Genomic DNA, 56,502 nt, shown 5'->3' with positions numbered 1-56,502 from the left:
AGTGTGAAGCCCACCTCAAGATGAGATTTCCCATTTCTTTAAGAAAGTAAGACCCCTGAGAGATGATCAGGTAGATAGGTTGGAAGTGGAAGGCTAGTGATAGTTGGAGCGGACCAATACTAATCGGTCGAGGACTTAACCAAAGAATGGATAAGTAAAAGCAACTTGGTTATTTTGATTCAAACTTCAATCCAGTTTTGAGTGAATGAAGATTCAACTCAATAAGAAACAACACCCAGTGTGGTGGCGATAGCGAGAAGGATACACCTGTTCCCATGCCGAACACAGAAGTTAAGCTTCTTAGCGCCGATTGTAGTGAAGGGTTTCCCTTTGTGAGAGTAGGACGTCGCCACGCGATTATTCCGGCATAGCTCAGTTGGTAGTAGCGCATGACTGTTAATCATGATGTCGTAGGTTCGAGTCCTACTGCCGGAGTTGAGCAAAAGCAAAAACCAACTTGGTTTTTGCTTTTTTTGTTTTATTCACTATTTTTTGATAAGCTTGAAGAAGGGACCTTAAAAACATTTATAAGATTAAAAGGATCCTACCGAAGAATGAATACATCAAATTTTAGCTATGGTATAATGTGTTTATTATAGTTAGTAAAGCAGAAAAGGAGGAGCGGGTTTGAAAATATTGTTATATTTTGAAGGTGAGAAAATCTTAGCTAAATCAGGTATTGGTCGAGCATTAGATCACCAGAAACGAGCGCTCTCTGAAGTTGGAATAGAATATACATTAGATGCTGATTGCAGTGACTATGATATATTGCATATTAATACATATGGCGTAAATAGCCATCGTATGGTCAGAAAAGCACGTAAACTAGGAAAAAAAGTTATTTATCATGCCCATTCGACAGAAGAAGATTTTCGTAATTCCTTTATTGGGTCTAATCAACTGGCACCATTAGTAAAAAAATATCTTATCAGTTTGTATTCCAAAGCGGATCATTTAATTACACCAACACCGTATTCTAAAACATTGCTAGAAGGATATGGCATTAGAGTGCCTATTTCGGCGATCTCAAATGGTATTGATTTATCACGCTTTTATCCCTCAGAAGAAAAGGAACAAAAATTCCGAGAATATTTTAAAATAGATGAAGAGAAAAAAGTAATTATTTGTGTGGGATTATTTTTTGAACGTAAAGGAATCACTGATTTTATTGAAGTTGCGCGACAGTTACCAGAGTATCAATTTATTTGGTTTGGTGATACACCAATGTATTCTATCCCAAAAAATATTCGACAATTAGTTAAAGAAGATCATCCAGAAAATGTTATTTTCCCAGGTTATATTAAAGGAGATGTCATCGAAGGGGCCTATGCGGCAGCGAATCTCTTCTTTTTCCCTTCGCGTGAAGAAACGGAAGGAATTGTTGTCTTAGAAGCATTAGCTAGTCAGCAACAAGTTTTAGTGCGTGATATTCCAGTTTATCAAGGCTGGCTAGTAGCTAATGAAAATTGTTATATGGGTCATTCTATTGAAGAATTTAAAAAATATATTGAAGGCTTATTAGAAGGGAAAATACCTAGCACTAGAGAAGCAGGCTATCAAGTAGCAGAGCAAAGAAGTATCAAGCAAATTGGTTACGAGTTAAAAGAAGTCTACGAAACAGTCTTATCTTAACAAATATTGAAGGCAGTTATTGTTAGATGAAATGGAGGTAATGAGAGTGAAAATTGGTTTTTTTACTGATACGTATTTCCCGCAAGTGAGTGGGGTAGCGACTTCTATTAAGACCTTAAAAGATGAATTAGAAAAGCACGGCCATGAAGTGTATATTTTTACGACAACCGATCCTAACGCGACTGATTTTGAAGAAGATGTCATACGAATGCCTAGTGTGCCATTCGTATCTTTTAAAGATCGCCGAGTAGTGGTTCGCGGTATGTGGTATGCCTATTTAATTGCCAAAGAATTGGAATTAGATTTAATTCATACACATACTGAATTTGGTGCGGGTATTTTAGGGAAAATGGTTGGGAAAAAAATGAAAATTCCTGTCATCCATACGTATCATACGATGTATGAAGATTACTTACATTATATTGCTAAAGGAAAAGTTGTCCGTCCATCACATGTTAAATTCTTTTCAAGAGTGTTTACAAATCATACGACAGGTGTTGTTTGTCCCAGTGAACGTGTAATTGAAAAATTACGGGATTATGGAGTGACTGCACCAATGAGAATTATTCCAACAGGGATCGAAATTGATAAGTTTTTACGTCCCGATATTACTGAGGAAATGATCGCTGGAATGCGTCAACAACTAGGTATTGAAGAGCAACAGATTATGTTGTTATCGTTAAGTCGAATTTCTTATGAAAAAAATATTCAAGCAATTATTCAAGGATTACCACAAATTATTGAAAAATTACCACAAACTCGTTTAGTAATAGTTGGAAATGGTCCCTATCTAGAGGATTTAAAAGAATTAGCAGAAGAACTAGAAGTCAGTGAATACGTTCAATTTACGGGTGAAGTGCCAAATGAAGAAGTCGCGATTTATTATAAAGCTGCTGACTATTTTGTCAGCGCCTCAACGTCGGAAACACAAGGCTTAACTTATACAGAAGCGATGGCCGCTGGCGTTCAATGTGTTGCAGAAGGGAACGCCTATTTAAATAATTTATTTGATCATGAAAGCTTAGGCAAAACTTTTAAGACAGACAGTGATTTTGCCCCAACATTGATTGACTATATACAAGCAAATATTAAAATGGACCAAACTATTTTAGATGAAAAATTATTTGAAATTTCTTCTACAAACTTTGGCAACAAAATGATTGAATTTTATCAAGATACATTGATTTACTTTGATCAACTTCAAATGGAAAAAGAAAATGCGGACTCAATAAAAAAAATTAAAGTAAAATTTACATCTTTAAGAAAATAAACTGCAAAACTTTCCTCCTTCGTTTATACTGAAGGAGGAAAGTTTTTTATTTTAAGAACGGAGGAAGCTACTATGTCTAAAATCGGCTTTATTGGAACGGGTGTCATGGGGAAATCAATTATTCGTAACATGATGAAAAACAATTTATCTGTCAATGTTTACAATCGAACAAAAAGTAAAACAGATGATTTAGTTGCTGAAGGAGCAGTTTGGTATGATACGCCAAAAGCAATTGCGGAAGCGAGTGATATCATTTTTACAATGGTTGGCTTTCCTTCAGATGTTGAAGGCGTGTATTTTAATGAAACAGGGATTTTTCAAGCAGATCTTACAGGTAAAATAGTAGTAGATTTAACCACAAGTACGCCGACCTTGGCTGAAAAGATTGCCAAAAAAGCAGCAGAAGTGGGTGCTCATGCGTTGGATGCGCCAGTTTCTGGTGGTGACTTAGGTGCTAAAAATGGTACTTTAACAATTATGGTTGGTGGCGATCAAGAAAGTTATGACACCGTCTTACCAATTTTCAAAACATTTGGTAAAACGTTTATGCTACACGGCTCAGCTGGAAAAGGGCAACATACTAAGATGGCGAATCAGTTAATGATTGCAGGCACAATGACCGGTTTGACTGAAATGCTCGTTTATGCAAATGCGACAGGATTAACTTTAGAAAAAGTTCTGGAAACAGTCGGTGGTGGTAGTGCTGCGAACTGGTCATTAAGTAATTATGGTCCGCGTATTTTAAAAGAAGATTATACGCCAGGCTTTTTTGTTAAACATTTTATCAAAGATTTAAAGATTGCGTTAGATGAAGCAAAAAAACTTGACCTTCCATTGCCAGCGACGCAAAAAGCGACAGAATTATATGAAAGCCTTGCAGATAAAGGGTTTGAAAATGATGGCACACAGGCCTTAATTAAGCTTTGGTGGACAGATGGCAAGCAACCAACGAATAAAAATTAAAGAACAACAAAAAAATCAAAAAAAATGACGAAAAATCATGCAAGTTAGGCAATGTTTTGTTACAATGGTACAGAACTAGTTTGCAAAAGGAGGCCCACTGATGAAACATTCACAACTTGTGGCGATTATTAAGAGACTGGAAGCAATGATCGAAGCAGCAGATAATGAAGTACAAGTACGCCGCTTTGAACGTGAAGGCGTAGAGAAATGTATTGTAAGTTTTGATAAATCAACAGAAACATTTGAATTAACAGAATCTGATACGCACCAAAGCTATCAATTCGATAACATCGATATTGTAGCAATGGAAATTTACGACTTAATTCAATAATTAATCGTCCTACATTTTAATAAGGGAGTGGAGTAGAAGCACCAAAGCTTCTGGTTCACTCTCTTCTCGTATTATCCAGTCAAGTTGTAGCAATAGCTTAGTGGGAGTTTAAGAATTATATAACAAAAATCACTGGCACTTCTCAATCAGGGGAGTGCCAGTGATGCTTTTTAGTTGCACTTCTTTCCTTTTTCTGTGAAAATAGTTTGGGTATCAAAGTAATTGATCCTTTTTTTAAAAGCCTCGTCCCTTGAAAATGCGCCTTTTTTGAAATATTTGAAGAATATTTCATTAAAAATATAGAAAATTCTCTTGCATTCTTTGCTTATTTACGATATAGTTTGAACATCAAATGTTTTGATAATCAAAGTATATGGATGGTGCACAGAATGGAACCTAATTTAGAAACAGTCAACGATTACTTAGTCAGTGTCTTTAATGACATCTTAACGATTGAAGAATCTGAATTGAAAAAATCACAATTTAATGATTTATCCATTACGGAGATGCACACAATCGAAGCAATTGGTATGTACAAGAAAAAAACGTCTTCAGAAGTAGCCAAGGAACTGTCAATTACCGTCGGAACACTTACTGTAGCGATTAACAACTTAGTTAAAAAAGGCTATGTTGAACGTTTGCGTAGTGAAGATGATCGACGTGTAGTAAAGCTTGGCTTAACCAAAAAGGGAAAATTACTTTTTAGAGTCCATCAGCATTTTCATCGTGAAATGGTTAAAAACATTTTGAAAGGCATGGAGCAAGAAGAAGAACAAGCGCTGTTAAGAGCACTAAAAAATCTTCATGATTTCTTGCAAGAATACAAATAAAAAGTGAGGATCCCCATGAAGAATTATGCACGAATTAGTTGTACAAGCCGTTATGTTCCAGAGAATTGTGTCACGAATCACCAACTGAGTGAAATGATGGATACCTCTGATGAATGGATACATTCGCGAACAGGCATTAGTGAACGTCGCATCGTTACGCAAGAAAATACGTCTGATTTATGTCATCAAGTCGCAAAACAGTTATTGGAAAAATCTGGAAAGCAAGCAAGTGAGATTGACTTTATTTTAGTTGCAACAGTGACACCAGATTTCAATATGCCTTCTGTTGCTTGCCAAGTGCAAGGCGCAATTGGCGCCACTGAGGCCTTTGCTTTTGACATCAGTGCAGCGTGTTCTGGTTTTGTCTATGCCTTAAGCATGGCAGAAAAACTAGTCTTAAGTGGTCGTTATCAAACAGGTCTAGTAATTGGTGGCGAAACATTTTCCAAAATGTTGGATTGGACCGATCGCTCCACAGCGGTGCTTTTCGGTGATGGGGCTGCCGGCGTCTTGATTGAAGAGGCTGAGACACCGCATTTTCTAAATGAAAAATTACAAGCAGATGGACAACGGTGGGCGGCTTTAACGTCAGGCTACACGATCAACGAAAGTCCTTTTTATCAGGGGCATGAGCAGGCTAGTAAGACGCTACAGATGGAAGGACGTAGTATTTTTGATTTTGCGATTAAAGATGTTTCACAAAATATTTTATCACTCGTGACGGACGAAACCGTGGATTATCTTCTACTACATCAAGCAAATGTGCGCATTATCGATAAAATTGCACGTAAGACGAAGATTTCCCGCGAGAAGTTTTTAACGAATATGGATAAATATGGCAATACCTCAGCTGCTAGTATTCCTATTTTGTTGGATGAAGCAGTTGAAAATGGGACCTTAATTTTAGGTTCCCAACAACGCGTGGTGCTAACAGGATTTGGCGGCGGCTTAACATGGGGCTCACTGCTCCTAACGCTGTAAAAAACTGTTCACATATAAATGAAGAAAATGACTATTTTGGAGGAATATACACATGGTATTTGAAAAAATTCAAGCAATTATCGTAGAAGAATTAGGAAAAGATGCTGAAGAGGTACAATTAACTACAAACATTCAAGAAGAATTAGATGCGGATAGCTTAGATTTATTCCAAATCATTAACGAAATCGAAGATGAATTTGATGTGAAAATCGAAACAGAAGATGGCATCCAAACCGTTCAAGATTTAGTAACATATGTAGAAAAACAACAAGCAAACTAATACATGAAAATAGGGGGCTGGGACATTTAATTGCTAAATGACCCAGTCCCTAAAAAAACAAGTAAATAAGCCGGAAAAATCCTTTTTTACTTGAATGAAGTGTACTTATCTTAGAACTAAAGGACGTATAAAATCAATGAATCAACAGTTATGTGAGTTGCTTGGAATCAATTATCCCATTTTTCAAGGCGGTATGGCTTGGGTAGCCGATGCTTCATTAGCAAGTGCCGTGTCAAACGCTGGTGGATTAGGGATTATTGCTGGCGGCAATGCCCCAAAAGAAGTCGTAAAAAAAGAAATTAAAAAAGTTAAAGAATTAACGGAGCAACCCTTTGGTGTCAATATCATGTTACTTTCACCTTTTGCCGATGAAATTGTCGATTTGGTTTGTGAAGAACAGGTTCCTGTCGTAACGACAGGTGCAGGCAATCCAGCCAAATACATGGCTCGTTTTAAAGAACATAACATTAAAGTAATCCCAGTAGTTCCTTCAGTTGCTTTAGCAAAAAGAATGGAAAAAATTGGTGCCGATGCTGTCATTTTTGAAGGAATGGAAGCTGGTGGACATATTGGCAAGTTAACCACTATGGGTGGCTTACCGCAAATCGTTGACGCTGTGTCAATTCCTGTGATTGCAGCAGGTGGGATTGGTGATGGTCGTGGTATGGCTGCGGCCTTTATGTTAGGTGCTGAAGCAGTCCAGTTAGGCACACGTTTTTTAATTGCCAAAGAATGCAACGTTCATCCAGATTATAAACAGAAAGTTTTAAAGGCACGTGATTTAGATGCAGTAATTACCTGCCAACATTTTGGCCATCCAGTGCGTACTTTAAAAAATAAATTAACCGCTCAATATAATCAATTAGAAAAGCAAGAACTCCAAAAAGAAGTGCCTGATTTAGAAATGTTTGAAAAAATTGGTCAGGGCGCTTTGCGCAAAGCTGTCGTTGACGGGGATATGGATTACGGTTCCGTCATGGCGGGACAAATTGCCGGGTTAATAAAAAAAGAAGAAACAGCCCAAGAAATCATTGATTCACTCATGTCTGAATGCAAAGCGATTGTACATAAGATGAATCAGCGTTGGGGCTAAGTGAATAATTTTAACAAAAAATGAGGTGTCGTATGAAAACAGCGATTTTATTTAGTGGACAAGGAGCCCAGTATCAAGGGATGGGTGAAGAATTATATCACCAAGAAGCGATTGTTCGGGAAACTTTCGATGAAGCAAGTCATATCTTAGGTTATGAGATGGCAGAACTTTGTTTTACTGAAAATGAACGTTTAAATGAAACAGAATATACGCAACCTGCTATTTTAACAGTCAGTGTCGCATTTTACCGTCTTTTGCAACAAAAAGGACTAACGCCTGATGTCGTAGCGGGTTTAAGCTTAGGGGAATACAGTGCTTTGGTTGCCAGCGGGGCTTTGCGCTTTTCAGAAGCAGTGGCCTTGGTCCAAAAGCGCGGTCAGTACATGACAGAAGCAGCACCACACGGAACTGGCAAAATGGTTGCTGTTATGAATGCTGAGCGTGAAGTAATTGAGAAAGCCTGCCAAGAAGCCAGTGCTTTCGGAATTGTGGCTCCAGCAAATTATAATACACCACAACAAATCGTGATTGGTGGTGAGGTTGCTGCTGTTGATCAAGCGATGACACTTCTCAAAGAAGCTGGTGTGAAACGAATGATTCCGTTAAATGTGAGTGGCCCTTTCCATACGGCGCTGTTACAACCAGCATCAAAAAAATTGGCTCAGGATTTAGCAAAATTGAACTTTCAAACGATGCAAATTCCTGTCATTAGTAATACGACTGCCGAAATTATGCCCCAAGAGGCAATTCAAGCGTTATTGGAAAAGCAAGTCATGTCTGCGGTACGTTTTGAAGACAGTATCGAAACGATGAAGGCTATGAACGTGGGAACGATGATTGAAGTTGGTCCAGGGAAAACATTAACTGGTTTTGTTAAAAAAATTGACAAAACAATTGAAATGCACCGTGTGGAAGATGTTGCAACATTAACAGAAACGTTAACAGCACTTACTGGGAGGTAAAAAATGGAATTAACAGGGAAAAACGTATTTATTACTGGAAGCACTCGTGGGATTGGCAAAGCAGTTGCGTTGGCTTTTGCGAAAGAGGGCGCCAATATTGTTTTAAACGGTCGGAGTGAGATTACGCCAGAACAACGACAAGAAATTGAAGCCTTTGGGGTAAAATGTATTGGCCTTTCTGGAGATATTTCCGATTTTGATGCAGCAGGTGAGATGATTCAAGCAACCGTTGACCAATTAGGCTCGATTGATATTCTGGTGAATAACGCTGGGATTACGAATGATAAATTATTATTACGAATGACAAAAGAGGATTTTAATGCCTGTTTAGATATTAACTTGGTAGGAACTTTTAACATGACCCAACAAGCGGTTAAACGTATGATGAAACAACGAAGTGGTCGGATTATTAATATGGCTAGCGTTTCTGGTTTAATGGGAAATGTTGGTCAAGCAAACTACGCTGCGAGTAAAGCCGGTGTCGTTGGTTTTACTAAATCGGTGGCACGAGAAGTTGCGCCGCGCGGTATTACCTGCAATGCGATTGCACCAGGGTTTATCCAAACAGAAATGACGGATGTTTTATCGGAAAAAGTTAAAACACAAATGAATGCGCAAATTCCCTTACAAACGTTTGGGCAAGTCGAAGATGTCGCAGCTACAGCGATTTTCTTAGCTAAAAGTCCCTATATTACTGGGCAAGTCGTGAATGTTGATGGCGGCTTAGTCATGCACGGATAAACGAAAGGAGTCAAAAGGATGAATCGAGTAGTTATTACCGGTTACGGTGTCACCTCGCCGATTGGCAATGAACCTGAGACTTTTTTAGAAAGTTTGAAAACAGGGAAAAATGGTATCGGACCGATTAGTAAATTTGATGTTAGTGAAACAGGTGTCACCTTAGCAGCTGAAGTGAAAGACTTTCCAATGGAAAAATATTTTGTTAAAAAAGATGGCAAACGCATGGATAAGTTTTCGTTATTTGGCATTTATGCGGCCTTAGAAGCAATGGCTATGAGTGGCTTGGATACCAGTCAACTAGATGTGGATCGGTTTGGCGTTATGGTGGGTTCCGGAATTGGTGGTTTGGAAACAATTCAAAATCAAGTAATTCGGATGCACGACAAAGGACCTGAACGTGTGGCACCGTTATTTATTCCAATGGCGATTGGAAACATGGTGGCGGGAAATATTGCTTTACGTGTTGGTGCCAAAGGAATTTGTACGTCAACAGTGACGGCTTGTGCTAGTGCAACTCATTCAATTGGGGAAGCGTTCCGCAATATCAAACATGGCTACTCCGATGTCATTATTGCCGGTGGAGCAGAAGCGCCTATTACAGAAATCGGTATTTCAGGATTTGCTTCCTTGACCGCTTTAACAAAGGCGACTGACCCAGAAAAAGCCTCAATTCCCTTTGATAAAGAACGTAGTGGATTTGTGATGGGAGAAGGAGCGGGTGTCTTTATTTTAGAATCATTAGATCATGCTCTAGAACGAGGCGCAACTATTTTAGGTGAAGTGGTTGGCTATGGTGCTAATTGCGATGCCTATCATATGACATCACCAACACCAGATGGGAGCGGCGCAGCGAAAGCCATGGTACTAGCAATGGAAGAAGCTGGGATTTCTCCAGAAAAAATTGGCTATATTAACGCCCATGGAACAAGCACACAAGCCAATGACAGTGCAGAATCTAAAGCAATTGAATTGGCTTTAGGTGATGCCGCAAAAACGGCGTATGTAAGTAGTACAAAGAGTATGACGGGACATCTCTTAGGCGCCGCTGGTGGAATTGAAGGAATTGCTACCCTAAATGCTTTACAACATCAATTTATTCCGCCAACCATTAATGTGGAAAATCAAGATGAAGCAATTACGGTGAACGTTGTTTTAAACGAAAGCAAAGAGCATAAATTTGATTATGCTTTAAGTAACTCGCTAGGCTTTGGTGGCCACAATGCAGTTATTTGCTTAAAACGCTGGGAGGATTAACATGCAGTTAGAAGAAGTAAAAGCATTATTAACACAATTTGATCAATCAACTTTAACCGAATTTGATTTACGAGAAGGCTCGTTTGAATTATATATGAATAAAAATACAGTTTCTGGACGAAGTGCCGTAGAACCAGTGGCGCAACCACAAGAAACACCAGTAGCCGCTAGTGGTGTGTCAGTGCCTGTTGAAACAGTTTCTGTCGTTGAAGAAACGCCAACTAATACACCGACAACCAATGAAAAGACAGAAGAAATTACGTCACCTATTGTAGGAATCGTTTATTTACAACCAGCACCAGATAAAGAGAACTTTGTCAAAGTAGGAGACACTGTTAAAACGGGTGACGTTGTGTGTATCGTTGAAGCGATGAAATTAATGAATGAAATTACGGCGACAGTTGACGGTGTGATTACTGAAATATTAGTCAACAATGAAGATGTGGTTGAATTTGGTCAGCCGCTATTCCGAGTTGCTAAAGGAGAATAAAACATGAAATTAACAATTACAGAAATTCAAGAAATTTTACCACATCGCTATCCCTTTTTATTATTAGATAGTGTTGAAGAAGTCATTCCCGGGGAACGCGTTGTAGCGAAAAAGAATGTAACGGTTAATGAGCAAGTTTTTCAAGGTCATTTTCCTGGGAATCCTGTTTTACCAGGAGTTTTAATTATTGAATCGTTGGCTCAAGCAGGCGCCGTGGCATTACTTTCAATGCCTGAATTCAAAGGGAAAACGGCATACTTTGGTGGATTAGATAAAGCAAAATTTAGACAAAAGGTAACACCAGGCGACACATTAATTTTAGAGGTTGAACTTTTAAAAGTCCGCGCTTCTGCTGGAATGGGTAAAGGTGTGGCAAAAGTTAATGGAAAAAAAGTTGCCGAGGCTGAATTAACCTTTATGATTGGATAGGTGAAAAATGTTTTCGAAAGTATTAATCGCAAACCGCGGAGAAATCGCTGTTCGTATTATTCGTGCCTGTCGCGAATTAGGCGTTCAAACAGTTGCTGTTTACTCTGAAGCGGATCAAGAAGCGTTACACACACAGTTAGCAGATGAAGCCATTTGTATTGGACCGGCGAAAGCAACTGATTCTTATTTAAATGTTCAAGCTGTTTTAAGTGCAGCGATTGTTACCAATGCTGAAGCGATTCATCCAGGGTTTGGTTTCTTATCTGAAAATAGTCAATTTGCTTCAATGTGCGAAGAATGTAACATTACTTTTATCGGTCCTAAAGCAGAAACGATTGATGCAATGGGCAATAAAATAAACGCACGTCAACTGATGCAAAAAGCCAAGGTACCTGTTATTCCTGGGAGTGATGGCGTCATTGATTCTGTCGAAGAAGCGTTGACGATTGCTGAAGAAATTGGTTACCCAGTTATGTTAAAGGCAGCTGCTGGTGGTGGCGGAAAAGGAATCCGAAAAGTTCTTTCAAAAGAAGAGTTACCGAAACACTTTACTTCAGCGCAGCAAGAAGCCAAAGCCGCATTTGGTAATGATGATATGTATTTAGAAAAAATTATTTATCCAGCACGTCATATCGAAGTGCAAATTTTAGGTGATCAATATGGGCATGTGATTCACTTAGGGGAACGTGATTGCTCACTACAAAGAAATAATCAAAAAGTGTTAGAAGAATCACCATCGATTGCTATTTCTGAAGAAAAGCGTCAGATGTTAGGCGAAACGGCCGTTCGAGCGGCACAAGCTGTGCATTATGAAAATGCCGGAACCATTGAATTTTTGATGGATCCAGCTGGCGACTTTTATTTCATGGAAATGAATACCCGCATCCAAGTCGAACATCCAGTTACGGAAATGGTAACAGGGATTGATTTAGTCAAAGCACAATTAGAAATTGCTTCAGGTGAACCTTTAGGCTATACCCAAGAGGATGTTATCCTGACTGGGCATGCGATTGAGTGCCGAATTAACGCTGAAAATCCTGCCTTTAATTTTGCTCCTTCACCAGGTAAAATTCAAAATCTCTTGTTGCCTAGTGGTGGAATGGGCTTGCGTGTAGACAGCGCTATGTATTCAGGGTATTCAATTCCGCCTTATTATGATTCAATGATTGCAAAAGTCATCGTACATGGTGAAAATCGTTTTGATGCCTTGATGAAAATGCAAAGGGCTTTAAATGAAATTGTAACAGAAGGTATTATTACGAATGCCGAATTCCAATTAGATTTAATTACACATGACAATGTTTTGACAGGTGACTATGACACAAGCTTTTTACAAGAAACATTTCTACCAAATTGGGAGCCAGAAAGCAATCATTAAAGAAAGAACGCCGCAAGAGCTGTGCTCTTGCCGCTAAAATACGAGGAGTAAGCAAATGGCATTATTTAAAAAGAAAAATTACATTCGCATTAATCCAAATCGTGCTGATGCAAATGATGCATCAAAGAAGCCTTCTGTTCCAGATAATATGTGGGCAAAATGCCCTTCTTGTAAGCGAACACTGTATACAAAAGAAATGGGTGCAGAAAAAATCTGTCCGCATTGTGGCTATAGTTTTCGGATTGGTGCATGGGAACGATTAGCGATAACCGTTGATGAAAAAAGTTTCCACAATTGGGACAGTGAATTAGTGACAAAAGATCCACTAAATTTTCCTGGTTATCTTGAAAAAATTGAAAAAATGCAAGAAAAAACTGGGCTAGATGAAGCTGTCTTAACGGGAGAAGCAACAATTGAAGGACAAGCTGTTGCAATTGGAATCATGGACGCTAATTTTATCATGGGCAGTATGGGAACGATTGTTGGTGAAAAAATCACACGCTTGTTTGAGCGGGCGACAGAAAAGCATTTACCAGTAGTGATTTTCACTGCATCTGGTGGTGCCCGTATGCAAGAAGGAATTTTTTCATTGATGCAAATGGCGAAAATTTCGGCCGCTTTGCAACGGCATAACAAAGCAGGCTTGCTGTATCTTACGGTATTGACTGATCCAACGACTGGCGGTGTTACAGCAAGTTTTGCGATGGATGGCGATATTATTTTGGCAGAGCCTCAGAGTTTAATCGGTTTTGCTGGCCGCCGTGTAATTGAACAAACGATTCGTCAAGAGTTGCCAGATGATTTTCAAAAGGCCGAGTTTCTTTTAGAACATGGTTTTGTAGATCAGATTGTGCCAAGAAATCTTTTGCGTCAACGATTGAGCGACTTGTTACGTTTACATTCTTTGGAAGGGTGGCGCTAACATGGAAAAGAAAACAGCCAATGATGTTGTTACCTTGGCAAGAGACCAAGATCGTTTGACAACTTTAGAATATATAGAAGCCATTTTTGAGGACTTTTTAGAATTTCATGGGGATCGTTACTTTGCCGATGATTTAGCTGTAGTCGGTGGTGTTGCTACTTTGCAAGGGAAACCAGTTACGGTGATAGGTATCCAAAAAGGCCGAAATCTACCAGAAAATATTGAACGTAATTTTGGTTCACCTAATCCTGAAGGGTATCGCAAAGCGTTACGTTTAATGAAACAAGCGGAAAAATTTAACCGCCCAGTCATTACCTTTGTGAACACTGCTGGTGCCTATTGTGGGATTGGTGCCGAAGAGCGGGGAGAAGGGGAAGCCATTGCGCAAAACTTGTTAGAAATGTCTGATTTGAAAGTGCCAATCATTTCAGTCATCATTGGTGAGGGCGGTAGTGGCGGTGCTTTGGCTTTAGCAGTCGCAGATGAAGTTTGGATGTTGGAACACACGATTTATGCGGTTCTTTCGCCAGAAGGTTTCGCCTCTATTTTGTGGAAAGATGGCAGTCGTGCGAAAGAAGCAGCAGAATTGATGAAAATCACAGCGACAGAGCTGAAGGAATTAGCTATTGTAGATAAAGTAATTCCAGAAGTTATGAACGGTCAGCCTCTGGAACAAGCAAAAATTAATCGCATGTTACAAAAAGCGTTCATTTCAAAATTAACTGAATTAGCTAAATTAGATACGGAAACGTTACTAGAAAAAAGATACCAACGTTTTCGCAAATATTAGAAGTTACTACTCATCAACGAACTTTTCAGGGGTTGATGGGTGGCTTTTTTTATTTTTTCTTTTATTTTACTTGTTCTTTTACAAGGAACGACCGTCCTTTATAGAAATTTTCAGTAAAATGCAGTATAATACAATAGGTAGAGACTGAAGCATAATTGTTTAGTTATGTTTCAGTCTCTTAAAATCGAAGAAACTACATAGTGTCAGTGAGAGGAGTCACGATGTTTTCAAAATATAAACCGACATGGATGATTGATGCGATTTATAAAATTACCCCCGCACAATTAAAAAAACTAGGGATTAAGGCAGTACTAACTGACTTAGATAATACGTTAATTGCTTGGAATAATCCCGATGGAACAGAAGAATTAAAAACTTGGTTATTAGAAATGAAAAATGCAGGAATTACTGTCCTCGTTGTTTCAAACAACAAAGACAGCCGGATTAAACGCGTTGTTGAAAAGTTTGACTTAGATTATGTAGCACGTGCCTTGAAACCAACCGCACGTGGCTTCAAATTAGCAGAAAAAAAATTAGGCTTGAAGCCATCTGAAATGTTAATGGTCGGCGATCAGATTATGACAGATATTCGGGGAGCTAACGCAGCGGGTATACGCAATGTTTTAGTTCAACCGATTGTCGATACAGATGGCTGGAATACTAGAATCAATCGGTTTTTTGAACGGAAAATTATGAAATACTTATCAAAAAAACATCCAGAAATGACATGGAGAGGCGGATTAGAATGACAGAGGCAATTCATTGTATTGGCTGTGGTGCGATTATCCAAACGGAAAATCCTCATGAATTAGGCTATACACCAAAAACAGCTTTCGAAAAAGGAATGGAAACAGGGGAAGTTTATTGCCAACGTTGTTTTCGCTTAAGACATTATAATGACATTCAAGATGTCCAATTAACAGACGATGACTTTTTACGTTTATTGAATGGTTTAGGAACAGAAGATGCACTGATTGTGAACGTAGTGGATATTTTTGACTTTAATGGCTCTCTTATTCCAGGACTGCATCGTTTTATCGGAGATAATCCTGTGTTGTTAGTTGGCAATAAAGTGGATATTTTGCCTAAATCATTAAAAAAACCTAAAATGGTTCAATGGATGAGAGAACGGGCCCATGAAGCAGGATTACGCCCTGTTGATGTTTTACTAACAAGTGGCAAGAAACCACAAGAAATGCAAGAGTTATTAGATACAATCGAAAAATATCGTGAAGGCCGAGACGTTTATGTCGTAGGTGTGACCAATGTTGGAAAATCAACATTAATCAATCAAATCATTCAACAAACAGTGGGTGTTCAAGATGTGATTACGACATCACAATTTCCTGGAACAACGCTAGATAAAATTGAAATTCCATTAGACGATGGCCACTTCTTAATCGATACGCCCGGAATTATTCACCGTCATCAAATGGCACATTACCTAGGTAAAAAAGACTTGAAAATTATTGCACCGCAAAAAGAAATCAAACCGAAAGTTTACCAATTAAATGCTGAACAAACCTTGTTTTTAGGTGGCTTGGCTCGCTTTGATTATGTCCAAGGTGCTAAAAGTTCCTTCATTGCCTACGTTTCCAATGACTTAAATTTACACCGAACAAAAACAGCAACCGCCGATGCTTTTTATGAAAAACATGTTGGTGGCTTATTGCAGCCTCCACGTGCCGATGAAGTCGCTGAGTTTCCTGAATTAGTGCGCTTTGAATTTTCCGTGAAAGAAAAAACGGATATTGTGTTTGCTGGTCTAGGTTGGATTACTGTCACAGAACCTGGTGTAGTCGCTGGTTGGGCGCCTAAAGGTGTCGATGTTTTACGTAGAAAAGCATTAATTTAAATTTTAGAGAGAAGGCAAACAATTTGAAACTTAGAGGAAAACAAAAACGTTATTTACGTAGTCAGGCACACCATTTACAACCTATTTTTCAAGTAGGCAAAGGTGGTTTGAATGACGCAATGATTACACAAATTGATGAAGCGTTGGAAAAACGTGAACTGATTAAAATTACGTTATTACAAAATACAGATGAAGTAGCAGAAGAGGTTGCAGAAGAACTAACAGCAGCCATTCATTGCGATGTGGTACAAATTATTGGTCGCGTGTTGGTCTTATTCAAGCCATCAAGTAAAGAAAAATATCAAAAAATTTCAGCAGCAGTCAAAGAGATTTAATATTGGAGGGATGAACAATGGGAGAAAAAAGACAAGCGCGTCAAGGAGCGGACGTTCTCTTGCAAGAGGAACCGTTACGTTTTCAAACAAGAAAGCAAGTCGGCTTGTTAGGTGGTAATTTTAATCCCGTTCATTTAGCACATCTTGTCATGGCCGATCAAGTTCAAAATCAACTAGGTTTGGACAAAGTTTACTTAATGCCTACGTACTTACCACCACATGTAGACGAAAAGAAAACAATTAGCAGTGAACATCGGTTAGCAATGTTAGAACTAGCAGTGGCTGATAATCCCTGCTTAGATATTGAGCCAATTGAGTTAATTCGCAAAGGCAAAAGTTACACGTATGATACGATGAAAGCTTTAAAAGAAGCCAATCCAGATACTGATTATTATTTTATAATTGGTGGAGATATGGTGGAATACTTGCCCAAATGGCATCGGATTGATGACTTACTCCATTTAGTTCAATTTGTCGGCATTCGGCGTCCTAATTATCCAACGGAATCTACCTATCCAATTATTTGGGTCGATGTTCCGCAGATGGCGATTAGTTCCACTTTGATTAGACAAAAAGTCAAAAGTGGTTGCTCAACACGCTATCTTCTTCCAGAGAATGTGATAAACTATATTCAAGAGAAGGGACTGTATCAAGATGAGCTGGATAACAAATTATGATGCTGCACAACGTGAATTATTAATGCAAAAAGTTCAAATGCAAATGAGTGAACGTCGTTTTCGCCATGTGTTAGGAGTCGAGGAAACAGCTATGGCCTTGGCAGCGAAATATGGTGCCGATGAAGCGAAAGCCAGTATTGCTGCTTTGACGCATGATTACGCCAAAGAACGTCCAAACGATGAATTCGAGTTGATTATTCGCCGAGATGGTTTTGATTTGGCTTTATTAAACTATGGCAATGAAATTTGGCATGGCTTAGTTGGGGCGGATATTGTTCAACGGGAATTAGCCATTGATGACGAAGAAATCTTGCAGGCAATTCGTGTGCATACAACTGGGGCTGCTAAGATGAGCTTGCTAGATAAAATTATTTATGTCGCAGATTACATTGAACCAGGACGTGATTTTCCAGGTGTGAAAGAAGCCCGTGAAATTGCCCTTGTTGACTTAGATGCAGCGGTTGCTTATGAAACGAAACATACCTTGTTACATTTGATTGAACAAGAACATAAAATTTATCCAAAAACGTTAGAGACCTACAATCAATGGGTCGTTAATCAAAAATAAAAGAAGAAAGAATTACTAGGAGGGAACTATCATAGATAGCCAGAAAATTTTAGAAATTGCTGTCAAAGCAGCAGATTCAAAACGAGCAGAAGAAATTGTCGCATTAGACGTAAGAGAGATTTCATTATTAGCAGATTATTTTTTAATTTGCCAAGCCAATAGTGAACGTCAAATCAATGCGATTGTTGATGAAATTAACGAACAAGAAGCCAAAAATCAAGTAGAAGTCAAACGTGTGGAAGGTAAAGAAGGCGGAAAATGGATTTTAATCGATTTAGGCGATGTTATTGTCCATGTATTCCAATCTTCAGAACGTGCCTTTTACAATTTAGAAAAATTATGGTCAGATGCCCCAATGGTTGATCTAAGCGCTTGGGTCGACTAAAATGGCCTATGAAACGTTTGCTTTCGTCTATGACGAAGTGATGGACGAAAGCCTATACCAAAAATGGTTGGATTTTTCCAATCGTCATCTCCCACAAGGAACCCAACAAATTCTTGAAATGGCTTGTGGTACAGGCGCTTTAGCAGTTGATTTTGCGAAAAGTGGTTACGATGTGACGGCCTTAGACTTATCAGAAGAAATGTTGATGATTGCTAGTGAACGGGCCTTTGAAGAAGAAGTGCCAGTTCAATTTGTTCAGGGAAATATGCTAGATTTATCTGAAGTGGGACAATACCAAGCCATCACTTGTTTTTCTGATTCACTGTGCTATATGGCTAATCGCCAAGAAGTACAACAAGTGTTCGATGAAGTTTATCAAGCGTTAGAAGAGGAAGGAACGTTCATTTTTGATGTTCATTCTACTTACAAAATTGATTCAGTTTTTCCAGAATATAGCTATCATTATCAAACAGAAGAATTTGCTTTTCTATGGGATAGTTACGCTGGTGAAAAAGAACACAGCATCGAACATTTCTTAACATTTTTTGTGAAAGAACAGGAAACAGATGAGCACTTTGTTCGGTATGATGAATTGCATCAAGAACGAACCTATTCGTTAGATAACTATTTACGAATGTTAGAAAGTGCTGGTTTCATGAACGTCAAAGTTTATGCAGACTTTACAGATGAAGCACCAACTGAAACAAGTGAACGCTGGTTCTTTGTTTGTCAAAGAGATTAATAAGATTTGGCTTATGAGCTTGGGACAGCGCTTAAAAACGTTTGTCTCTTTGCTGATAAGTCCATTTTTTTATAACGGAGGTGGCTAGAGTGAAAGCCTGTGGCATTATCGTGGAATATAATCCCTTTCATAATGGACATCGCTACCATGCCCAACAAGCTCGCCAACAAAGCGGAGCTGAAGTAGTGATTGCTATAATGAGTGGAAATTTTTTACAAAGAGGAGAACCAGCCTTACTAGATAAGTGGGCCAGAGCAGAAGAAGCTTTGCAAAATGGTGTGGATTTAGTCATTGAATTGCCGACAGCTTGGTCGGTACAGTCTGCGGATTACTTTGCCAAAGGCGGTATAAAGTTATTGCAGGCGTTGCAATGTGAGAGCTTATGTTTTGGAACAGATAGTACAAGCGCAATTGATTATGCGGCTTTCGGCCAGTTTGTCCAAGAAAATCAATCCTTAATTGATCAAACGTTCCACGCATTGACAGACAAACAATTGAGTTATCCACAAAAAATGACTGCTGTTTTTCGTCAAGTATATCCTGAAAGCAGGTTCGATTTTTCTTCACCTAATCATATTTTGGGGATGAGTTATGCAAAGGAAAATGCCACGTATCCAACCCCGATGACGCTCTACCCAATTGCTAGAAAACAAGCGGGCTTTCATGATGCAACGATTTCTGGGAAAGTTGCTAGCGCCACGGCGATTAGGCAAAGTGTTTTTCAACAAGAAATAACGCAAGTGCTGCCAACGGTTCCTTCTATAACCGCACAACATTTACAAACACAGACAATGATTTCATGGGAAAATTATTGGCCCTTCCTAAAGTATAAAATTGTTCAATCCTCGTTAGAAGAGTTACAAGCCATTTACCAAATGACGGAAGGACTTGAATATCGACTAAAAGATCAAATCCAAGCAGCAGGTTCTTTTCACGAATTAATGGAACGTATGAAAACGAAGCGTTATACTTGGACAAGATTGCAACGATTAGCAACCTATATATTGTTAAATATGACCAAAGAAGAAGTTGAAACTGTTTGGCAAGACAGCTATCTCCATGTGCTAGGATTTACGCCAAAGGGACAAGCTTATCTAAAAGAAACCAAAGCACAGATTCAATTGCCGGTAATTTCCAAAGTATCTAAAGAAAACCGCGCAATGCTTTCGTTAGATATTCGCGCCAATCAACTATACCAGATGGGAGATTCTTCTTTAAAAGAACAAAATTTTGGTCGGTTTCCCTTACGATTTTCGCCAGATACCTAAAAAATACTTAACAAAAATCAGTTTCCCCAGTATAATAAACAAGGGATAAGATACTAACAACAAATCAGAGAAAGCGAAGTGAGAATATGGGCCGTAAATGGGCAAATATTAAAGAGAAAAAAGCTGCCAAAGACGCAAACAATAGCCGTGTTTATGCAAAATTCGGGATTGAAATTTACGTAGCAGCGAAGTCAGGAGACCCTGATCCTCATGCAAACCAAAAATTACGGTTTGTAATCGAACGCGCCAAAACATACAATGTACCAAAACATATTATTGATCGCGCTATTGAAAAAGCAAAAGGTTCAGCAGATGAACAATATTCTGAATTACGCTATGAAGGATTTGGGCCAAATGGTTCAATGGTCATTGTTGATGCTTTAACAAACAACGTGAACCGAACAGCAGCAGATGTGCGGGCCGCATTTGGTAAAAACGGCGGAAACATGGGTGTCAGCGGTGCTGTTTCCTACATGTTTGATAATACAGGTATCATTGGCTTTGCTGGTGACGATGCGGATGAAATTTTAGAATACTTAATGGAAAAAGACATTGATGTTCGCGATGTTGTTGAAGAAGACGGTCAAATTATCGTTTACACAGAACCAGAAGATTTCCACCATGCACAAGAAGCGTTAAAAGAAAAAGGCATTGAAGAATTCACGGTTACTGAGTTAGAAATGGTTCCACAAAACGAAGTAACATTAGAAGGCGACGATTTAGCGAACTTTGAAAAAATGTTAGACGTTTTAGAAGATTTAGAAGATGTTCAAAAAGTTCATCATAATGTAGATTTACCTGAATAATCCATTTGTTCGTTTGTTTTAAGATTTAGAAAGTGAGCCATCGGTCATTTTGACTGATGGCTCACTTTTTTTCATATAATACATAGAAAAAAGAAAGTTGATTGATAGGTCCATGTGACACAAAGCATTCAATGACAGGTTCAACTTTTGTCTGTTCCATAAATATTTGTCTAAACAATTGAATTAATAGTACAATAGTCTAGTAAGATAGATCATTGAACGGGGTGAATAGGCGTGAAAAAGGGAATGTTAGCGTTTTTTGTCGGGCTAGCGGTTTTATCATTAACTGCTTGTCGGGAACCAAAAGAAAAGAAAGTGACCGCTTCAACGGAGGCATCCTCTAAAGTTGAAGAGACGAATGAAAAAACCAGTGAAACAATTGATAAGACAAACGAACAAGCGAGCAGCAGTGTCGAGTCTAACAAATCAGTGAAAAATGAAGAGCCGACAGCTGATGGAAACAATAGTCAGCTAACTGTAGCTGATTTAGATACTACAGCGATTAATGCTGGCGATTTTACTACTTTAGTTGGAACATGGAAAAATGGTAAAGGAGAGAGTTTGATCATTCATCCTGATGGTAGTACAAATACCGGAGGAATGATTACGAAGGATTCACCTACTGATGAGTCGCGACCAATTACAAGCTTAAGTATTAGGTGGGGGCCTACTGGTGCTGCGTTATTATTATATAAAATTGGTGTTGAAAATCCTAACGGCGACCAATCGGATAAGACGAAACCGCGATTGTTAATTACTCAAGATAGTGGAAATTATCCTGCGGAAGAGTATTACTATCGTTCTTCTGAAGAGGAAATTCAAGACCAAAATGAAGAGGCAAAAATCATCGAGAACCAAGAACAAGCAGAGGCATGTATCAGAAGTACATTGACTGATGCAGAAAATGATGATACGAACCTTGGATTTTTTGGTATGAATGGAAATGACTTCTTTTTTAGAGCCCAATCGAAACAGATGGTTGCAAATGGAGGGACAGGGACTGTCGGTTTTTACAGAGTATCACCACAAGGAGCAGTCAGAATAACGGATGCACGAGGCAACTAAAGATAGTCTCGTGGCAATCTATTTAATTCCTATAAAAGTAGCAAAATAAGAATGAAATGATCACAAAATCTTCACATTTAGTTTGTAAGATATAAGCATATCAACAAACAACCTTAACAACACAAAACACTTTTTCATTTTTAACTCCTTTCCCGTCCTTACCCAAAGGGCGGGTCTTTTTTTGTGTAAAACTATTCGCTCAAGATACCAAAAAGCCAGCTTGTAGTAAGCTGGCTTTTAACTCTTTACATGTTGGCGCTTGTAGACACGAGATAATAATTAAGGTGTTGGAACAGTTGGTGAATAGTTCGTTTTTCGACCATAAAGTTCTTGTGTCGCCGCCGAGATATACGCAGATGAATCTTTTCCTGGGAGGTTATACATTAGATAAATACCATATTGCTCCGCTTTTGTACGTTTAGCATATTGCGCAGCTAGATTTTGATTGACACCAACTTCAACGGCAGAAGCACCTAAACGAGAAGCAGGCATCCCCGCAATTTGTGGCGGATTCCAGGTACTATAATAAGGGTTCCAAGCATAATCAATTAAAGAACTCATTTGAGGATTAGCTGAAGAGTTCGCAGCCGCTGGTCCAATATTATAAAAAGTAATTAATTTATCATTGCCTAAGCGATTTCTTAAGGCTTGAAGTAACCAAATGAACGAAGAATTATTTGGTTGAGACGTCCCATTTTTTCCGTATTCAGCATACTCATCATCAAAATCAATACCATCTAAATGATACGTATTAACGACTTGTTCTAATTGAGCTGCAAAGGCATCCGCACTTTCGTAAGTTGGGAAATTAGCAAAGCCAGCACCTTCATGGTTGCCTAAAATAGACAATAGGACTTTAGTGCCGCGTGCTTGAACTGGACGAATTTGTGTTTCAGCTTCGTTTAAAGTTTGTTGGACCCGTTCATTTAGATATAAGTAAGGTTTTTTATTGACCGTGTCATAATTAATATTGGCTGCAAAAATAATCCCCATATCAAAAGCAGGTTGATTGGTTCCAGCTAAAGTATATTTTCCCACATTGTTAAAATCGTGGTTATTTACTTCTACATACATGACTGTTTTAGGTGTAACAGTTGATGCTGCTTGTACTTCAAATGCAGGTAGTGCAAACAGTAACCCACCGACTAAAAGTATCAAACTTAAAAAAGTTGAAATAATCCCTGTTTTCTTGTTAAAAAAATGAGTGCTCAATTGATGCCCCATAACTTTCTCCTCCTATAAAATAAATATTATTTGTAAGCGCTAACAAAGATATGTTATCATTTTTATAATTTAAACACAAGAAGAAGAGAACAAAAGTGAGCAAATCCACAGAATATAAAAGCGTCCTTCGCAAAATGGTCTTGCGAAGGACGCTCTTTTACCAATCAAAGAGTAAGGCATAGCCTAAAGAAAACAGCTCTCGACCAAAATTTTTGATATCTTTTGGAAAAGAAGAAGCCGCAGTGATGCCTGAAACATTTGAGATGCCTGCTCGCTTGGCTAAAAGTTGCGAGCGGTACATGTGAAAGTCACTAGTAACAATCACTAGCCGTTTAAAATAAAGGAGTTTTTGTGAATTGACAATATTTTCTTTGGTGCGTGTGGCACGATTTTCTAAGAGAATCTGTTTTTCTGGAACACCTTTATTTAGCAAGTATTGTTTCATAACCGCGGCTTCCGTAGCCGGCTCATTTGCTCCTTGCCCTCCGCTAACAATAACGGGTGTCTCGGGGTGTTGTTTAATATAGGGGATAGCCACATCTAACCGAGCTTGCAAAACACGGCTGGGCAGTGCGGTTTCTTTAGACGTCCCTAAAACACGGGCCCCTAAAATTAAAATAGCATCTGGTTTATCGGTGGGTTGCGTATTTTTGCCAGTAAAAATAAGTAGACCTAAAATCAAAAGAATACAAAAGCCAAAACTGACAATGGATAAACTTGTTATTTTTAACCAATGCATGAAACATCCCTCCTTGTAATGTTAGTGTATACGAAGTACCATAGAAAAAGCGATAGAAAACAAAAGACTTATAAAAAAATCTATGTTTTAATAGAAACTTTTGAAGAGAGGGAGCGAGTGAATGCGTACAGAAGAAGAAATGTTTCAACTTATTATGGATGTAGCAAAACAAGAAGAACACATTCGAGCTGTGGGAATGGTGGGGTCTCGCACGAATGTGAAAGCGCCAAAAGATAGTTTTCAAGATTTCGACATTGTTTATATTGTAGAACCATGTGCTGAGTTTTTTGAAACAGCAACGTGGATAGCAAAATTTGGACAACCATTAATTATGCAACGTCCCAAGGAAATGACCTTATTTCCCACAGAACCGAAGACGCGGGAAACATTTTTAATGTTATTTGAAGATGGTCAACGTATCGATTTAACGTTGTGTCCTCTCGCAGAAAAAGACAATTGGCATGAAGGCGATTCTTTAGCAATTATCTTGTTAGACAAAGATGAAAATTTGTCACCTTTACCTGTAGCATCTGATAAAAATTATACAGTAACAGTTCCGAATCAGCAGCAATTTAACGATTGTTGCAATGAATTTTGGTGGGTTAGTACGTATGTAGTTAAGGGGCTTTGTCGGAATGAACTATTTTACGCTGTCACACATCTCTATGAATATTGTCAGCAGGAACTGTTGCGCTTGCTTTCTTGGCAAGCGGCTTGGCAGGAACCGGAGCCAATTTCTGTTGGGAAACAATTTAAGTATCTGAAAAATTATGTCACTCCTGACACGATGGATCAATTAGCATCGTTGCTGGATTTTTCTAGTAAAGAAGCTTGTTGGAACAGCTTAATAAAGACACAAGCCTTTTTTGACGTCGTCGCTCAGGATTTTGCTAAAATGGCCCAGTTTACGTATCATTTACAAGAAGCAAAAAAAGTCACAGAGTATACAAATTCTTTAAGATTAAAGGATTTACAAGGAAAATAAGCTGAAAACAACGTAAAAATAGTGTATAATTGAAAAAATTAATCTGCGAGAGAAAGGGAACCTTTTTTGATTGTAGATCACCGCAGCTGTTTGTTGCCTAGTCTCTAAGAAATAAACCTAAAATTATTGATATAAAGGATGAACAAATGAAAAAAGAAGAAATGCAAATGCGTAATACACGTCGTCAAAAATCAGGAAAAAATAATAAAAAGAAAGTAATTATTACTTCTTTGGTTGGACTAGCTCTGGTTGCTGGGGGCAGCTATGTTTATTTTCAAAGTCACTTTTTACCAACCACAAAAGTAAATGGAGTTTCTGTAGGCTGGTTAAATGTAAATGCCGCGGAAGAAAAATTAGCGCAAGTTAATCAAACCGAAGAAGTTGTGGTTCAAACGGGTGCAAAAGAAGAAAAAATTCAACTTCCTAAAAAATACCAATTGGATCAAAAATTTTTAAAAGACCATTTACACAGTAGCAAGGTGAAGCTACCGTTAAACGAGGCATTCAAAAAAGAACTAGAAGCCAAATTAGCGATTTTAAGTTTTCCAGAGGGGAAACCAAGCAAAAATGCGAGTATTCGTCGAGGCAATGGCACTTTTGAAATTGTTCCCGAAGAACAAGGCACAGTAGTGGACACACAGCGCTTAAATCAGCAGATTATTGCGGATGTTGAAGCGGGAAAAGGCAACTATCAATACAATGCCAAAGATTTTTATAAAGCCCCTGAAATTACAAAAGAGGATCAAACGTTAAAGGCAACATTGACAACGCTCAATAACAAGTTAAATAAAACAATTACAGTTGATATTAATGGTGAAAAAGTAGCCTTTGATAAAACACAAATTCAAAACGTGCTGAATGATGATGGCACAATCAACAAAGAAAAACTAACTACTTGGGTGACACAATTAGAAACAACATATGGTTCTGCTAATCAACCAGTTTTATTTACAGATGTTCACGGTACGACACGTCGTTTTAAAAACAACGGAAGTTATGGCTGGTCGATTGATGGGGCCAAAACGCAAGAACTACTAGTAAACGCGCTGAATAGCCAAGAACAAACGAATGCAATCACTGCTCCGTTGGTTGGCGATACCAAAGAAAATAGTAAAATAGCCAATAATTACATTGAAATTGATTTAAAAGATCAAAAAATGTATTGTTTCATTGATGGCAAAAAAATAGTCACCACAGATGTCATTACTGGCAGATATAACAAAGGAACCGCAACAGTACCAGGATTCCATACAATTTTATATCGGACAACCGATGTGAATTTAGAAGGTCAAATGCTCGATGGTTCTCGATACAGTGTGCCAGTAAAATATTGGATGCCGTTATTAAGTCAAGGGGGCGTTGTCACACAAATTGGGATTCATGACTCCGACCATAAATTGGATAAGTATGGCGATAAAGAAGCCTTTAAAACCGATGCTGGTAGTAATGGCTGTATCAATACGCCAGGAACAGAAGTTTCAAAAATCTTTGATGTATCCTATGACGGAATGCCGGTAATTATTTATGGACATATCTATGATGATGCACCAGGTGAATTTGATAAACCTGTAGATTACGGCGAAGAAGTATAAATGATTATTTACAGCACCAAAAGGGCAAATGAGCAGTCTTTTTGGTGCTGTTTTAGTTGAATAGATAATTTATAAATGGACAAGCAAGGAGCAAAACCATGGCAGAAAGAATTTTATTAGTAGATGATGAACAAGAAATAGCTGATTTGCTGGAAGTATATTTAACGAGTGACGGTTATGAAGTAGAAAAATTTTATCGAGGGAAACCTGCTCTGGAATCAATGGCAAATAATCAGTTCGATTTAGCGGTACTTGATGTAATGTTACCAGATATTGATGGCTTTCAAATGGTTAAAAAAGCACGGGAAAAATATTTTTTCCCTATTATTCTTTTAACCGCTAAAATTGAGGACATTGATAAAATTACTGGGCTAACTTTAGGCGCTGATGATTATATTACAAAGCCATTTAATCCATTGGAAGTAGTCGCACGTATTAAAACACAACTAAGACGTTTTCGTAAATATAATTCACAGGCGAGTCTACAACAAGAAACAGAAGGAACAGAAATAGATATTCATGGTTTGGTGATAAATAAAATACATCATACAAGTAAACTATACGGGGAGGATATATTTTTAACGCCATTAGAATTTTCAATTCTTTGGTATTTAGCAGAACGTCAGGGAGAAGTAGTCCCAGCAGAGATATTGTTTGAAGAAATCTGGGGTGAAAAATATTTGGAAAACAATGGAAATACCGTGATGGCACATATTGGCCGTTTAAGGGAAAAATTAAAAGAACCACCAAGGAAGCCAAAGTTTATTAAAACTGTTTGGGGAGTGGGGTATAAAATTGACTGAAAAGAAAAAAACAGGAAAACAGCAATTTAAAGAACGAATGATTAAACAACTACTAACAAAGTTTTTGTTTTTTAGTTTGGGAATATTGGCGTTATCAGCAGTCTTGTATTTTTTTAGTAATTTTTTGTTTGGATTACGTAGATGGGGCATGGAAGATCCACTCTACCTTTTAGCCAAAGGAATTGAGGAGAACTACGTTTATTTAATTAGCTTAGTAATTCTAGGTGGTTCAGTAATCATTCTTTTTCGGATATGGTTGCAAAGCATCAATCAATTAACAGAAGTATTGGAGGCAACAGGGAAACTCTATCAGAATTCCGAAGAACCGATAGCCTTGTCAGCAAATTTAATGGAGTTTGACAAAGAGTTGAATCAAATCCGTCAAGAAGTTAACTTACGCCAGCAACAAGCGAAGGAAGCTGAGCAAAGAAAGAATGATTTGATTGTTTATTTAGCACATGATTTAAAAACGCCTTTAACATCAGTCATTGGTTATTTAACACTTCTTCATGATGAACTGGAAATTTCGACGCAATTACGAGAAAAATATTTAGCTATTTCATTAGAAAAAGCAGAGCATTTAGAAGAGTTGATTAATGAATTTTTTGAAATAGCTCGATTTAATCTCTCGAATATTGAATTAGAACCAACGAGTGTTCGCTTGGATCGTATGTTAAATCAAGTAAGTTATGAATTTTTACCTATGTTGAAACAAAAACAGTTAACTATTGAAACAGATTTTACTGAGGCTTTGTCTATTCATCTTGATGTCGATAAAATGCAAAGAGTTTTTGATAACTTAGTTCAAAATGCCATTAACTACAGCTATGCAGGAACAACCATCTCTCTTTCCACTAAAGTTGATAATGAAAATCAACGAGTAAATATTTATTTTACAAATCATGGCCCTACTGTTCCACCAGAAAAATTAGCCCGAATTTTTGAACAATTTTTCCGATTAGATACTGCCCGTCAAACAAACCGAGGAGGTGCAGGACTAGGTTTAGCGGTTGCTAAAAAAATTGTGGAGCTGCATGGCGGGGTGCTTTCAGCTGAAAGCGAAAATGAAAAAACTACCTTTATGATTTCTTTATCGATTTTGTAAGAAAATCGTTAGAAATTCTTGCGAAAAAAAAGAAGGCTCCTTTTTACTAGCTTGCTATACTAATTTTGTTAAGTAAGTAAAGAGGAGAGAAATAAAAATGAAATTTAAAGTTACAATTGGTGTCGCTATTTTAGGGCTTTTTATTGTGGGCATGGCTGTTAAACAAGTTGCTGAGAAAAAAATAGTTTCAATAGGAAATGAGCAAGCCCTCAGTTTAGAGGAAGAGGAAAAAATGAGTTCTCCTGAAGAAGGCGATCAATCATGGAAATTATTATTAGTAAATCAAACGCATCAGATTCCTGAAGATTATCAAATCCAATTAAAAAAATTACCTAACAAACAGGCAGTGGATAAACGAATTTATCCAGCTTTGAACAGGATGTTTAAAGATGCCAAAAGACAAGGCTTCTATCTTGAAGTCACTTCTAGTTATCGAACAAATGAAGAGCAAAAAGAAATTATGGCAGAAAAAGTACAGGCTTTTCAAGATCAAGGATTCAGCGAACAAGAAGCGATTGAAACAGCTGAAAGTTGGGTAGCAGTGCCGAGAACTAGTGAACATGAAGTAGGTTTAGCAGTGGATATAAATGCGCAAAGTAAGCGATCTACTGACGAAGAAGTCTACGCTTGGTTGGCAAAGAACGCCTATAAATATGGATTTATTCTTCGTTATCCTTCAGACAAAGTGGAAATTACGGGTGTTAGTTATGAACCTTGGCATTATCGATATGTGGGTAAAAAAGCAGCACTAGAGATTCAAAAAGCGAGTCTAACGTTAGAAGAATACTTAGCAGAAAATAATAATTAATTGTTTATCAATAAAGCTATCTTAGCTTTTACTGAACATAGGCTATTTTTTATTGACAAGCGTCATAACCCGCTCTATGATACAAACAGAACAAGCAATTTAAATTGGGGGAACGAAGATGCCATTTGTACATGTAGAATTAATTGAAGGCCGCACAGAAGAACAGTTAACTAATATGGTCAAAGATATTACAGAAGCTGTGTCAAAAAACGCTGGTGCACCAAAAGAGAATATCCATGTGATTGTCAATGAATTGAAAAAAGACCGCTATGCACAAGGCGGCGAATGGAAAAAATAAGTTTTCAGAGAATTTCTGTTGAATCACTTGCTTTTTCTGAAAATAAGTGGTTAAATAAGTGCATAAATGATTGATGAGAAAGACAACTGAACTTGCCCGCGATCTATTAGAGAGGAAAATCTTGGCTGAAAATTTTCCAGATTGGCACAAGGGATGACCACTTTCGAAACCTTTGTTGAAACAAAGGCGGTCGCACCGTTAACACGCTAGAGGAACACAGATTATTTGTGTTCAAAATTAGGTGGAACCACGATATTTTCGTCCTAGTATTCGTTAGAATACTAGGACTTTTTGTTTTTTAACAAGGGGAACAGGTGGCTGTTTCGTTTCATTGTGAAAAACAGGAACACAATGAAACGCTTCAAATCAAAAAAATTAAAAGGAGAGAATATTATTATGTCTATTCACATTACTTTTCCAGATGGCGCTGTTAAACCGTTTGATTCTGGGATTACAACATTTGATGTTGCTAAAAGTATTAGCAACAGTTTAGCCAAAAAAGCTTTAGCTGGTAAATTCAATGGTGTTTTAATCGATTTAGATCGTCCTATCGTAGAAGATGGTTCGCTTGAAATCGTGACACCTGATCATGAAGATGCTTTAGGAATTTTACGTCATTCATCAGCTCATTTAATGGCTAATGCCTTACGTCGTCTTTTCCCTAACATTAAATTTGGCGTAGGTCCTGCGATTGATTCTGGGTTCTATTATGATACAGATAATGGAGAATCCCCTGTGACAGCGGAAGATTTACCTGCAATTGAAGCCGAAATGATGAAAATTGTGAAGGAAAATAACCCAATCGTTCGTAAAGAAATCTCACGTGCAGAAGCGTTAGAATTATTTGCTGATGATCCTTACAAAGTTGAATTAATTACAGATTTACCAGAAGATGAAATCATCACTGTCTATGATCAAGGCGATTTTGTTGATTTATGTCGTGGTGTTCACGTCCCTTCAACAGGACGGATTCAAGTCTTTAAATTACTTTCAGTAGCTGGTGCTTATTGGCGCGGAAACTCTGACAATCACATGATGCAACGGATTTATGGCACTGCCTTTTTCGATAAAAAAGATTTAAAAGAATTTATCAAAATGCGCGAGGAAGCCAAAGAACGTGACCACCGTAAATTAGGAAAAGAATTAGATTTATTTATGGTTTCACAAGAAGTTGGTTCAGGGTTACCTTTCTGGTTACCAAAAGGCGCAACCATTCGTCGTACAATTGAACGTTATATTGTGGACAAAGAAATTAGCTTAGGTTACCAACATGTGTATACACCAATTATGGCAGATGTGGAATTATACAAAACATCTGGTCACTGGGATCATTACCATGAAGATATGTTCCCACCAATGGATATGGGCGATGGTGAAATGCTGGTATTACGTCCAATGAACTGTCCACACCATATGATGGTTTATAAAAATGACATTCATAGTTACCGCGAATTGCCAATTCGAATCGCTGAATTAGGGATGATGCACCGCTATGAAAAATCTGGCGCATTATCAGGGTTACAACGTGTTCGTGAAATGACTTTAAACGATGGCCATACTTTTGTTCGTCCTGACCAAATTAAAGACGAATTTAAACGTACTTTGGAGTTAATGGTGGCAGTCTATGCTGACTTTAACATTACGGATTATCGTTTCCGCTTAAGCTATCGTGATCCAAATAATACAGACAAATATTTTGATGATGATGCGATGTGGGCAAAAGCGCAAGCGATGTTAAAAGCTGCCATGGATGAATTAGAATTAGATTACTTTGAAGCAGAAGGCGAAGCTGCCTTTTACGGTCCGAAGTTAGATGTTCAAGTAAAAACAGCTTTAGGAATGGAAGAAACATTATCAACCATCCAATTAGACTTCTTATTACCAGAACGTTTTGACTTAACTTATGTTGGCGAAGATGGTGAAAATACACATCGCCCAGTTGTTATCCACCGTGGTATTGTCTCAACAATGGAACGATTTGTGGCTTACTTAACAGAAGTTTACAAAGGCGCTTTCCCTACTTGGTTAGCACCAATTCAAGCAACTATTATCCCAGTTTCTGTAGAAGCGCATTCTGAGTATGCTTATGAAATCAAAGAACGTTTACAAGCACAAGGCTTACGTGTTGAAGTCGATGATCGTAACGAAAAAATGGGCTACAAAATTCGGGCCTCTCAAACACAAAAAGTACCTTATCAATTAGTGGTCGGGGACAAAGAAATGGAAGATGCAACGGTGAACGTCCGTCGTTATGGAAGCAAAGAAACGTCTGTCGAAGATTTATCAATTTTCATTGACAGCATGGCTGCTGAAGTTCACAATTACAGCCGTTAAAAAAAGAGAAAAAGTCAAAAGGACTTCTGAATTCAGAAGTCCTTTTGACTTTTTTCAAAAACAAAATAATTAAATATTTCCTTAGAGCTGGGAATAATCCTGATTTTTTGACTATTTTTTGTTACAATGAGAATGCGAAACTTTTTAGTGAAGGGACTAGAGGTATGAAGAAAAACTCATTTATAGATAAAATAAAAAAAACAGATGCCGCAGCAAAGAGTCAACGAGGTAGAAAGCCACATATTCCTTTTCGATTGAACTTATTATTTTTTGTGATATTCACTTTATTTGTTTCATTAATTGTTCGTTTAGGGTATTTACAGATTGTAGAAGGAGAAGAGTTTAACAAAAAAATTACTGCCAATTCTTCACTACAAATCACGACACCATCCCCTCGAGGACAAATTTATGATTCACAAGGAAAAGTCTTGGTTTCTAACAAAGCCAATTTAGCAATCACTTACACACGAGGAAAAAATATTGAAGGAAAAGATATTTTACCGATTGCGAATAAAGTCAACGAACTTATTAACGTTCCAGTTGATCCAAACTTAACGGATCGTGACAAAAAAGATTATTGGTTAGCGAATCCTGAAAATTTAAAAGCAGCCCAATCCCGTTTAACCGATCAAGATAAAGAAGATGAAAAAGGCAACAAAATTACGGACGAAGGCACATTATATGCCAAAGCAGTTGAAAAAGTCACCCCTGAAGAAATTGCGTTTGATGACCGAACCTTACAAGCAGTAACGATTTTTAAACGAATGAATGCAGCGTCACAAATGAACACGGTCTTCATCAAGAATGAAGGGGTAACAGAAGGTGAAATTGCGACAATTGGTGAACACACAGCGGAAATATCAGGTGTTTCAACAGGGACTGATTGGACGCGTGATTATTCTCAAAGTGGTGCATTACGTAGCCTGTTGGGTACCGTTTCAACTGAAAAACAAGGATTGCCAGCCGAAGAAGTCGATGAATATTTGAAAAAAGGCTATGCACGAAATGACCGTGTTGGAACTAGCTATTTAGAAAAACAATATGAAGACGTTCTACAAGGTAAAAAAGCAAAATCAGAAGTCGTTTTAGACAATAACGGAAAGATTGTTTCACAAACCCCAATTTCCAAAGGGGAAAAAGGCTCCAACTTAAAATTAACGATTGATTCAAATTTCCAAAACAAAGTTGATGAAATTTTACAACGAAACTATTCACAAATAGTCAAAACCATTGGACCATACTCAGAAAATGCATATGTCGTTGCTATGAACCCTCAAACAGGTGCTATTTTAGCGATGTCCGGATTTCATCATGATTTAGCAACTGGAGAAGTCACACCTAATCCTTTAGCACCTATTTTGAATTCTGAAGTTCCTGGATCAGTTGTGAAAGCAGGTACTTTAACAGCCGGTTATGAAACAGGCGTCATTAAAGGCAATGATGTTTTAACAGATGAAGCTATTTTACTAGCAGGTAGTAATCCAAAAGCTTCTTGGTGGAATGCTTCTGGCGGAACAACCATGCAATTAACTGCGGAGCAAGCGTTAGAATATTCTTCGAATGCTTATATGATGAAATTAGTCTTTAAAATGATGGGTGTGAATTATTATCCCAATATGATTTTCCCTTATGAAGTAGGAGATGACACTGTCTTTAAAGAATTAAGAAAAGCTTTTGCAGAATATGGTATGGGAACGAAAACTGGAATTGATATACCAGGAGAAACAACAGGAATTCAAAACAAGGACTTTAAGGATTCGTCATCTGCGCCACAAGGCGGTAATCTTCTTGACCTATCTTTTGGACAATATGATACCTATAGCGCCTTACAATTAGCACAGTACGTTTCCACTGTCGCAAATAATGGCATCCGCGTGCAACCCCATGTGGTAGAAGGAATCTATGGCAATGATGAAAATGGAGCTTTAGGAAAAATTTTAAAAGAAATTGAACCAAAAGTTTTGAATAAGGTGAATATTTCTGAAGACCAGATAGGAATTCTTCAACAAGGTTTCTATAATGTAGTAAATGGAACTAGTCCTTTTACAACTGCACGTGGTTTAAAATCAGACAAGTTTTCGATTGCTGCTAAAACAGGGACCGCCGAAACGCAAGCAACAGATGCTAATGGAGTAAACCATACAACGGTTAATAGTAACTTGGTGGCTTATGCGCCGTACGAAAATCCTGAAATTGCAATTAGCGTTGTTTTACCACACTTAAATGATGAATCTTCCAAACCAAATCAAACGATTGCCAAAGAAGTTTTAGAAGCGTATATGGAAATGTACAAAAAATAAAATTTGTAAAGTAGAACTACTTTACAAATTTGCCCAAAAGGGTAGTCAAATGACAAAAAAAATGGTATGATATTCAAGTCTAAGAAATCTCTTGGAAAGATCAATTATTAGTAGGAGGGGAAAACATGCGCGTAAACATCACTTTAGAGTGTACTTCTTGTAAAGAACGTAACTACTTAACAAATAAAAATAAACGTAATAATCCTGATCGTTTAGAAAAACAAAAATATTGCCCACGTGAAAGAAAAGTTACTTTACACCGTGAAACTAAATAATTTAGTTAGATAGAGCCTAGAATCCTTGTTGTGTAAGGGTCTAGGCTTTTTATCTATTGATTCATTACATGTTCATTTGTAGATGGAATGTAGAGGGAGGATTACCCAAGTTTGGCTGAAGGGGACGGTCTCGAAAACCGTTAGGCGAGTAACATCGTGCAAGGGTTCGAATCCCTTATCCTCCGTACCGAGAAGCAGTTGAGTTATTAGTTGCAAATAAAACGACAGAGACGTACACTTAAAGTAGAAAAATACTTAAGAAGAGGTGTCTATTATGTCAAACTATGAAGAAAAAGAAGCGCAAGCATTAGCAAAAATTGCAGACATTTTGAATAAATTGGATGCAAGTTTAGAAGAGTTGGACTCGCTAGATGAGGATACAAAAAAACATAGTATGAAGAAATGGATTGTTGAAAAAAAAGCCATTCATGAGATTAAAAAAATTGCACACGAAGCTGGTAAGTATGACAAGTATGATGAAAAAGAATTAGAAAAAGAAATGGGTCTGTTGGAAAAGTTTATGTAAAAAAGCGCTAGCTTTTGTTCAACAGTTATTTAATTTTGAGTCTAGAATTAATCGTTTTGATTTTTTCTAGGCTTATTTTTATGAAGTAAGCAAATCGTATCGGGAGAGGTATTGAATTAAGAAATAAAGCATGTATTGATTCAGAAAAAAAGTTGTAGTAAAATGTTCGTCACAACTACTTTTCTTATGATTTTATAGAAGGAAAAGTTGGAATAATGAATTGAGAAGAGTCGATTTTTAGGAGATGATTTTAGGTGACTTTTTATCAATTATTGCAGTTAGATCCATTTATTTTAAAACAAAAAATTCATCAAGCGGATACTAAAAAACAGCGGAGATATTTTTGGCGCGCCTTGTTAATAAGGGATATCTTATTAGTTTCGTTTGCGATTTTATGGGTGTCGACGATTACTTTTTTCTTTGGAAAAGCTGTAGCGCCTTTTTCAATTGTATTATTTTGTTTGCTGTTGAGTATCCGTTTCGTCTCATATGGCTACAGGGAAAAACAGGCCTTGCTTAGTTTAGGAATCGTGTTAACAATTCTAGGTGTTAGTCCATTAATTTCACTGATTTCTGTATCATTTTTACAATTGGGCCTTCATTTTATCTGCTTGCTGGCATTGTTTTTCTTAACTGGTAAAAACCCTAAAATGGGTAATCCTGGCTTGTATACGTTCTCCTACTTATATTTAGTTGGCACGGTTCACTATCAATCGTTTCAGCAATTAGAACAAACTTTCTTTGTATTAGTGTTTGCTTATCTACTTTTAGCTTTTGTTTATCATGTGAAACATAAAAAATTGGATCAAGAGATTACTTTTATACAGATGGTTACAGAAAATGGTTTTTTTAATCAAAGAAATATTTGGTTTAGTTATTACGCTTTAGGCATTAGCTTATTACTTTTTATAGGAACGCACCTTCAGATTGACCGCTTTATGTGGGCAACATTTGCTAGTTCGTCATTATTTTCTGGGTATGATACGTTTAAATTGTCTGAACGAGCAAAAGAACGAATAATAGGGGTCGTTATTGGTTCTCTAGTATCGGCTATCTTGTTATTTTATATACCAACGAACCTACTTGGTATTTTAGGAGGACTTTGTTTAGGCTTATGCACATCTTATAAAAGTAAAACGATTTTTAATTGTGTTGGTGCTATCATGGCAGCTTCTATGATATTTGGGCTAGAAACAAGTCTTTACTTAAGAATTTTGTTAAATATGTTGGGGCTAGCTTACGGTTTGCTTTATCATTTTGTCTTTGTAAAAACTATGTCCTATTGCAATCGCAAGGAGTGGCTGAAATTGTCTGAATAAAAGGAGCCTAACATTCTTTCTTGAAAGAATGTTAGGCTCCTTAGACATTTTTGTTTATATTCCATATTATCAAATTATATGCATGCTGTTAATCAATGCCCAACTGCTATATCAAATGTCGCAATTTTTGCTGAGCCAGTAGGTACAAGGTCTAGTTCCACTTCGTCAAACCTATTGCCATCAACTGGTATCCCAAAGTAAATGGTAGATGGTCCAGTTCTACTTTTATAGATTATTATCTATTAGTATACCTAAATTTCTATTTAATTCGTAATGACTGACCAGGATAAAAAACAGAAGTTTCAATGCCTGGATTTAATGCTAATAATTCTTCTAAGGTTAAACCATTTCTTTCGGCTAACTGTCGCCCACCTTCACCACTTCGTACCGTATCGTATATAGGTTGGTCTGATTTAGAATTTTGTATTTGTTCACGAGAATCAGAGTTTTGTGGTGGTTGCTGTTCAGATTGTTCAAAAACTTGTTGAGTTTGAGTATTTCTTTCAATTAATTGTTCCAACGTAATATTACCTAGATAAGTGTATATTTGTCCATTAACAGTTAAAGTACCATCATTATTTTTCGTTACTGTTCGGGGCGTATTATTCAAAAGAAACGTCATTGTTTGATTACCATTCTCATCCACAGAAAAACTTACATTTTGAAGAGGAACATTCGATTGAGTTATGCTAGTGAGTGTTCCGTCAGCATTTATAAAAAATAAGTTATCACTTTGAGGAATACCCCAACCGCCTATAAAATCAGCTAAGCTAACTTGTGGTAGCGGTTCTTTAGTAGTAGATGAAGAGGTAGATTGGTTTGTTTCAGATGAGACGTTTTGATAATTAGAGCTGGTTTCTTCCGTTTTATCTTTTTGAGTGGAAGAATCAATACTTTTCTTTGTGTAAGGTTTCAAAACTAGTTTTGTTTGGTTATCAGAATTGTTTGTCTTAGTAGGAGTGAAAAGTAGATTTTGCTTTTCTTTTTTTATCTTGTAAGCTACTTCTTTTCCTTCATTTTTCCAACGAATTTGATTGTTTTTTAGATGGTATTTGACTTTGTATTCTATTTTATTTGCAATTTGTTTACCTAATTCTTCGCCTGCTTTTTCCAAATCATTTTTTGCAGTTGATGTGTGTTCATCTGTATTGATTTTGAAAGTAGCGGTATCTTCGCTGAATGATACAATCATTACTACTTCATCAACGTTGGAGTTTACGGCCCACTCGTTTGCCATTAGCTCTTTTGTGGTCACTTTATTTCTGCAAGAAGTAAGGTTCAGTAAGGATAAAAAAACAATCAACCCCAGTAAACTTTTTTTCATTTTTAATTCAATCCTCTTTTCTATTTTACTGTTTTTTTGTATCTTCGAATCTCTCTCAACCCCAGCCAACCACTCGCTGATAACAAGTACCAAAACGGCATAAACTGGATTAAATAGCGAGAGCGGCCGCCTTCAAAGAGCAATAAATACAGAATAGCTCCAATGAAAGCTAATTTTAAAATCGCGTAGTTATTTTTTGAATCTTTTAGAGGGATACTGAACAATAGACCTAGTAATGTGAGTAAATAGAAAAAATGCATATAAATTCGTAGATAGTTACTTTTTTGATTTTGCGGATAATACAGTGACCGCAAGTGTTCTTGCCAACGATTTTTAGAAGGTGTTTCTGGGATTAAATCACCGCCATCCCAACCCCAGTCAAAATCACCATTGGCAGTATTATGACGATTTTTTTGAGCCAGAAAACGGAGATAACCGAAGAATCCTTTATTTTTTAAACGGTCTTGAATCATTTTTATGGTATAAGCTTTTTTGGCTTCTTGTGTAGGCAACTGATTTACTGCTTGTGTATCTGCATCATTGTAACCGCCAGTTCCAGTCAAACCCATCATTACAAAAAGTGTCCAAGGTTTGGCTTGTTCTTTATCGATTTCCGTAATCGTTTGTTTTTCCACAAAAAATTGAAAACTATAATATGCGCTGGCGAAACCAGTCAGTAAAAAGAGAGCAACCACGGTTAATTTTACGATAGACTGTTTGTTCCGATTTACTAAAAGAAGTTGCAGCACTTTGATACAACTAAATGCAATAAAAAAGATAATAGACGAAGGTTTCATTAAAAAACACCAAGCTAGGCCAATCCCAATAAACAGTAATAAACAATATTTTACGAAGGGAGGGGAAACTTTCTCAAAAAGGCTATATGCAAAAAAGACTAGGTTGATGAACAATAAGACGGCCGTATCTGTATAAGGCGTGAGTAACCATGGAGACAATCCGAAAGAAAGAAAAAATAAACTATAAGCAACGAAGGCCGTTAATGGATTGAAGACACGTTTAGAGGCATGATAAAAGAGAAATAAACTGCTATTAATAAACAAGCAATTAACCACTTGCCAACTAAACCAAGTATTGCTCCAGCTCTCTGTTACATCAATGAAACGCAAAAATTTATTCAGGTAATACATCATGAAAAAGAAAAATTCGTTATTGGGGTTTAAAGAAAGTACGATTTTTGAATAATCCCTATTTTCAGTGGTAATACTATGAAAGTTGTCAAAAACATCCCAGCCAATCGGCACAGTAATCTGCGTCAGGAGTAAAAGTTGCAGTAAAAATAAACTGATCAAACTACCAATAATAACCACACGATCATGGGCTTTTATTAAGCACCAGAGCGCTTGAATCTTAGTGTAAAGAAATTTTTTGTTTTTATAAATAATCAACAATAGAATAATTAATAGAGGAAGTAAAACAAGCAAGTGCTTAGGCTTTTCCCAAAGAATTTTTACCAGCGAATAGGGAGAGTTAATTGCGCCGTAAAAGACAAATAAAATAAAAAAAGTAAAAATATAATTTTCTAGATTCAGAATCCGTTTAAAAGTAGCCATATTTTCTCCTTCCATTTTTTAGCTAGACTAGTTCTTATTTTATCATAAAGATTTTAAAATAAGAAAAAAGCCCTTCTTTTAAAAGAAAGGCTTAAAACTTTTCCTTACTTCACTTCTTTGTAACGGAAGAAGAAGCGTAAGACGCTATTTTGGCTAGTTGTTGTTAGTTTATCTGTCGGTAAGACTGTTAGTAAGAAGAAAAACAGACTAATCACAAGAGTGAAAAATAAGAAGACGGGACTGCCACCTGTTATCACAGTATCTGTTTGAACATCATATTTCAGTGTTGACATAACAGAGAAAACTTGTGTATAGCTACAGGCAATAGAAAGTAGATATAAAACAAGCACGCCCCAACCTGTCATCCCAGCATCACGATACCGACGTACACACATTGCCCACGTTGGTAATAATAAAGCTAACCATAAAACAAGTGCAAAAAGCATCAACGGTAATAAGTTTCCAAAATCATAGGTTTCAAAATATTCAGCTGCTAAAATTGCTGACACGGCTTTGCCGACAATGGCAATATAAAAAATAAGTGCTAAAATGCTTAATACCAATGTCATCCACCAATAACCAGCACGTGTGGTCCGACCTTTAAAATCAACATATCCACGAAAATAATCTTTAAAAGCTTGTCCAAATGTTACTTTGCCTTTTTCCTCAATTTTAACCATAAAAACACCCCTTTGTATTTAATAAAATGATTATAACGGAAAGTAATAAAATAGGAAAATGCGAATTCGCATATTTTGTGATTTTTTTGATAAATCATATAAAGAGCAGGTTTTATCAAAAAACGGTAAAATAAGAGAAGATATTTTATAATGGAGGAATCATGAATGAAAATCAGTATTAGACATCGCTACATAGCAAAAATTCCAGCATTAGAAGTGACAACAGAAGAGCAAAAAAACGAAGCATTACCTTTAATTGTTTACTATCATGGTTGGCAATCAGCTAAAGAATTATCTTTAACACAAGCAAGAAAATTAGCACACGAGGGGTTTCGGGTCATTTTACCAGATGCCATGAACCATGGAGAAAGAAAAACAGGACCTATTTCCACGATTCCTTCGATTACATTTTGGAGTAGCATTCAATATAATTTAATTGAATTTCCAGTAATTATCCATCATTTTCATAAATTAGGGTTGATTAAAGAAAATTGGATTGGCGTGGGTGGTGTATCCATGGGCGGTATTACTACTAGCGCTCTTATGACCCAACATCCTGAGATTCAAGCTGCTGCTTGCTTAATGGGAACACCCTATCCGGCGCGCTATATTCAGCGAGTGATTCAACGGGCGAAAGAATTTGCTATTTTTGTACCTAAAGACTTGCCACTGTTGCTAAGTTGGGTGCATCAATACGATTTATCACAAACGCCAGAAAGACTACAAGAACGACCGATGCTGTTTTGGCATGGAACGGAAGATGAAAAAATTCCCTATGAAGACATGGCTGATTTTGAACAATTAGTGTCTGGGAAAACGTATGCGAGAAATACGCAATTTATAACGGAAATCGGTGAGCGGCATTTAGTGAAAGGAGAAACAATGGATTTGGTTGTTGACTTTTTTAAAGAAGCGTCAAAAACGTTAGAAAAATAACGGGATTTTTCAAAGAGAAAAGGGGAATCAGCTTGTTTTTTAAGAACACTTTCTATAAACTTAACAGAAAAGGGGTTGAAGGTGTACATGGAGAAAAACAAGTTGAGAAAAGTGGGCTTAACTGCCCTAGAATGGCTAAAACAACATCCAGAAATTAAACAACATAAAGAATCAAGTCTCTATGAACAGTTGTTTGCTAGTCAGCAATGGCAACAAGCACAAACAATCGGAATGATTCGGTCGTTACCGCTAGAATTATCAACACAGCCAATTTTCGAACGGGCCATGCAAGAAGGCAAGCAAGTGGCGGTGCCGCGAACATTTAAAGGAGGCAAAATGTACTTTTATCAAGTTTTTCCAGAGACGGTTTATGACACCAGTGCATTTGGCGTGGAAGAACCTCCGTTAACAGCGGCAGAAATAACAGCTACAGCGATTGATTTATTGATTGTGCCAGGGATTGTTTTCAATCGGGCTGGCTATCGAATAGGCTTCGGCGGTGGTTTTTATGATCGTTATTTGGAACATTTTTCGGGCCATTCATGTAGTTTAGTTTTTAGTGAACAACTCCATGAACAATGGCAACCAGAAGCGTTTGATCAGCCAATCGAACAATTATTTATACAATAGGAGGAATGGAATGAATTATCAAACAGAAATGAAATTGAAACGGCTAAAAAATCAGCCGTTCATTACGTATGCCCTTTTAGGTATTTCAATCATTGTTTTCCTTGGATTGGAATTAACTGGAGGATCAGAAAATATTTTAAACTTAGTTAATTGGGGAGCAATGGTTCGTCCACTGGTAGCTCAAAATCATGAATACTGGCGGTTTATCACGCCAATGTTTCTTCACATTGGGTTTATGCATATTATTTTGAATATGGTTACTCTTTATTATATCGGCGCACAGGTTGAGGCAATTTATGGGCATTGGCGCTATTTGGGAATTTATTTATTGAGTGGGATTGCTGGAAATATCGCCAGTTTTGCCTTTGGGACACCCAACAGTGTCTCAGCCGGTGCTAGTACAGCGCTTTTTGGTTTGTTTGGAGCATTTGTTATTTTAGGACGCCATTTTAGAGACAATCCAGCGATTATGTATATGGTGCAACGCTATTCAATGTTTATTGTGATTAATTTGTTATTTAACTTGTTTAGTAGCTCTGTAGATATGATGGGTCATGTTGGCGGTCTAATCGGTGGACTATTAGTCGCGACGGCTTTTGCTGTTCCAAATCGTGAAGAAGCATTTAATAAGCACGAGCGAATTATGGCCACGTTAATTTTTATTTTTCTTGTCGTAATTTGTCTGTTATTGGGTTTTAAAAAATACGGTTTACCTGTATAATAAGGAAGTGTTTTCGTATGGAAACGTTATATGATGTACAACAACTTTTTAAACAGTTTGGGATGTATATTTATGTCGGTGCACGGATTTATGATATTGAGTTAATGATGATTGAATTAAAAAAATTGTATGAAGGTCAATTGGTAGACCGAGATACGTATTTACAGGCCCGGCATATTTTGCAAAGAGAGCATCGAATAGAAGAATCTAGAGGGAAGCAGAAAGGAATCGACTAAATGGATAAGAAGATTATTGGGATTGATTTAGGTGGAACGACCATCAAATTTGCTATTTTAACAACCGATGGCGTTGTTCAACAAAAATGGAGTATTGAAACGAATATTTTAGAAGATGGCAAGCACATTGTGCCATCAATTATTGAAAGTATTCGTCACCGTATAGATCTTTATAATATGAAAAAAGAAGATTTTGTGGGAATTGGTATGGGAACACCAGGAAGTGTCGACATTGAAAAAGGAACTGTTGTAGGTGCCTATAATTTAAACTGGACGACTGTACAGCCTGTCAAAGAACAAATCGAATCTGCTTTAGGAATTCCGTTTGCCTTAGATAATGATGCCAATGTTGCCGCTTTAGGTGAGCGTTGGAAAGGCGCGGGGGAAAACAATCCCGACGTGATTTTTATTACTTTAGGAACAGGTGTCGGCGGAGGCATTGTTGCAGCAGGAGAATTACTCCACGGTGTTGCTGGCTGTGCTGGTGAAGTTGGGCATGTGACGGTTGATCCTAACGGCTTTGACTGTACCTGTGGGAAACGTGGCTGTTTAGAAACTGTTTCTAGTGCCACTGGTGTCGTTCGTGTTGCACGTCATTTATCAGAAGAGTTTGCAGGTGACTCTGAACTGAAACAAGCGATTGATGATGGACAAGATGTTTCAAGTAAAGACGTTTTTGAATTTGCCGAAAAAGGCGATCATTTTGCTTTAATGGTTGTGGATCGTGTTTGTTTCTATTTAGGCTTGGCCACAGGAAACTTAGGTAACACGTTAAATCCAGATAGCGTGGTTATCGGTGGAGGTGTTTCTGCAGCAGGAGAATTTTTACGTAGTCGTGTCGAAAAATATTTCCAAGAATTTACTTTCCCGCAAGTTCGAAATAGTACAAAAATCAAATTAGCAGAGCTAGGTAATGAGGCCGGCGTCATTGGTGCCGCTTCACTAGCATTACAATTTTCAAAAGAGAAATAGAGAGGGCTTTTTAGAATGAGTATTTTATGGGTAATCAATGGCATTTTGCTAGTTATTGTACTAGCGATGGTATTCAATGAATTATATTTGAAAATTATGGTGAAACGTTCAGCAAAAATGCTGACGGAAGAAGAATTTAAAGAAACAATGCGTAAAGCACAAGTGATTGACGTTCGTGAGAAAGATACATTTGATGCTGGGCATATTTTAGGGGCGCGCAGCATGCCATACAGCATGTTAAAAACAACAATTGGTTCTCTTCGTAAGGATCAACCTGTTTATCTTTATGATCAGAAGAAAGCTTTAAGTATCCGAGCAGCTAATTTATTACGCAAAAATGGCTATACTGATATTTATATTTTAAAAGGCGGCTATGATGGCTGGACTGGGAAAGTGAAAAAGAGAAATAGTTAATAACAAAAAGAGTTGGTCTTCATTGAGACCAACTCTTTTTGTATAGGAAAGCTTAATAGAGATGTTGCTTTTTGTCAGTCCTCACTTTTTGAGCTACAATAAAGAGAAGAGGTGAAGGCAGATGATTCAAATCAAGCGAGCATATGAAGCACCGACAGAGCAAGATGGCTACCGTGTTTTAGTTGACCGTATTTGGCCACGAGGAAAATCCAAGGAATCTGAAAAGTTAGATGAATGGCTCAAAGAAGTGGCCCCAAGTACAGAGCTACGGAAATGGTTTAATCATGAAGCAAATAAATATCCCAAGTTTAAACAAAAATACCAAGAAGAATTGAAACACGAGCCAACTGCCACAGCGTTTAAGCAGTTACAGACGATTGTAAAAAATCAGCCAGTAGTCACGCTGGTCTATGGGGCGAAAGATACAGTGCATAATCAAGCGGTTGTCTTAAAAGAATTATTAGAAAAATAGAGTAGGTGATTGGATGAAAATTGCAATTGTAGGTGCTGGACCCAGAGGCTTATCAGCTGCAGAACGAGTCATTGAATGGGCTCGTAAAACGGAAATAAATGTTCAGCTCACGTTGTTTGATCCATACGGTCCAGGTGGGAAAATTTGGCGAGCAGAGCAACCTAATTATTTATTAATGAACACCGTGATTAGCCAAGTCACTTTATTTACAGATGAATCTTTTAGTGGCGAAGGACCAATTGTCAAGGGACCCACTCTCTATGAGTGGACCCAAACAGAAGCTGCGCAGTACATTCAACAGCAACAACCCTATAATTATCTTGAGTTGTTGAAAGAATGTCATCGCCTTGGACCGAATGATCACTGCTCGAGGGCTTTTTATGGCATGTACCAAAAATGGTTTTATACGTATTTAGCCACGCGGTGTAACGAACAAACATCGCTGACGTTTTTTAAAGAGCCAGTAACTGCTGTGCGGGCAGGAGAGGATAACTATTATGTGTATACTCAATCCATTGAGTTTACGGCAGACAAAGTAATTTTAGCTTTGGGTCACCAAGAAAATGAATTAACGACTGTTGAACAAGAGCTGGCGGACTACGCCAAGGAGCATCGTTTGTTTTATTCTTCTCCTAAAAATGCGGCGGATGCTTTATTGGCACTTGCCAATATACCCGCAAAACAACCCGTTGTGTTAAAAGGCTTAGGTTTGGCATTTTTTGACTATTTATCTGCCTTGACGATTGGCCGCGGGGGTGTTTTTTCTCGTCAAAATGGCCGCTTACGTTATGAACCTTCTGGAAGAGAGCCTATTATTATTGCTGGTTCTGGTCGCGGTTTTCCTTCTCATCCTCGAGGGATTAATCAAAAAGGCTACGGGGAAGCCTATCAGCCTGTTTTTTTAACCGAAACGTATTTAGCTGAATGTCGTAAAAAAGGACAGGTTACAGGCGCAGAGTTTTTTGGGTATTTAAAAAAAGAAGTGGAATATGTGTATTACACTTGCTTAATCGAAGAAAAATATCCGCATCTTTCTAAAGAGGCCTTTCAACAGCTGTTTATTCAAACCAAGGGAGCGCCGGAAAGCTTAGCCCACTTTGAAAAACAAGATTGGTTTGATTGGCAAGCGTTAGAACATCCTGAAACAAAGAAAACCACTCATGAAAGTTTTCGTTCGTTTTTACTAGAGTATTTAAAATGGGATATTCAAGAAGCAGAGAAAGGCAATCTTAGCGGTCCTTTGACCACTGCTTTAGACAGTTTAAAAGATTTAAGAGATCAGATTCGCTTTGTTTTGGATGAGGGGTTATTAACGAATGACGAGAGTCAAAAGTGGTTGTGGCATTGGTTTACCCCGTTGAATACCTTTTTGTCAGTGGGACCTTCTGTTGAAAGAACAGAAGAGCTACAGGCGTTAGTTGAACTGGGATTAGTCACGATTCTGGGGCCAGAAATGCGTGTCGAAATGAAAGCGGGTCAATTTATTACTTATGCTAATTTGTTTCCGGAAAATCGGTATAATAGTCACTTTTTAATTGAAGCGCGCATTCCCAAAGTCAATAATGAAAAAAGTTTGAATCCTTTAACGAGGCAGTTGTTAGCCGATAAGCTAGCTACGCTCCATCAACTGGCATTAGCCGATGGTCAAATAGTCAAAACAGGTGCACTCTTGATTGTGCCTGCCACGAATCAAGTCATCACAAAAGATGGACAGGTGGCGACAGGCCTTTTTAGTTGTGGTATTCCAACAGAAGGGATTCATTGGTTAACAGCCGCTGCAGCTCGTCCTGGTGTGGATCCTTGGAATATGCGCGATATGGATCGGATTGCTGCCACTATTTTTAATAGTTAAGAAAAATAGTCAGCTCCTTTGGTAAAAAAAGAAAGCATAACAAGTGGTCATCCATCGCTTTGATGGATGACCACTTGTTATGCTTAAGAGAATCAACAGAGCCAGAAGCGCTTCTGTTGATTTCTTGGCGTTAGATTTTTTATCTCAACGTCACAGCTATTTTTTAACGTGCAATACGTTTACGCATCGCTTTTTTACGGTTTTCTTCAATCATATCTTCTTTTTCTTCAATTGGATCAATGACTGTTTTTTTAATAGTTGTAGCCACACCGGCTAAAGCAGCAACTGTGATAGCAGTACCGACTAACATACCTGATACAAATTTTTTCATCGTTCATTCCTTCTTTCAAATTGTATTTGTTTCTATTATGACGGAAAAAAGCAAAAAAATCCAATAGTTACAATGATTTTTCATAAACTCTACGACTAATTTAGAGATTTGTTAAAATTTACCAAGTCTTTTCTGTATTTTTATAGGAAAAATGAATAAGGAGAAATGGCCAAATTAAATCCTGTTTACAAAATGAAATAATTCAGAAGTAAACCTTATTTAATGGTACAATAGAAAAAGAAATTAGAGAGTAAAAGGAGCGTATTTATGTCTATTTTAGTATTAGGTGGCGCAGGCTACATTGGCTCACATGCCGTTGATCAATTAATTTCAAAAGGCTATGCCGTTGTGGTTGTTGATAATTTATTAACGGGGCATCGTTCAGCAGTTCATGAACAAGCGACTTTCTATGAAGGCGATATTCGTGATAAAGCTTTTTTACGTAGTGTCTTTGAAAAAGAATCAATTGAAGGGGTGTTGCACTTTGCGGCCAATTCTTTAGTAGGAGAATCCGTGGAGCAACCGTTAATGTATTTCAATAACAATGTTCACGGCACTCAAATTGCCTTGGAAGTTATGCAAGAATTCGGAGTGAAACACATTGTTTTTTCTTCCACAGCGGCCACTTATGGCGAACCAAAAGCAATGCCTATTACAGAAGAAACCCCAACGAATCCTAAAAACCCGTATGGGGAAAGTAAATTAATGATGGAAAAAATCATGAAATGGTGCGACAACGCTTATGGAATGAAATATGTTGCTTTGCGTTATTTTAATGTTGCAGGAGCAAAAAAAGATGCCTCAATTGGTGAGGATCACACGCCAGAAACGCATATTGTGCCAATTATTTTACAAGTGGCATTGGGCCAACGAGCAGAGCTAAGTATTTTTGGGGATGATTATGATACACCAGATGGCACGTGCATTCGAGATTATGTTTATATTGAAGACTTGATTGCAGCACATATTTTGGCTTTAGAATATTTGAAAAATGGCGGCGAAAGTGACGTCTTTAACCTGGGTAGCAACAACGGCTATTCTGTTAAAGAAATGTTAGATGCTGCACGCGAAGTGACAGGTCAAGAAATTCCTGCGACAATCGCGCCACGCCGAGCAGGGGATCCTAGTACGTTAATTGCTTCTAGTGAAAAAGCCAAACGAGTTTTAGGCTGGCAACCAGAAGTAACTGAGGTCAAGGATATTATCGCCACCGCTTGGCAATGGCATCAAGCTCATCCACATGGATATCAAGAAAAGTAATAGGAGGAATGAATCGATGACCACGAGTCAAATGATTGCCGATTTTACCACACTTGCTATTCAAGCAGGTGGTTGGATGGAATTGGATCGCTTATATCTTCAGAACCGTTTATTATCAATGATTGGTGAACAAGAATTAGGCGAAGTAGACATACGGCCTGTGGCAACACCCGCCGCTGATTTGGCGGAACAATTGTGTCAAGTTGCGAGTGCCAACCAACTTGTAAAAACAGAGCAACAAAAAGAACAGTTCATGGTGCAATTGATGGATTTGTTAACACCGCCACCTTCTGTGGTTAATGCTTTTTTTGCACAACATTATGCCAAAGAGCCACAAGAGGCTACCGAGTATTTTTACCAACTTTGTCAAAAAAACGGTACGGTCATTGAACAGGAAGAACCTGTTGTTTTTTCAACAGTCTATGGTGATTTTTTAGCAAATAAGGTCCACAGTGAGGCGTCAAAAGCAACGCTCTCTGCACAAAGCTATCCCCGCTGTGAATGGTGCATGGCAACAGAAGGCTACCAGGGAAGTCAGCAATTTCCTGCGACTACGAACCATCGAGTGATTCGAATGAACTTAGATGGCGAAAGCTGGGGATTTTCCTTTGTAAAACAGGCACAATATCAGCAACAAGGTGTGATTGCGTTTGAAAAACATCAGTCAGCGAAACGTTCAATTAAGACTTTTCAGCAATTGTTGAAAATTGTTGAGGTCTTTCCTCATTATTTTGCTGGGATTGATGCTGACTTTGAACAAAATGAGCATGTCTATTATCAAACGGGTTTGCAACAATTTCCATTAGCCGAAGCGAGCATTTCAGAATATGTTGAGTTAGCTAACTATCCTTTAATCAACGCAGGAATGGTGAATTGGCCAGTTGCGACATTTCGCCTAGAGGGACCGAATGCGTCAGAAGTTGCCCAAGCCGCAAATGATATTTTTGAGCAATGGCAAATGCTGAAACTGCCAACGGATGAGATACAAATCGTTGCACGACGAAAAGAACTTTTATATGTCATGGACTTAATTTTTAGTCGACCTCAAGCAAAGCCTTCGTTAACGTTAGCAGAAGTCCAAGGTTTAACGACTTGGAACAACCAGAAAACGCAGGCACTTGAAACTGTCGCTTCAGCGTATCAACAGCGATTAAAAGAAGCCAGTGCGTTTGCAGAAACAAGTGAAGGAAAAGCGGCTTTTTTAGCAATGGTTGCGCCAGTGACTCATTAAAAGAAAAAAGATGCCGAATGACTAAAAATCACGTATAATAGATAAGAATGAAAAATAAGGGAGGGTAAAAAATGGCTTATCAAGCACTTTATCGGGTCTGGCGTTCACAACGTTTCGATGACGTAGTAGGACAAAAAGCAATTACTCAGACACTGAAAAATGCGATAGTGCAAAAGAAAACATCTCATGCCTATTTATTTACTGGCCCTCGTGGTACAGGTAAAACCAGTGCCGCAAAAATTTTCGCTAAAGCGATTAACTGTAAACATAGTCAAGATGGTGAACCTTGTAATGTTTGTGAAACCTGTGTAGCCATTACGGAAGGTCGTTTAAATGATGTCATTGAAATTGATGCGGCGAGTAATAATGGCGTGGAAGAAATCCGTGATATTCGTGATAAAGCAAAGTATGCACCGACACAAGCCGAGTACAAAGTTTATATTATTGATGAAGTTCATATGCTATCAACAGGCGCGTTCAATGCACTTTTAAAAACTTTGGAAGAACCGCCACAAAATGTTATTTTTATCTTAGCAACGACTGAACCACACAAGATTCCGTTAACGATTATCTCACGGACGCAACGCTTTGATTTTAAGCGAATTAGTACGCAAGATATCGTCGATCATATGGCCCATATCATGCAGGAAATGGCTCTCGATTATGAGGAACAAGCCCTTTATGTGATTGGGCGTGCTGCGGAAGGTGGGATGCGAGATGCCTTGAGTATCTTGGATCAAACGATTTCCTTTAGTGATGAAAAAGTAACACTGGAAGATGCAATGCAAGTGACAGGCAGCCTAACCTATGAAATGATGGATCATTATATTCAGTGTTGTGTCGCCGGTGATGTTGAACGAGCATTAGAAGGTTTGGAAAGTATTTTAGGCGAAGGCAAAGAAGCGCGCCGTTTCTTAGAAGATTTGTTATTATATTGTCGAGATTTACTGATGTATCAGCAAGCACCGAAGTTATTAGCAGAAAAAGCAGGAACTTTGACAGAAGCATTTAAGGAACTAGCTACACAAACGCCTGCTGAAAAAATCTACCAACTAATCCAAATTTTAAGTGACACACAAAATGAGATCCGCTTTACCAACAATGCGAATATCTATCTGGAAGTAGCCACTGTCAAATTAGCTAAAACGGTGCAACCCAATAAACACAACACGCCAGAAACAGCTAATCAAGATGGTAGTGCAGAGGGAAATCCAGAATTAGCAGATTTACAAAATCAAATCGGGCAACTGAAGAAAGAACTGGCTGAATTAAAGAAACACGGTGTAGCTGCCAAAGAAGCAGATGCGCCACGTCAACAAGCACGACCACAAGCGCCAAAAAGTTCGTTCCGCGTACCCACAGAACGCGTATATCAAGTCCTAAACGAAGCGACTAGAACACATTTAATGAATGTAAAAAATGTCTGGGAAGACTTACTGCAAACATTATCTGTGACTCAACGAGCGATGCTCAAAGCTAGTGAACCTGTCGCAGCGAGTCCTAAGGGCATCGTGGTGGCATTTGACTATGAGATTGTTTGTGCTCGTGCAACAGACGATGAAGAGATGCAGTTAGCTTTCAATAATAATTTAAGCCGTTTGATGGACTATACACCAGAAATGGTCTGCATTACTAGAGAAAGCTGGCCAAAACTAAGACAAAGTTTTATTAACCAAAATCAGGGCAGTTTGAATCATTCTGAACCTGAAAATGAAATGGCTCGTCTAGCGGACGAACCGCCTGTAACAAATGAACATTCACAAGAAAATCCAGTAGTAGATGAAGCAATCGCTATGTTTGGTGAAGAGCTTGTCGAAGTACTAGATGATTAATACGAAGGAGTCGAGGAATTATGATGCGAGGAATGGGCAACATGCAAGGCATGATGAAACAAGTACAAAAAATGCAAAAAGAAATGGCCAAAGCGCAAGAAGCGCTAAATGAAAAAGAATTTATCGGTGAAGCCACCAATCAACTTGTGACAGCGACCTTTACTGGTGATCGCACAATGAAAGATTTGACCATTAAAGAAGACGTGGTTGATCCTGAAGACGTTGAGATGTTACAAGATTTAGTCATTATGGCTGTCAACGATGCGTTAGTAAAAATTGAAAAAGAAACTGAAGCGACTTTAGGCAAATATACCAAAGGAATGCCAGGATTCTAAAAAATAAGACAAACGAAAGTATGAAAAACGTCATGCCCAAAAAATCGAACTTTTTGGGCATGATGTTTTTTCTGTTTTTGTGGGAAAACTCTTTGGCAATTTTAGTAGTCGCTTCCAAAAAACTATGCTATACTAAAGCCAATTGAAGAGAAACATTTGGGGTGCTATTAGCTGAGATTATACCCATGGAACCTGAAACAGTTAGGACTGGCGCAGGGAAATGTCTTGAAATTTTGACCGATTATTGCACCCAACTACGTTTATTTGTGGTTGGGTTTTTCTGTCTTTTTCAGTCGCGCCTCCTTTTGCTTCTCGCAGAAAGGAGTTTTTTTACGTGGAAAAAAATCGAATCCACAGAGTTACGTTACTAGCTTTAATGATTGCGATGGACGTCGTATTATCACCATTAATGCGAATTGAGGGAATGGCCCCTATGTCCAGTGTCATGAACATTATTGCCGGAGTTTTATTAGGTCCTCTTTACGGAACGCTCATGGCACTTGTCTGCGGCTTAATCCGTATGACATTCTTAGGTATTCCGCCATTAGCGTTAACAGGTGCCGTCTTTGGCGCGTTTTTTGCTGGTTTATTTTATCAATGGGGACAAAAATTAGGCTGGTCGATGCTAGGGGAAATTTTTGGTACAGGCATCATTGGCTCGTTATTGTCCTATCCTGTAATGGTTTGGTTTACTGGCAGTAAGCAGAATTTTTATTGGTTCATTTATACACCACGATTTATTGGTGCCACACTGATTGGTTCAGTGATTGCTTGGCTTGTCTTAGTAAAACTGAAAGAAACTCGAGTATTTAAACAAACACAGGAATTATTTTTGGGAGGGTACTTTTATGAAAACAAGCGTTAAGTTTGAAACGATTTTTCCACTGACAACGGCACCATTAATTCAGTGCATTACGAATGAAATTACGTGTGAGTCTATGGCGAATGCATTACTTTATATTGATGCTAAGCCCATTATGGCAGATGATCCCCGGGAATTTCCGCAGTTGTTTCAGCAAACCAGTGCCTTGGTTTTGAATTTAGGCCATTTATCACAAGAACGAGAGCAAAGCTTGTTAGCAGCTAGTGATTATGCTCGGCAAGTGACTAAACCGACCGTGGTCGATTTAGTCGGTTATGGCGCCAGTGATATTCGCAATGAAGTCGGGGAAAAGCTGGTGCACAATCAGCCAACTGTTGTGAAAGGGAATCTTTCAGAAATGCGGACTTTTTGCCAGTTGGTGAGTCATGGTCGAGGAGTAGACGGCAGCCCTTTGGATCAAAGTGAAGAAGCAATTGAGGAGCTGATTCAAGCTTTACGTCAACAAACGCAAAAGTTTCCCCAGACGGTATTTTTAGCAACAGGGATTCAAGATGTTTTGGTTAACCAAGAGCAAGTGATTGTCTTACAAAATGGCGTGCCTGAGTTGGATTGTTTCACTGGCACGGGCGATTTAGTCGGCGCATTAGTTGCCGCTTTATTAGGTGAAGGCAACGCGCCAATGACTGCGGCAGTAGCCGCAGTGAGCTATTTTAATCTTTGCGGAGAAAAAGCCAAGACTAAGAGCCAAGGGCTGGCCGATTTTCGCCAAAATACGTTAAATCAGTTATCTCTTTTAATGAAGGAGAAGGATTGGTTTGAGGCGGTGAAAGGACGAGTGCTATGAGAGAGCAATTGAAAGTTTATTTGGTGACAGGACGGTATGATTTTAGTGATACTGAATTTTTAAACCGAATTGAAACTGCTTGTCGCAGTGGAGTGACATTGGTCCAATTGCGCGAAAAGGAAGTGTCAACACGGCGCTTTTACGAATTAGCAGTGAAAGTTAAAGCGGTAACAGATGCGTATCAGATTCCGTTGATTATTAATGATCGTGTCGATATTTGCTTGGCAGTGGATGCGGCAGGTGTGCATATAGGGGATGATGAATTACCGGTTGCTCTTGTGCGAAAACTGGTTGGGTCCACAAAAATCGTAGGTGTTTCAGCCAAAACGGTGGCACGAGGAGTTGAAGCGGAAAACGAGGGCGCCGATTATTTAGGCGTGGGCGCAATTTTCCCCACAACGACTAAGGACAGTCCGTTAACTTCTTTGCAGACACTTTCTGAAATTGCCGCAGCAGTCACGATTCCTGTTGTAGCGATTGGTGGAATCAAAGAAGAAAATATAGAACAACTTATGGGAACGAGAGTGGCTGGTGTTTCACTGGTCAGTGAAATTATGCTGGCTGAACAGATAGCCGAGAAAGTTCAAGGGTTGATGCGTGTAACGGAGCGAATGTTGGAGGCGAGAAAATGACCGAATATAATTTGACCCCACAAGTAGTCACGATTGCTGGTTCTGATTCTGGTGGGGGAGCTGGCATGCAAGCAGATTTAAAAACATTTCAAGCGCGGCAGGCATTTGGCTTAAATATTGTCATTGCATTGACGGCACAAAATACGTATGGCGTGCAAGATAGCTTACCGATTCCTAGTTCATTTATTGATGCACAATTTCAATCACTGGCGGCTGATTTTAAAATTGGGGCAGCGAAAACGGGGATGTTAGCAGATAGTGAGCGTGTCGAAGCTGTTGTTCGCAATTTGCAGAAAGTTGATTTTGGTCCGTTGATTGTCGATCCTGTAATGGTGGCTAAAGGTGGACATCATTTGTTAGAAGCCGAGGCAGTTCAAACGATTAAAGAGAAACTGTTGCCATTAGCAACGGTCGTGACACCTAATTTACCAGAAGCGGAAGTTTTACTAGAGACGACCATCAAGACAGAACAAGAAATGCAGACCGCAGCAAAAAAATTACAACAATTGGGCACAAAAAATATTATTATGAAAGGCGGACATAGCACAAATCAACAAGCGGCTGATTATGTGTTAATGGAAGACGGTTCGAGCTTTTGGCTAAGTGCACCACGAATTGTAACGAAAAATACTCATGGAACAGGAGATACTTTTTCAGCGTGTATCGCAGCCGAATTAGCAAAAGGTACGCCGTTAGAAGCGGCGATTGTGATTGGCAAACAGTTTATACAAGGGGCCATTAGCCAAGCAATTTCTGTTGGACATGGTCACGGACCTACTAATCATTGGGCCCAATTAACGCAAGATATTCAAGTTATTAAAGCATAAGAAGAGCCTGGGGAAAAATCATTTTAGATTTTTCCCCAGGCTCTTAAATAGCTTAAAGCTCTTTTTTGATATAGTTTATAAACGTTTTGTTCACTAATCTTCACATTTTAAATAAATTTCTTGGCCTTGTTCTTGCAAATGAGCCACGTGGGATTCTCCCCAATTACATAAGTTATCTAAGACAGCAGAGAGGCTTTGACCATAATCGCTTAAATAATATTCGACTTTTGGTGGAACTTGGTTGTAAACTTTCCGCTCGATAATGTTGTCTTCTTCGAGTTCCCGTAATTGTTGTGTCAGCATTTTTTGACTAATGCCAGTAATACCGCGTTTTAAATCGCTGGGGCGCATGGCGCCGTGCCGTAAATTACACAGAATAATTGGTTTCCATTTACCGCCAATAACATCCATCGTTGCTTCGACACCAATCGCATATGTACGAGTTTCCAAAAAACATTCCTCCTTAATAGGTTGATAATAACCAAAAGTTACTAAAAGGTACCTATGATACAAAAAAGTAGGTACTTATCAAAATTTCAATCTTAGTATATAGTAATTTTTGTTGAAATTCAAATGTTTTTTAGGAGGAAGAGAATGGAAAAGAAAATTTCACCAAATTTAACGCTCTTTGCATTAGCTATCAATGCTTTCGCAATCGGTTCAACAGAATTTATTAGTGTGGGTTTATTACCAATGATTGTTAAAAGTTTTCATATTAGTCTTTCCCAAGCAGGTTTGACTGTTTCTTTGTACGCTTTAGGTGTGACGATTGGGGCGCCGTTATTAACAATTTTGACAGGAAAATGGAATCGTCGCTCATTAATGCTGGGGATTATGCTTCTTTTCATTAGTGGGAATTTAATTGCTGCGTTTGCGCCAACGTTTATTATTTTATTGGTAGGGCGGATACTTTCTGCATTGGCGCATGGCATTTTCATGTCTGTTTCGACTGTCATTGCCGCAGATGTTGTGCCGCCATCACGTCGTGCCAGCGCCATTGCTATTATGTTTACGGGCTTAACGGTTGCAACAGTGACTGGTGTACCTTTAGGGACGTTTATTGGGCAACAAACAGCTTGGCATATGTCCTTTCTTTTTATAGCCAGTATTGGCTTGGTGGGACTGATTGCTAGTTATTTTTTAGTTCCCAAAAATTTACCGATACCAGGGAAGGTTGACTTAAAAGGAATCACGCGGATTTTTACGAACAAACCCCTCGTTTTCTCTTTTCTAATTACTGCTTTTGGTTATGGTGGAACGTTTGCTGCATATACGTACTTGTCACCGTTATTGGAAAATTTAGGCTTTTCAGCCAACGCGGTAGTGATTATTTTAGTTGTTTATGGCGTAATGGTCGCAATTGGCAATACAGTAGGTGGTCACTGGGCAAATAAAAAACCTTTAGATTCGTTAGTAAAAATGTTTAGCTTATTAATTCTGTCCTTAGTCTTTTTATTCATTACTGTTTTAATGGATAACAGTCTTCTAGGCTTATTAGCAAGTTTGATGTTGGGTCTATTTGCCTTTATGAATGTACCTGGTTTACAACTATATGTTGTAGAATTAGCGGAAAAGTATGTTCCAGAAGATATCACTTTGGCCTCAGCTTTTAATATTGCAGCCTTTAATATTGGGATTACCGTTGGCTCAATGACAGGTGGGATGGTCACAGATCATTTATCAGTAACATATACACCGATTTTTGGTGGTTTTATCGTGCTAATTGCTGTCTTGTTCGTACTTTATATTCGGAAGCAAGAAGCATAAAAAAACAACTATCTTTAGAAAACTAAAAAAAGCAGCTGGTCACTATGGAACTGACCAGCTGCTTTTTTTTAAGCTTTTTTGCGGAAATAATTCCAGCAAGCAATCAAAACAATCACTAATAAGGTTAGCAAGAAAATCAGAGAAATGAGTGAGCCCATCGTTGTCCCCTGAGCAAAATTATCTGCGTGGTCTTGAGCGATATTAATAATCGTCGCTACAATGGCCGTCGCAATAGCGCCAGAAAATTGTTGAAGTGTATTAAATAACGTATTGCCGTCGCCAAAATCTTTCTCCTCTAACAAGCTCATACCAGTCGTCATCATATTACTGTATGCAAAACCTAGACCAATCATATAGGTAACATGTCCAGCGACGAATCCTAATAAAACAGGCATCTCTAGTAAAATTGTTAAAGCTAGCCAACCGATTGTCGCCAAACTTAAGCCAAATAATATAG

Annotated in this window: 62 protein-coding genes, 2 tRNA genes, 2 rRNA genes and 1 riboswitch (2 of these 67 cut by a window edge); of the genes, 58 read left to right on the top strand and 8 right to left on the bottom strand. The window is 38.1% G+C overall.

Going from position 1 to position 56,502, the window contains the following annotated elements:
- The 29 genes from IGL56_RS11010 to IGL56_RS10870 all read left to right on the top strand — a co-directional run.
- Positions 1-143: ribosomal RNA gene (locus IGL56_RS11010) — 23S ribosomal RNA — on the top strand; it begins 2,770 nt to the left of the window's first position.
- A gap of 96 nt (positions 144-239) precedes the next feature.
- A 5S ribosomal RNA gene (rrf, locus tag IGL56_RS11005) occupies positions 240-355 on the top strand.
- A 6-nt stretch (positions 356-361) separates the two neighbouring features.
- Positions 362-435: transfer RNA gene (locus tag IGL56_RS11000), tRNA-Asn, on the top strand.
- A gap of 192 nt (positions 436-627) precedes the next feature.
- Entirely contained in the window at positions 628-1,632 is a 1,005-nt protein-coding gene (gene bgsA / locus IGL56_RS10995) for a cell wall glycolipid biosynthesis glucosyltransferase BgsA (RefSeq protein WP_002356269.1), read from the top strand.
- A 46-nt stretch (positions 1,633-1,678) separates the two neighbouring features.
- Positions 1,679-2,902, top strand: coding sequence for a cell wall glycolipid biosynthesis glucosyltransferase BgsB (gene bgsB / locus IGL56_RS10990; RefSeq protein WP_002389260.1), 1,224 nt, complete (start codon positions 1,679-1,681; stop codon positions 2,900-2,902).
- 72 nt (positions 2,903-2,974) lie between these two features.
- Positions 2,975-3,865, top strand: a complete 891-nt coding sequence (locus IGL56_RS10985; RefSeq protein ID WP_002356274.1) for an NAD(P)-dependent oxidoreductase — start codon at positions 2,975-2,977, stop codon at positions 3,863-3,865.
- A gap of 100 nt (positions 3,866-3,965) precedes the next feature.
- The gene (locus IGL56_RS10980; protein WP_002379802.1) at positions 3,966-4,196 is read left to right on the top strand and encodes a YkuJ family protein; all 231 of its coding nucleotides are present in this window, start codon (positions 3,966-3,968) and stop codon (positions 4,194-4,196) included.
- 389 nt (positions 4,197-4,585) lie between these two features.
- Entirely contained in the window at positions 4,586-5,026 is a 441-nt protein-coding gene (gene fabT, locus IGL56_RS10975) for a fatty acid biosynthesis transcriptional regulator FabT (RefSeq protein WP_002362455.1), read from the top strand.
- Positions 5,027-5,041: 15 nt separating this feature from the next.
- Positions 5,042-6,007 carry a beta-ketoacyl-ACP synthase III gene (locus IGL56_RS10970; RefSeq protein ID WP_002356277.1) on the top strand — a complete coding sequence of 322 codons (966 nt, stop codon included), beginning with the start codon at positions 5,042-5,044 and terminating at the stop codon, positions 6,005-6,007.
- Positions 6,008-6,059: 52 nt separating this feature from the next.
- Positions 6,060-6,287, top strand: coding sequence for an acyl carrier protein (locus IGL56_RS10965; RefSeq protein WP_002356278.1), 228 nt, complete (start codon positions 6,060-6,062; stop codon positions 6,285-6,287).
- A 136-nt stretch (positions 6,288-6,423) separates the two neighbouring features.
- On the top strand, positions 6,424-7,380 hold the full coding sequence (fabK, locus tag IGL56_RS10960) for an enoyl-[acyl-carrier-protein] reductase FabK (RefSeq protein WP_263306688.1): 957 nt from the start codon (positions 6,424-6,426) through the stop codon (positions 7,378-7,380).
- Between the two features lie 32 nt (positions 7,381-7,412).
- Positions 7,413-8,342, top strand: a complete 930-nt coding sequence (gene fabD / locus IGL56_RS10955; protein ID WP_010816045.1) for an ACP S-malonyltransferase — start codon at positions 7,413-7,415, stop codon at positions 8,340-8,342.
- 3 nt (positions 8,343-8,345) lie between these two features.
- A complete protein-coding gene (fabG, locus tag IGL56_RS10950; RefSeq protein ID WP_002356283.1) occupies positions 8,346-9,083 on the top strand; it encodes a 3-oxoacyl-[acyl-carrier-protein] reductase in 738 nt (245 codons plus the stop codon).
- An 18-nt stretch (positions 9,084-9,101) separates the two neighbouring features.
- Positions 9,102-10,337, top strand: coding sequence for a beta-ketoacyl-ACP synthase II (fabF, locus tag IGL56_RS10945; protein WP_002356284.1), 1,236 nt, complete (start codon positions 9,102-9,104; stop codon positions 10,335-10,337).
- Position 10,338: 1 nt separating this feature from the next.
- Positions 10,339-10,827, top strand: a complete 489-nt coding sequence (gene accB / locus IGL56_RS10940) for an acetyl-CoA carboxylase biotin carboxyl carrier protein (protein WP_002356285.1) — start codon at positions 10,339-10,341, stop codon at positions 10,825-10,827.
- Positions 10,828-10,830: 3 nt separating this feature from the next.
- Positions 10,831-11,256: a 3-hydroxyacyl-ACP dehydratase FabZ gene (gene fabZ / locus IGL56_RS10935; RefSeq protein ID WP_002356286.1), complete on the top strand. Its 426-nt coding sequence runs from the start codon at positions 10,831-10,833 to the stop codon at positions 11,254-11,256.
- 7 nt (positions 11,257-11,263) lie between these two features.
- Positions 11,264-12,634 carry an acetyl-CoA carboxylase biotin carboxylase subunit gene (locus tag IGL56_RS10930; RefSeq protein WP_002356288.1) on the top strand — a complete coding sequence of 457 codons (1,371 nt, stop codon included), beginning with the start codon at positions 11,264-11,266 and terminating at the stop codon, positions 12,632-12,634.
- A 55-nt stretch (positions 12,635-12,689) separates the two neighbouring features.
- Positions 12,690-13,556 carry an acetyl-CoA carboxylase, carboxyltransferase subunit beta gene (gene accD, locus IGL56_RS10925; RefSeq protein ID WP_002356293.1) on the top strand — a complete coding sequence of 289 codons (867 nt, stop codon included), beginning with the start codon at positions 12,690-12,692 and terminating at the stop codon, positions 13,554-13,556.
- 1 nt (position 13,557) lies between these two features.
- The gene (locus IGL56_RS10920; protein WP_002356295.1) at positions 13,558-14,346 is read left to right on the top strand and encodes an acetyl-CoA carboxylase carboxyl transferase subunit alpha; all 789 of its coding nucleotides are present in this window, start codon (positions 13,558-13,560) and stop codon (positions 14,344-14,346) included.
- 221 nt (positions 14,347-14,567) lie between these two features.
- Positions 14,568-15,095 carry a YqeG family HAD IIIA-type phosphatase gene (locus IGL56_RS10915; protein ID WP_002356296.1) on the top strand — a complete coding sequence of 176 codons (528 nt, stop codon included), beginning with the start codon at positions 14,568-14,570 and terminating at the stop codon, positions 15,093-15,095.
- Positions 15,092-16,201, top strand: coding sequence for a ribosome biogenesis GTPase YqeH (gene yqeH / locus IGL56_RS10910; RefSeq protein WP_002381381.1), 1,110 nt, complete (start codon positions 15,092-15,094; stop codon positions 16,199-16,201). Before IGL56_RS10915 ends, yqeH begins: the two co-directional genes overlap by 4 nt.
- 23 nt (positions 16,202-16,224) lie before the next feature.
- Positions 16,225-16,536: a ribosome assembly RNA-binding protein YhbY gene (gene yhbY / locus IGL56_RS10905; RefSeq protein WP_002356298.1), complete on the top strand. Its 312-nt coding sequence runs from the start codon at positions 16,225-16,227 to the stop codon at positions 16,534-16,536.
- Between the two features lie 17 nt (positions 16,537-16,553).
- A complete protein-coding gene (locus tag IGL56_RS10900; protein ID WP_002365150.1) occupies positions 16,554-17,213 on the top strand; it encodes a nicotinate-nucleotide adenylyltransferase in 660 nt (219 codons plus the stop codon).
- On the top strand, positions 17,191-17,781 hold the full coding sequence (yqeK, locus tag IGL56_RS10895; protein ID WP_010816044.1) for a bis(5'-nucleosyl)-tetraphosphatase (symmetrical) YqeK: 591 nt from the start codon (positions 17,191-17,193) through the stop codon (positions 17,779-17,781). The genes IGL56_RS10900 and yqeK overlap by 23 nt, the downstream gene beginning before the upstream one ends.
- 46 nt (positions 17,782-17,827) lie before the next feature.
- Positions 17,828-18,166, top strand: coding sequence for a ribosome silencing factor (rsfS, locus tag IGL56_RS10890; protein WP_033072556.1), 339 nt, complete (start codon positions 17,828-17,830; stop codon positions 18,164-18,166).
- Between the two features lies 1 nt (position 18,167).
- Complete coding sequence (locus tag IGL56_RS10885) at positions 18,168-18,908, top strand: class I SAM-dependent DNA methyltransferase (protein WP_002356302.1); 741 nt, start codon at positions 18,168-18,170, stop codon at positions 18,906-18,908.
- Between the two features lie 80 nt (positions 18,909-18,988).
- On the top strand, positions 18,989-20,176 hold the full coding sequence (locus IGL56_RS10880) for a nucleotidyltransferase (protein WP_002356304.1): 1,188 nt from the start codon (positions 18,989-18,991) through the stop codon (positions 20,174-20,176).
- 86 nt (positions 20,177-20,262) lie between these two features.
- The gene (locus IGL56_RS10875) at positions 20,263-20,982 is read left to right on the top strand and encodes a YebC/PmpR family DNA-binding transcriptional regulator (protein ID WP_002356305.1); all 720 of its coding nucleotides are present in this window, start codon (positions 20,263-20,265) and stop codon (positions 20,980-20,982) included.
- Positions 20,983-21,216: 234 nt separating this feature from the next.
- Entirely contained in the window at positions 21,217-22,047 is an 831-nt protein-coding gene (locus IGL56_RS10870; protein ID WP_025189121.1) for a DUF6287 domain-containing protein, read from the top strand.
- 279 nt (positions 22,048-22,326) lie between these two features.
- Here the strand turns inward: IGL56_RS10870 and IGL56_RS10865 are convergent, their stop codons facing one another.
- Positions 22,327-23,271: an endo-beta-N-acetylglucosaminidase gene (locus tag IGL56_RS10865; RefSeq protein ID WP_002392342.1), complete on the bottom strand. Its 945-nt coding sequence runs from the start codon at positions 23,269-23,271 to the stop codon at positions 22,327-22,329.
- Between the two features lie 157 nt (positions 23,272-23,428).
- Positions 23,429-24,010, bottom strand: coding sequence for a YdcF family protein (locus IGL56_RS10860; protein WP_002356308.1), 582 nt, complete (start codon positions 24,008-24,010; stop codon positions 23,429-23,431).
- A 121-nt stretch (positions 24,011-24,131) separates the two neighbouring features.
- On the opposite strand from IGL56_RS10860, the gene IGL56_RS10855 reads away from it, so the two are divergent.
- From IGL56_RS10855 to IGL56_RS10800, 12 genes are all read left to right on the top strand, one after another.
- Positions 24,132-24,995: an aminoglycoside 6-adenylyltransferase gene (locus IGL56_RS10855; RefSeq protein WP_010816042.1), complete on the top strand. Its 864-nt coding sequence runs from the start codon at positions 24,132-24,134 to the stop codon at positions 24,993-24,995.
- Positions 24,996-25,141: 146 nt separating this feature from the next.
- Complete coding sequence (locus tag IGL56_RS10850) at positions 25,142-26,587, top strand: L,D-transpeptidase family protein (protein WP_002392341.1); 1,446 nt, start codon at positions 25,142-25,144, stop codon at positions 26,585-26,587.
- 98 nt (positions 26,588-26,685) lie between these two features.
- On the top strand, positions 26,686-27,390 hold the full coding sequence (vanR, locus tag IGL56_RS10845; protein WP_002356311.1) for a VanR-ABDEGLN family response regulator transcription factor: 705 nt from the start codon (positions 26,686-26,688) through the stop codon (positions 27,388-27,390).
- Positions 27,383-28,495, top strand: a complete 1,113-nt coding sequence (locus IGL56_RS10840; protein ID WP_002365141.1) for a sensor histidine kinase — start codon at positions 27,383-27,385, stop codon at positions 28,493-28,495. Before vanR ends, IGL56_RS10840 begins: the two co-directional genes overlap by 8 nt.
- A gap of 97 nt (positions 28,496-28,592) precedes the next feature.
- On the top strand, positions 28,593-29,303 hold the full coding sequence (locus IGL56_RS10835; protein ID WP_002356314.1) for a M15 family metallopeptidase: 711 nt from the start codon (positions 28,593-28,595) through the stop codon (positions 29,301-29,303).
- Positions 29,304-29,421: 118 nt separating this feature from the next.
- On the top strand, positions 29,422-29,601 hold the full coding sequence (locus tag IGL56_RS10830; protein WP_002356318.1) for a 2-hydroxymuconate tautomerase: 180 nt from the start codon (positions 29,422-29,424) through the stop codon (positions 29,599-29,601).
- A 396-nt stretch (positions 29,602-29,997) separates the two neighbouring features.
- Positions 29,998-31,935: a threonine--tRNA ligase gene (thrS, locus tag IGL56_RS10825; protein WP_429861307.1), complete on the top strand. Its 1,938-nt coding sequence runs from the start codon at positions 29,998-30,000 to the stop codon at positions 31,933-31,935.
- Positions 31,936-32,099: 164 nt separating this feature from the next.
- Positions 32,100-34,235, top strand: coding sequence for a peptidoglycan D,D-transpeptidase FtsI family protein (locus IGL56_RS10820; protein ID WP_010816041.1), 2,136 nt, complete (start codon positions 32,100-32,102; stop codon positions 34,233-34,235).
- Positions 34,236-34,360: 125 nt separating this feature from the next.
- A complete protein-coding gene (gene rpmG / locus IGL56_RS10815; protein ID WP_002356321.1) occupies positions 34,361-34,510 on the top strand; it encodes a 50S ribosomal protein L33 in 150 nt (49 codons plus the stop codon).
- A gap of 95 nt (positions 34,511-34,605) precedes the next feature.
- Positions 34,606-34,695: transfer RNA gene (locus IGL56_RS10810), tRNA-Ser, on the top strand.
- Between the two features lie 89 nt (positions 34,696-34,784).
- Complete coding sequence (locus IGL56_RS10805; RefSeq protein WP_010816040.1) at positions 34,785-35,036, top strand: hypothetical protein; 252 nt, start codon at positions 34,785-34,787, stop codon at positions 35,034-35,036.
- A 254-nt stretch (positions 35,037-35,290) separates the two neighbouring features.
- Positions 35,291-36,355 carry an FUSC family protein gene (locus tag IGL56_RS10800; protein WP_065813791.1) on the top strand — a complete coding sequence of 355 codons (1,065 nt, stop codon included), beginning with the start codon at positions 35,291-35,293 and terminating at the stop codon, positions 36,353-36,355.
- A 259-nt stretch (positions 36,356-36,614) separates the two neighbouring features.
- Here the strand turns inward: IGL56_RS10800 and IGL56_RS10795 are convergent, their stop codons facing one another.
- From IGL56_RS10795 to IGL56_RS10785, 3 genes are all read right to left on the bottom strand, one after another.
- Entirely contained in the window at positions 36,615-37,748 is a 1,134-nt protein-coding gene (locus IGL56_RS10795; RefSeq protein ID WP_002392337.1) for a DUF4950 domain-containing protein, read from the bottom strand.
- Positions 37,700-39,265, bottom strand: coding sequence for a membrane protein (locus IGL56_RS10790; protein WP_025189119.1), 1,566 nt, complete (start codon positions 39,263-39,265; stop codon positions 37,700-37,702). The genes IGL56_RS10795 and IGL56_RS10790 overlap by 49 nt, the downstream gene beginning before the upstream one ends.
- An 89-nt stretch (positions 39,266-39,354) precedes the next feature.
- Positions 39,355-39,930, bottom strand: coding sequence for a DUF805 domain-containing protein (locus IGL56_RS10785; RefSeq protein ID WP_002356327.1), 576 nt, complete (start codon positions 39,928-39,930; stop codon positions 39,355-39,357).
- Positions 39,931-40,095: 165 nt separating this feature from the next.
- Between IGL56_RS10785 and IGL56_RS10780 the strand changes: the two genes are divergently transcribed.
- The 8 genes from IGL56_RS10780 (at position 40,096) to IGL56_RS10745 (ending at position 46,163) form a co-directional block, all read left to right on the top strand.
- Positions 40,096-40,866, top strand: a complete 771-nt coding sequence (locus IGL56_RS10780; RefSeq protein WP_002356329.1) for an alpha/beta fold hydrolase — start codon at positions 40,096-40,098, stop codon at positions 40,864-40,866.
- Between the two features lie 87 nt (positions 40,867-40,953).
- Positions 40,954-41,496 carry a 5-formyltetrahydrofolate cyclo-ligase gene (locus tag IGL56_RS10775; RefSeq protein WP_002385677.1) on the top strand — a complete coding sequence of 181 codons (543 nt, stop codon included), beginning with the start codon at positions 40,954-40,956 and terminating at the stop codon, positions 41,494-41,496.
- Between the two features lie 10 nt (positions 41,497-41,506).
- Positions 41,507-42,217 carry a rhomboid family intramembrane serine protease gene (locus IGL56_RS10770; RefSeq protein ID WP_002362481.1) on the top strand — a complete coding sequence of 237 codons (711 nt, stop codon included), beginning with the start codon at positions 41,507-41,509 and terminating at the stop codon, positions 42,215-42,217.
- Between the two features lie 17 nt (positions 42,218-42,234).
- Positions 42,235-42,453 (top strand): YqgQ family protein, encoded by a 219-nt coding sequence (locus IGL56_RS10765; protein WP_002356332.1) that lies wholly within the window; start codon positions 42,235-42,237, stop codon positions 42,451-42,453.
- On the top strand, positions 42,454-43,425 hold the full coding sequence (locus IGL56_RS10760) for an ROK family glucokinase (protein WP_002356333.1): 972 nt from the start codon (positions 42,454-42,456) through the stop codon (positions 43,423-43,425).
- A 15-nt stretch (positions 43,426-43,440) separates the two neighbouring features.
- Positions 43,441-43,839, top strand: coding sequence for a rhodanese-like domain-containing protein (locus IGL56_RS10755; RefSeq protein ID WP_002356334.1), 399 nt, complete (start codon positions 43,441-43,443; stop codon positions 43,837-43,839).
- 121 nt (positions 43,840-43,960) lie between these two features.
- Positions 43,961-44,311 (top strand): DUF488 domain-containing protein, encoded by a 351-nt coding sequence (locus tag IGL56_RS10750; RefSeq protein ID WP_002356335.1) that lies wholly within the window; start codon positions 43,961-43,963, stop codon positions 44,309-44,311.
- A 13-nt stretch (positions 44,312-44,324) separates the two neighbouring features.
- Entirely contained in the window at positions 44,325-46,163 is a 1,839-nt protein-coding gene (locus IGL56_RS10745) for an FAD/NAD(P)-binding protein (protein WP_002356336.1), read from the top strand.
- Between the two features lie 163 nt (positions 46,164-46,326).
- Here the strand turns inward: IGL56_RS10745 and IGL56_RS10740 are convergent, their stop codons facing one another.
- Entirely contained in the window at positions 46,327-46,494 is a 168-nt protein-coding gene (locus tag IGL56_RS10740; protein WP_002356337.1) for a DUF3042 family protein, read from the bottom strand.
- 267 nt (positions 46,495-46,761) lie between these two features.
- Between IGL56_RS10740 and galE the strand changes: the two genes are divergently transcribed.
- From galE to thiD, 8 genes are all read left to right on the top strand, one after another.
- Positions 46,762-47,754 (top strand): UDP-glucose 4-epimerase GalE, encoded by a 993-nt coding sequence (gene galE, locus IGL56_RS10735; RefSeq protein ID WP_002378649.1) that lies wholly within the window; start codon positions 46,762-46,764, stop codon positions 47,752-47,754.
- Entirely contained in the window at positions 47,735-48,985 is a 1,251-nt protein-coding gene (locus IGL56_RS10730) for a UDP-glucose--hexose-1-phosphate uridylyltransferase (protein ID WP_002380784.1), read from the top strand. The genes galE and IGL56_RS10730 overlap by 20 nt, the downstream gene beginning before the upstream one ends.
- Before the next feature lie 71 nt (positions 48,986-49,056).
- Positions 49,057-50,817: a DNA polymerase III subunit gamma/tau gene (dnaX, locus tag IGL56_RS10725; protein WP_002356340.1), complete on the top strand. Its 1,761-nt coding sequence runs from the start codon at positions 49,057-49,059 to the stop codon at positions 50,815-50,817.
- 20 nt (positions 50,818-50,837) lie between these two features.
- Positions 50,838-51,152 (top strand): YbaB/EbfC family nucleoid-associated protein, encoded by a 315-nt coding sequence (locus IGL56_RS10720; protein ID WP_002385681.1) that lies wholly within the window; start codon positions 50,838-50,840, stop codon positions 51,150-51,152.
- Positions 51,153-51,299: 147 nt separating this feature from the next.
- A riboswitch (TPP riboswitch) is annotated at positions 51,300-51,388 on the top strand.
- A gap of 140 nt (positions 51,389-51,528) precedes the next feature.
- Positions 51,529-52,017 (top strand): energy coupling factor transporter S component ThiW, encoded by a 489-nt coding sequence (gene thiW, locus IGL56_RS10715; RefSeq protein ID WP_002356342.1) that lies wholly within the window; start codon positions 51,529-51,531, stop codon positions 52,015-52,017.
- Entirely contained in the window at positions 52,001-52,819 is an 819-nt protein-coding gene (locus tag IGL56_RS10710) for a hydroxyethylthiazole kinase (protein WP_002372341.1), read from the top strand. Before thiW ends, IGL56_RS10710 begins: the two co-directional genes overlap by 17 nt.
- Positions 52,816-53,451 (top strand): thiamine phosphate synthase, encoded by a 636-nt coding sequence (gene thiE, locus IGL56_RS10705; RefSeq protein ID WP_002372340.1) that lies wholly within the window; start codon positions 52,816-52,818, stop codon positions 53,449-53,451. Before IGL56_RS10710 ends, thiE begins: the two co-directional genes overlap by 4 nt.
- Positions 53,448-54,278, top strand: coding sequence for a bifunctional hydroxymethylpyrimidine kinase/phosphomethylpyrimidine kinase (gene thiD / locus IGL56_RS10700; RefSeq protein WP_002365070.1), 831 nt, complete (start codon positions 53,448-53,450; stop codon positions 54,276-54,278). Before thiE ends, thiD begins: the two co-directional genes overlap by 4 nt.
- Positions 54,279-54,371: 93 nt before the next feature.
- Here thiD and IGL56_RS10695 read toward each other — a convergent pair whose 3' ends face one another.
- Positions 54,372-54,728, bottom strand: a complete 357-nt coding sequence (locus IGL56_RS10695) for a winged helix-turn-helix transcriptional regulator (protein WP_002356348.1) — start codon at positions 54,726-54,728, stop codon at positions 54,372-54,374.
- 144 nt (positions 54,729-54,872) lie between these two features.
- Between IGL56_RS10695 and IGL56_RS10690 the strand changes: the two genes are divergently transcribed.
- A complete protein-coding gene (locus IGL56_RS10690; protein WP_002365069.1) occupies positions 54,873-56,045 on the top strand; it encodes an MFS transporter in 1,173 nt (390 codons plus the stop codon).
- 68 nt (positions 56,046-56,113) lie between these two features.
- Here the strand turns inward: IGL56_RS10690 and IGL56_RS10685 are convergent, their stop codons facing one another.
- Positions 56,114-56,502 carry the 3' portion of an MFS transporter gene (locus tag IGL56_RS10685; protein ID WP_002372339.1) on the bottom strand. It continues 973 nt past the right edge of the window, so only the last 389 of its 1,362 coding nucleotides appear in the window; its start codon lies beyond the right edge, outside the window; its stop codon occupies positions 56,114-56,116.

It is taken from the genome of Enterococcus sp. DIV1316a, from assembly GCF_050536915.1.
Taxonomy (GTDB): Bacteria; Bacillota; Bacilli; order Lactobacillales; family Enterococcaceae; genus Enterococcus; species Enterococcus faecalis.
This window is presented reverse-complemented; position numbering and strand designations above follow the sequence as displayed.

Bases quoted from the DNA above. Each gene is read 5' to 3' on its own strand.
- IGL56_RS10985 (WP_002356274.1), top strand. From the start codon at position 2,975: ATGTCTAAAATCGGCTTTATTGGAACGGGTGTCATGGGGAAATCAATT.
- IGL56_RS10980 (WP_002379802.1), top strand. From the start codon at position 3,966: ATGAAACATTCACAACTTGTGGCGATTATTAAGAGACTGGAAGCAATG.
- fabT (WP_002362455.1), top strand. From the start codon at position 4,586: ATGGAACCTAATTTAGAAACAGTCAACGATTACTTAGTCAGTGTCTTT.
- IGL56_RS10970 (WP_002356277.1), top strand. From the start codon at position 5,042: ATGAAGAATTATGCACGAATTAGTTGTACAAGCCGTTATGTTCCAGAG.
- IGL56_RS10965 (WP_002356278.1), top strand. From the start codon at position 6,060: ATGGTATTTGAAAAAATTCAAGCAATTATCGTAGAAGAATTAGGAAAA.
- fabK (WP_263306688.1), top strand. From the start codon at position 6,424: ATGAATCAACAGTTATGTGAGTTGCTTGGAATCAATTATCCCATTTTT.
- fabD (WP_010816045.1), top strand. From the start codon at position 7,413: ATGAAAACAGCGATTTTATTTAGTGGACAAGGAGCCCAGTATCAAGGG.
- fabG (WP_002356283.1), top strand. From the start codon at position 8,346: ATGGAATTAACAGGGAAAAACGTATTTATTACTGGAAGCACTCGTGGG.
- fabF (WP_002356284.1), top strand. From the start codon at position 9,102: ATGAATCGAGTAGTTATTACCGGTTACGGTGTCACCTCGCCGATTGGC.
- accB (WP_002356285.1), top strand. From the start codon at position 10,339: ATGCAGTTAGAAGAAGTAAAAGCATTATTAACACAATTTGATCAATCA.
- fabZ (WP_002356286.1), top strand. From the start codon at position 10,831: ATGAAATTAACAATTACAGAAATTCAAGAAATTTTACCACATCGCTAT.
- IGL56_RS10930 (WP_002356288.1), top strand. From the start codon at position 11,264: ATGTTTTCGAAAGTATTAATCGCAAACCGCGGAGAAATCGCTGTTCGT.
- accD (WP_002356293.1), top strand. From the start codon at position 12,690: ATGGCATTATTTAAAAAGAAAAATTACATTCGCATTAATCCAAATCGT.
- IGL56_RS10920 (WP_002356295.1), top strand. From the start codon at position 13,558: ATGGAAAAGAAAACAGCCAATGATGTTGTTACCTTGGCAAGAGACCAA.
- IGL56_RS10915 (WP_002356296.1), top strand. From the start codon at position 14,568: ATGTTTTCAAAATATAAACCGACATGGATGATTGATGCGATTTATAAA.
- yqeH (WP_002381381.1), top strand. From the start codon at position 15,092: ATGACAGAGGCAATTCATTGTATTGGCTGTGGTGCGATTATCCAAACG.
- IGL56_RS10900 (WP_002365150.1), top strand. From the start codon at position 16,554: ATGGGAGAAAAAAGACAAGCGCGTCAAGGAGCGGACGTTCTCTTGCAA.
- yqeK (WP_010816044.1), top strand. From the start codon at position 17,191: ATGAGCTGGATAACAAATTATGATGCTGCACAACGTGAATTATTAATG.
- IGL56_RS10885 (WP_002356302.1), top strand. From the start codon at position 18,168: ATGGCCTATGAAACGTTTGCTTTCGTCTATGACGAAGTGATGGACGAA.
- IGL56_RS10875 (WP_002356305.1), top strand. From the start codon at position 20,263: ATGGGCCGTAAATGGGCAAATATTAAAGAGAAAAAAGCTGCCAAAGAC.
- IGL56_RS10865 (WP_002392342.1), bottom strand. From the start codon at position 23,271: ATGGGGCATCAATTGAGCACTCATTTTTTTAACAAGAAAACAGGGATT.
- IGL56_RS10860 (WP_002356308.1), bottom strand. From the start codon at position 24,010: ATGCATTGGTTAAAAATAACAAGTTTATCCATTGTCAGTTTTGGCTTT.
- IGL56_RS10855 (WP_010816042.1), top strand. From the start codon at position 24,132: ATGCGTACAGAAGAAGAAATGTTTCAACTTATTATGGATGTAGCAAAA.
- IGL56_RS10850 (WP_002392341.1), top strand. From the start codon at position 25,142: ATGAAAAAAGAAGAAATGCAAATGCGTAATACACGTCGTCAAAAATCA.
- vanR (WP_002356311.1), top strand. From the start codon at position 26,686: ATGGCAGAAAGAATTTTATTAGTAGATGATGAACAAGAAATAGCTGAT.
- IGL56_RS10835 (WP_002356314.1), top strand. From the start codon at position 28,593: ATGAAATTTAAAGTTACAATTGGTGTCGCTATTTTAGGGCTTTTTATT.
- IGL56_RS10830 (WP_002356318.1), top strand. From the start codon at position 29,422: ATGCCATTTGTACATGTAGAATTAATTGAAGGCCGCACAGAAGAACAG.
- thrS (WP_429861307.1), top strand. From the start codon at position 29,998: ATGTCTATTCACATTACTTTTCCAGATGGCGCTGTTAAACCGTTTGAT.
- IGL56_RS10820 (WP_010816041.1), top strand. From the start codon at position 32,100: ATGAAGAAAAACTCATTTATAGATAAAATAAAAAAAACAGATGCCGCA.
- rpmG (WP_002356321.1), top strand. From the start codon at position 34,361: ATGCGCGTAAACATCACTTTAGAGTGTACTTCTTGTAAAGAACGTAAC.
- IGL56_RS10805 (WP_010816040.1), top strand. From the start codon at position 34,785: ATGTCAAACTATGAAGAAAAAGAAGCGCAAGCATTAGCAAAAATTGCA.
- IGL56_RS10790 (WP_025189119.1), bottom strand. From the start codon at position 39,265: ATGGAAGGAGAAAATATGGCTACTTTTAAACGGATTCTGAATCTAGAA.
- IGL56_RS10785 (WP_002356327.1), bottom strand. From the start codon at position 39,930: ATGGTTAAAATTGAGGAAAAAGGCAAAGTAACATTTGGACAAGCTTTT.
- IGL56_RS10780 (WP_002356329.1), top strand. From the start codon at position 40,096: ATGAAAATCAGTATTAGACATCGCTACATAGCAAAAATTCCAGCATTA.
- IGL56_RS10775 (WP_002385677.1), top strand. From the start codon at position 40,954: ATGGAGAAAAACAAGTTGAGAAAAGTGGGCTTAACTGCCCTAGAATGG.
- IGL56_RS10770 (WP_002362481.1), top strand. From the start codon at position 41,507: ATGAATTATCAAACAGAAATGAAATTGAAACGGCTAAAAAATCAGCCG.
- IGL56_RS10765 (WP_002356332.1), top strand. From the start codon at position 42,235: ATGGAAACGTTATATGATGTACAACAACTTTTTAAACAGTTTGGGATG.
- IGL56_RS10760 (WP_002356333.1), top strand. From the start codon at position 42,454: ATGGATAAGAAGATTATTGGGATTGATTTAGGTGGAACGACCATCAAA.
- IGL56_RS10755 (WP_002356334.1), top strand. From the start codon at position 43,441: ATGAGTATTTTATGGGTAATCAATGGCATTTTGCTAGTTATTGTACTA.
- IGL56_RS10750 (WP_002356335.1), top strand. From the start codon at position 43,961: ATGATTCAAATCAAGCGAGCATATGAAGCACCGACAGAGCAAGATGGC.
- IGL56_RS10745 (WP_002356336.1), top strand. From the start codon at position 44,325: ATGAAAATTGCAATTGTAGGTGCTGGACCCAGAGGCTTATCAGCTGCA.
- IGL56_RS10740 (WP_002356337.1), bottom strand. From the start codon at position 46,494: ATGAAAAAATTTGTATCAGGTATGTTAGTCGGTACTGCTATCACAGTT.
- galE (WP_002378649.1), top strand. From the start codon at position 46,762: ATGTCTATTTTAGTATTAGGTGGCGCAGGCTACATTGGCTCACATGCC.
- IGL56_RS10730 (WP_002380784.1), top strand. From the start codon at position 47,735: ATGGATATCAAGAAAAGTAATAGGAGGAATGAATCGATGACCACGAGT.
- dnaX (WP_002356340.1), top strand. From the start codon at position 49,057: ATGGCTTATCAAGCACTTTATCGGGTCTGGCGTTCACAACGTTTCGAT.
- IGL56_RS10720 (WP_002385681.1), top strand. From the start codon at position 50,838: ATGATGCGAGGAATGGGCAACATGCAAGGCATGATGAAACAAGTACAA.
- thiW (WP_002356342.1), top strand. From the start codon at position 51,529: ATGATTGCGATGGACGTCGTATTATCACCATTAATGCGAATTGAGGGA.
- IGL56_RS10710 (WP_002372341.1), top strand. From the start codon at position 52,001: ATGAAAACAAGCGTTAAGTTTGAAACGATTTTTCCACTGACAACGGCA.
- thiE (WP_002372340.1), top strand. From the start codon at position 52,816: ATGAGAGAGCAATTGAAAGTTTATTTGGTGACAGGACGGTATGATTTT.
- thiD (WP_002365070.1), top strand. From the start codon at position 53,448: ATGACCGAATATAATTTGACCCCACAAGTAGTCACGATTGCTGGTTCT.
- IGL56_RS10690 (WP_002365069.1), top strand. From the start codon at position 54,873: ATGGAAAAGAAAATTTCACCAAATTTAACGCTCTTTGCATTAGCTATC.